53 protein-coding genes, 2 tRNA genes, 3 pseudogenes and 1 riboswitch (2 of these 59 cut by a window edge) are annotated in these 56,360 nt (G+C 55.8%); of the genes and pseudogenes, 26 read left to right on the top strand and 32 right to left on the bottom strand.

Annotated features, from left to right (window positions below; translation table 11 throughout):
• Positions 1-325: the 3' portion of a CDP-diacylglycerol--glycerol-3-phosphate 3-phosphatidyltransferase gene (gene pgsA / locus QPL95_RS04020; RefSeq protein WP_303289699.1), read on the top strand. 245 nt of this gene lie to the left of the window's left edge; only the last 325 of its 570 coding nucleotides appear in the window; its start codon lies off the left edge, out of view; it ends in the stop codon at positions 323-325.
• A gap of 87 nt (positions 326-412) precedes the next feature.
• Here the strand turns inward: pgsA and QPL95_RS04015 are convergent, their stop codons facing one another.
• From QPL95_RS04015 to thiB, 7 genes are all read right to left on the bottom strand, one after another.
• On the bottom strand, positions 413-1,021 hold the full coding sequence (locus QPL95_RS04015) for an ABC-type transport auxiliary lipoprotein family protein (RefSeq protein WP_303289698.1): 609 nt from the start codon (positions 1,019-1,021) through the stop codon (positions 413-415).
• Positions 1,018-1,956 carry an MlaD family protein gene (locus tag QPL95_RS04010; protein WP_303289697.1) on the bottom strand — a complete coding sequence of 313 codons (939 nt, stop codon included), beginning with the start codon at positions 1,954-1,956 and terminating at the stop codon, positions 1,018-1,020. Before QPL95_RS04010 ends, QPL95_RS04015 begins: the two co-directional genes overlap by 4 nt.
• The gene (locus tag QPL95_RS04005) at positions 1,956-2,771 is read right to left on the bottom strand and encodes an ABC transporter ATP-binding protein (RefSeq protein ID WP_303289696.1); all 816 of its coding nucleotides are present in this window, start codon (positions 2,769-2,771) and stop codon (positions 1,956-1,958) included. Before QPL95_RS04005 ends, QPL95_RS04010 begins: the two co-directional genes overlap by 1 nt.
• 6 nt (positions 2,772-2,777) lie before the next feature.
• Positions 2,778-3,869 carry an ABC transporter permease gene (locus QPL95_RS04000; RefSeq protein WP_303289732.1) on the bottom strand — a complete coding sequence of 364 codons (1,092 nt, stop codon included), beginning with the start codon at positions 3,867-3,869 and terminating at the stop codon, positions 2,778-2,780.
• A 96-nt stretch (positions 3,870-3,965) separates the two neighbouring features.
• The gene (locus tag QPL95_RS03995; protein ID WP_303289695.1) at positions 3,966-4,580 is read right to left on the bottom strand and encodes an ATP-binding cassette domain-containing protein; all 615 of its coding nucleotides are present in this window, start codon (positions 4,578-4,580) and stop codon (positions 3,966-3,968) included.
• A complete protein-coding gene (gene thiP / locus QPL95_RS03990; protein WP_303289694.1) occupies positions 4,573-6,243 on the bottom strand; it encodes a thiamine/thiamine pyrophosphate ABC transporter permease in 1,671 nt (556 codons plus the stop codon). The genes QPL95_RS03995 and thiP overlap by 8 nt, the downstream gene beginning before the upstream one ends.
• A 4-nt stretch (positions 6,244-6,247) precedes the next feature.
• Positions 6,248-7,252 carry a thiamine ABC transporter substrate binding subunit gene (thiB, locus tag QPL95_RS03985; protein WP_303289693.1) on the bottom strand — a complete coding sequence of 335 codons (1,005 nt, stop codon included), beginning with the start codon at positions 7,250-7,252 and terminating at the stop codon, positions 6,248-6,250.
• A gap of 50 nt (positions 7,253-7,302) precedes the next feature.
• A riboswitch (TPP riboswitch) is annotated at positions 7,303-7,397 on the bottom strand.
• A 159-nt stretch (positions 7,398-7,556) separates the two neighbouring features.
• Between thiB and QPL95_RS03980 the strand changes: the two genes are divergently transcribed.
• Positions 7,557-8,288 carry a murein L,D-transpeptidase catalytic domain family protein gene (locus QPL95_RS03980; RefSeq protein ID WP_303289692.1) on the top strand — a complete coding sequence of 244 codons (732 nt, stop codon included), beginning with the start codon at positions 7,557-7,559 and terminating at the stop codon, positions 8,286-8,288.
• 15 nt (positions 8,289-8,303) lie between these two features.
• Here the strand turns inward: QPL95_RS03980 and QPL95_RS03975 are convergent, their stop codons facing one another.
• Positions 8,304-9,077, bottom strand: coding sequence for an START domain-containing protein (locus tag QPL95_RS03975; RefSeq protein WP_303289691.1), 774 nt, complete (start codon positions 9,075-9,077; stop codon positions 8,304-8,306).
• A gap of 169 nt (positions 9,078-9,246) precedes the next feature.
• Between QPL95_RS03975 and QPL95_RS03970 the strand changes: the two genes are divergently transcribed.
• The 6 genes and pseudogenes from QPL95_RS03970 to QPL95_RS03945 all read left to right on the top strand — a co-directional run bounded on the left by QPL95_RS03970 (position 9,247) and on the right by QPL95_RS03945 (position 11,372).
• Positions 9,247-9,322, top strand: a tRNA-Gly gene (locus QPL95_RS03970).
• Between the two features lie 53 nt (positions 9,323-9,375).
• A tRNA-Cys gene (locus QPL95_RS03965) sits at positions 9,376-9,449 on the top strand.
• 455 nt (positions 9,450-9,904) lie between these two features.
• Positions 9,905-10,285, top strand: a complete 381-nt coding sequence (locus QPL95_RS03960) for a S24 family peptidase (RefSeq protein WP_368389720.1) — start codon at positions 9,905-9,907, stop codon at positions 10,283-10,285.
• Positions 10,216-10,401 (top strand): annotated as a pseudogene (locus tag QPL95_RS03955) (LPD1 domain-containing protein); the annotation flags it as partial. The gene QPL95_RS03960 and the pseudogene QPL95_RS03955, both read left to right, overlap by 70 nt.
• A gap of 166 nt (positions 10,402-10,567) precedes the next feature.
• Positions 10,568-10,870, top strand: coding sequence for a DUF1778 domain-containing protein (locus QPL95_RS03950; RefSeq protein WP_058340583.1), 303 nt, complete (start codon positions 10,568-10,570; stop codon positions 10,868-10,870).
• Entirely contained in the window at positions 10,842-11,372 is a 531-nt protein-coding gene (locus QPL95_RS03945) for a GNAT family N-acetyltransferase (RefSeq protein WP_303289690.1), read from the top strand. The genes QPL95_RS03950 and QPL95_RS03945 overlap by 29 nt, the downstream gene beginning before the upstream one ends.
• Positions 11,373-12,458: 1,086 nt before the next feature.
• Here the strand turns inward: QPL95_RS03945 and QPL95_RS03940 are convergent.
• Positions 12,459-13,007, bottom strand: a complete 549-nt coding sequence (locus QPL95_RS03940) for a superoxide dismutase family protein (protein ID WP_303289689.1) — start codon at positions 13,005-13,007, stop codon at positions 12,459-12,461.
• A gap of 305 nt (positions 13,008-13,312) precedes the next feature.
• On the opposite strand from QPL95_RS03940, the gene QPL95_RS03935 reads away from it, so the two are divergent.
• The gene (locus QPL95_RS03935) at positions 13,313-13,885 is read left to right on the top strand and encodes a glutathione S-transferase family protein (RefSeq protein WP_303289688.1); all 573 of its coding nucleotides are present in this window, start codon (positions 13,313-13,315) and stop codon (positions 13,883-13,885) included.
• Here the strand turns inward: QPL95_RS03935 and QPL95_RS03930 are convergent.
• Positions 13,882-15,576, bottom strand: coding sequence for a bifunctional diguanylate cyclase/phosphodiesterase (locus QPL95_RS03930; protein WP_303289687.1), 1,695 nt, complete (start codon positions 15,574-15,576; stop codon positions 13,882-13,884). The genes QPL95_RS03935 and QPL95_RS03930 overlap by 4 nt on opposite strands.
• Before the next feature lie 232 nt (positions 15,577-15,808).
• Here QPL95_RS03930 and QPL95_RS03925 point away from each other — a divergent pair, with 232 nt between their 5' ends.
• Positions 15,809-16,096 carry a hypothetical protein gene (locus QPL95_RS03925; RefSeq protein ID WP_303289686.1) on the top strand — a complete coding sequence of 96 codons (288 nt, stop codon included), beginning with the start codon at positions 15,809-15,811 and terminating at the stop codon, positions 16,094-16,096.
• Positions 16,097-16,154: 58 nt separating this feature from the next.
• Positions 16,155-17,009, top strand: a complete 855-nt coding sequence (locus QPL95_RS03920) for a putative RNA methyltransferase (RefSeq protein ID WP_303289685.1) — start codon at positions 16,155-16,157, stop codon at positions 17,007-17,009.
• Positions 17,010-17,020: 11 nt separating this feature from the next.
• Here the strand turns inward: QPL95_RS03920 and QPL95_RS03915 are convergent, their stop codons facing one another.
• From QPL95_RS03915 to QPL95_RS03900, 4 genes and pseudogenes are all read right to left on the bottom strand, one after another.
• Entirely contained in the window at positions 17,021-17,713 is a 693-nt protein-coding gene (locus QPL95_RS03915; RefSeq protein WP_303289684.1) for a pseudouridine synthase, read from the bottom strand.
• A gap of 33 nt (positions 17,714-17,746) precedes the next feature.
• Positions 17,747-18,223, bottom strand: coding sequence for a peroxiredoxin (locus tag QPL95_RS03910; protein ID WP_303289683.1), 477 nt, complete (start codon positions 18,221-18,223; stop codon positions 17,747-17,749).
• Between the two features lie 22 nt (positions 18,224-18,245).
• The gene (locus tag QPL95_RS03905; protein ID WP_303289682.1) at positions 18,246-18,956 is read right to left on the bottom strand and encodes a DUF3581 family protein; all 711 of its coding nucleotides are present in this window, start codon (positions 18,954-18,956) and stop codon (positions 18,246-18,248) included.
• Positions 18,957-19,089: 133 nt separating this feature from the next.
• A pseudogene (locus QPL95_RS03900) lies at positions 19,090-19,950 on the bottom strand (PA4780 family RIO1-like protein kinase).
• A gap of 148 nt (positions 19,951-20,098) precedes the next feature.
• Between QPL95_RS03900 and QPL95_RS03895 the strand changes: the two are divergent.
• On the top strand, positions 20,099-21,373 hold the full coding sequence (locus QPL95_RS03895) for a GGDEF domain-containing protein (protein WP_303289681.1): 1,275 nt from the start codon (positions 20,099-20,101) through the stop codon (positions 21,371-21,373).
• A 1-nt stretch (position 21,374) separates the two neighbouring features.
• On the opposite strand, the gene QPL95_RS03890 is transcribed toward QPL95_RS03895, so the two are convergent.
• Both QPL95_RS03890 and QPL95_RS03885 read right to left on the bottom strand, forming a co-directional pair.
• The gene (locus tag QPL95_RS03890) at positions 21,375-22,403 is read right to left on the bottom strand and encodes a nitronate monooxygenase family protein (protein WP_303289680.1); all 1,029 of its coding nucleotides are present in this window, start codon (positions 22,401-22,403) and stop codon (positions 21,375-21,377) included.
• 201 nt (positions 22,404-22,604) lie between these two features.
• On the bottom strand, positions 22,605-22,811 hold the full coding sequence (locus tag QPL95_RS03885) for a cold-shock protein (protein WP_303289679.1): 207 nt from the start codon (positions 22,809-22,811) through the stop codon (positions 22,605-22,607).
• A gap of 353 nt (positions 22,812-23,164) precedes the next feature.
• Here QPL95_RS03885 and QPL95_RS03880 point away from each other — a divergent pair, with 353 nt between their 5' ends.
• The 3 genes from QPL95_RS03880 to QPL95_RS03870 are packed head-to-tail and all read left to right on the top strand — an operon-like array spanning position 23,165 to position 27,661.
• A complete protein-coding gene (locus QPL95_RS03880) occupies positions 23,165-24,313 on the top strand; it encodes an efflux RND transporter periplasmic adaptor subunit (protein ID WP_303289678.1) in 1,149 nt (382 codons plus the stop codon).
• Positions 24,310-26,250 carry a MacB family efflux pump subunit gene (locus QPL95_RS03875; RefSeq protein WP_303289677.1) on the top strand — a complete coding sequence of 647 codons (1,941 nt, stop codon included), beginning with the start codon at positions 24,310-24,312 and terminating at the stop codon, positions 26,248-26,250. The genes QPL95_RS03880 and QPL95_RS03875 overlap by 4 nt, the downstream gene beginning before the upstream one ends.
• A 1-nt stretch (position 26,251) precedes the next feature.
• On the top strand, positions 26,252-27,661 hold the full coding sequence (locus QPL95_RS03870) for an efflux transporter outer membrane subunit (protein WP_303289676.1): 1,410 nt from the start codon (positions 26,252-26,254) through the stop codon (positions 27,659-27,661).
• On the opposite strand, the gene QPL95_RS03865 is transcribed toward QPL95_RS03870, so the two are convergent.
• The 7 genes and pseudogenes from QPL95_RS03865 to QPL95_RS03835 all read right to left on the bottom strand — a co-directional run bounded on the left by QPL95_RS03865 (position 27,639) and on the right by QPL95_RS03835 (position 35,070).
• Positions 27,639-28,433, bottom strand: coding sequence for an RES family NAD+ phosphorylase (locus QPL95_RS03865; RefSeq protein WP_303289675.1), 795 nt, complete (start codon positions 28,431-28,433; stop codon positions 27,639-27,641). The two genes, QPL95_RS03870 and QPL95_RS03865, sit on opposite strands and share 23 nt — an antisense overlap.
• Entirely contained in the window at positions 28,430-28,795 is a 366-nt protein-coding gene (locus QPL95_RS03860) for an MbcA/ParS/Xre antitoxin family protein (RefSeq protein WP_303289674.1), read from the bottom strand. Before QPL95_RS03860 ends, QPL95_RS03865 begins: the two co-directional genes overlap by 4 nt.
• A 61-nt stretch (positions 28,796-28,856) precedes the next feature.
• Positions 28,857-30,416: an FGGY-family carbohydrate kinase gene (locus QPL95_RS03855; RefSeq protein ID WP_303289673.1), complete on the bottom strand. Its 1,560-nt coding sequence runs from the start codon at positions 30,414-30,416 to the stop codon at positions 28,857-28,859.
• Position 30,417: 1 nt separating this feature from the next.
• Complete coding sequence (locus tag QPL95_RS03850) at positions 30,418-32,004, bottom strand: glycerol-3-phosphate dehydrogenase/oxidase (RefSeq protein ID WP_303289672.1); 1,587 nt, start codon at positions 32,002-32,004, stop codon at positions 30,418-30,420.
• Positions 32,005-32,017: 13 nt separating this feature from the next.
• Positions 32,018-33,621 (bottom strand): annotated as a pseudogene (locus tag QPL95_RS03845) (FAD-binding oxidoreductase).
• A gap of 124 nt (positions 33,622-33,745) precedes the next feature.
• Positions 33,746-34,405 (bottom strand): transglutaminase-like cysteine peptidase, encoded by a 660-nt coding sequence (locus tag QPL95_RS03840; RefSeq protein WP_303289671.1) that lies wholly within the window; start codon positions 34,403-34,405, stop codon positions 33,746-33,748.
• Positions 34,406-34,413: 8 nt separating this feature from the next.
• Positions 34,414-35,070 (bottom strand): type II secretion system protein N, encoded by a 657-nt coding sequence (locus QPL95_RS03835; RefSeq protein WP_303289670.1) that lies wholly within the window; start codon positions 35,068-35,070, stop codon positions 34,414-34,416.
• A 207-nt stretch (positions 35,071-35,277) separates the two neighbouring features.
• Between QPL95_RS03835 and gspE the strand changes: the two genes are divergently transcribed.
• The 10 genes from gspE to gorA all read left to right on the top strand — a co-directional run bounded on the left by gspE (position 35,278) and on the right by gorA (position 44,430).
• On the top strand, positions 35,278-36,786 hold the full coding sequence (gene gspE / locus QPL95_RS03830; protein WP_303289669.1) for a type II secretion system ATPase GspE: 1,509 nt from the start codon (positions 35,278-35,280) through the stop codon (positions 36,784-36,786).
• A gap of 3 nt (positions 36,787-36,789) precedes the next feature.
• A complete protein-coding gene (gspF, locus tag QPL95_RS03825) occupies positions 36,790-38,001 on the top strand; it encodes a type II secretion system inner membrane protein GspF (protein ID WP_303289668.1) in 1,212 nt (403 codons plus the stop codon).
• Between the two features lie 73 nt (positions 38,002-38,074).
• On the top strand, positions 38,075-38,527 hold the full coding sequence (gene gspG / locus QPL95_RS03820; protein ID WP_303289667.1) for a type II secretion system major pseudopilin GspG: 453 nt from the start codon (positions 38,075-38,077) through the stop codon (positions 38,525-38,527).
• 6 nt (positions 38,528-38,533) lie between these two features.
• On the top strand, positions 38,534-39,064 hold the full coding sequence (gene gspH / locus QPL95_RS03815) for a type II secretion system minor pseudopilin GspH (RefSeq protein ID WP_303289666.1): 531 nt from the start codon (positions 38,534-38,536) through the stop codon (positions 39,062-39,064).
• Positions 39,058-39,435, top strand: a complete 378-nt coding sequence (gene gspI, locus QPL95_RS03810; protein ID WP_303289665.1) for a type II secretion system minor pseudopilin GspI — start codon at positions 39,058-39,060, stop codon at positions 39,433-39,435. The genes gspH and gspI overlap by 7 nt, the downstream gene beginning before the upstream one ends.
• On the top strand, positions 39,435-40,184 hold the full coding sequence (gspJ, locus tag QPL95_RS03805; protein ID WP_303289664.1) for a type II secretion system minor pseudopilin GspJ: 750 nt from the start codon (positions 39,435-39,437) through the stop codon (positions 40,182-40,184). The genes gspI and gspJ overlap by 1 nt, the downstream gene beginning before the upstream one ends.
• Positions 40,181-41,188: a type II secretion system minor pseudopilin GspK gene (gene gspK, locus QPL95_RS03800; RefSeq protein ID WP_303289663.1), complete on the top strand. Its 1,008-nt coding sequence runs from the start codon at positions 40,181-40,183 to the stop codon at positions 41,186-41,188. Before gspJ ends, gspK begins: the two co-directional genes overlap by 4 nt.
• A 2-nt stretch (positions 41,189-41,190) precedes the next feature.
• Positions 41,191-42,498, top strand: coding sequence for a type II secretion system protein GspL (gene gspL / locus QPL95_RS03795; RefSeq protein ID WP_303289662.1), 1,308 nt, complete (start codon positions 41,191-41,193; stop codon positions 42,496-42,498).
• A gap of 4 nt (positions 42,499-42,502) precedes the next feature.
• Complete coding sequence (locus QPL95_RS03790; RefSeq protein ID WP_303289661.1) at positions 42,503-43,036, top strand: type II secretion system protein M; 534 nt, start codon at positions 42,503-42,505, stop codon at positions 43,034-43,036.
• A gap of 32 nt (positions 43,037-43,068) precedes the next feature.
• A complete protein-coding gene (gorA, locus tag QPL95_RS03785) occupies positions 43,069-44,430 on the top strand; it encodes a glutathione-disulfide reductase (protein ID WP_303289660.1) in 1,362 nt (453 codons plus the stop codon).
• A gap of 56 nt (positions 44,431-44,486) precedes the next feature.
• Here the strand turns inward: gorA and QPL95_RS03780 are convergent, their stop codons facing one another.
• From QPL95_RS03780 to QPL95_RS03770, 3 genes are all read right to left on the bottom strand, one after another.
• Positions 44,487-46,034, bottom strand: a complete 1,548-nt coding sequence (locus tag QPL95_RS03780) for a HAMP domain-containing sensor histidine kinase (protein ID WP_303289659.1) — start codon at positions 46,032-46,034, stop codon at positions 44,487-44,489.
• Entirely contained in the window at positions 46,031-47,002 is a 972-nt protein-coding gene (locus QPL95_RS03775) for an ABC transporter substrate-binding protein (RefSeq protein WP_303289658.1), read from the bottom strand. The genes QPL95_RS03780 and QPL95_RS03775 overlap by 4 nt, the downstream gene beginning before the upstream one ends.
• A gap of 64 nt (positions 47,003-47,066) precedes the next feature.
• Complete coding sequence (locus QPL95_RS03770; RefSeq protein ID WP_303289657.1) at positions 47,067-49,280, bottom strand: TonB-dependent siderophore receptor; 2,214 nt, start codon at positions 49,278-49,280, stop codon at positions 47,067-47,069.
• Positions 49,281-49,405: 125 nt separating this feature from the next.
• Between QPL95_RS03770 and QPL95_RS03765 the strand changes: the two genes are divergently transcribed.
• Complete coding sequence (locus tag QPL95_RS03765; protein WP_303289656.1) at positions 49,406-50,029, top strand: J domain-containing protein; 624 nt, start codon at positions 49,406-49,408, stop codon at positions 50,027-50,029.
• Here QPL95_RS03765 and QPL95_RS03760 read toward each other — a convergent pair.
• The 6 genes from QPL95_RS03760 to cysP form a co-directional block, all read right to left on the bottom strand.
• A complete protein-coding gene (locus QPL95_RS03760) occupies positions 49,988-51,004 on the bottom strand; it encodes a bile acid:sodium symporter family protein (protein WP_303289655.1) in 1,017 nt (338 codons plus the stop codon). The genes QPL95_RS03765 and QPL95_RS03760 overlap by 42 nt on opposite strands.
• Before the next feature lie 14 nt (positions 51,005-51,018).
• Positions 51,019-52,503 carry an NAD(P)/FAD-dependent oxidoreductase gene (locus tag QPL95_RS03755; RefSeq protein WP_303289654.1) on the bottom strand — a complete coding sequence of 495 codons (1,485 nt, stop codon included), beginning with the start codon at positions 52,501-52,503 and terminating at the stop codon, positions 51,019-51,021.
• A 122-nt stretch (positions 52,504-52,625) separates the two neighbouring features.
• A complete protein-coding gene (gene cysA, locus QPL95_RS03750; RefSeq protein ID WP_303289653.1) occupies positions 52,626-53,747 on the bottom strand; it encodes a sulfate/molybdate ABC transporter ATP-binding protein in 1,122 nt (373 codons plus the stop codon).
• Position 53,748: 1 nt separating this feature from the next.
• Positions 53,749-54,606, bottom strand: coding sequence for a sulfate ABC transporter permease subunit CysW (cysW, locus tag QPL95_RS03745; RefSeq protein WP_303289652.1), 858 nt, complete (start codon positions 54,604-54,606; stop codon positions 53,749-53,751).
• Positions 54,607-55,479 carry a sulfate/thiosulfate ABC transporter permease CysT gene (gene cysT / locus QPL95_RS03740; RefSeq protein ID WP_303289651.1) on the bottom strand — a complete coding sequence of 291 codons (873 nt, stop codon included), beginning with the start codon at positions 55,477-55,479 and terminating at the stop codon, positions 54,607-54,609.
• A gap of 9 nt (positions 55,480-55,488) precedes the next feature.
• On the bottom strand, positions 55,489-56,360 hold the 3' portion of the coding sequence (gene cysP, locus QPL95_RS03735) for a thiosulfate ABC transporter substrate-binding protein CysP (RefSeq protein ID WP_303289650.1). It continues 130 nt past the right edge of the window; 872 of the gene's 1,002 nt are visible here — the last part of the coding sequence; its start codon lies off the right edge, out of view; its stop codon occupies positions 55,489-55,491.

The following is a 56,360-nucleotide window of genomic DNA, read 5'->3' as shown; positions in this document are numbered from 1 at the left end:
AGGCTACGCTGCCGTACTTCTGACCATTCCGGCAACCATCATCATTGGCCGGGAAATCGTTATCTCAGCGTTGCGAGAATGGATGGCCGAGATTGGCAGCCGGGCCAGCGTGGCGGTTTCTTATATTGGCAAGATCAAAACGACCGCGCAGATTGCCGCCATTGTTGGGCTGTTGGCGTTTCCTCCCGGAAATTTCTGGGCTTATGTCGCTATTGGCCTTTTGTACATCGCGGCCGCTCTTACCCTGTGGTCCATGTTTCTTTACCTCAGTGCGGCCTGGGGCGATCTATTTCCCAAGGCTGAAAGCCGTCAGGGCGAGGTGTAGTTCTCCTTCCGTTCGCGCGAAGGCGTAGGCGTTCGGCGCGTACTGGAGATGCCGTTAGCATCATAACCGGCCTTCTGACTGGCGATTTCATCGAGCGCTTTGGCATGCCCGGGCCCAGCGGGTAAGCTCGCTGGCCACCGTATTGCCGGCACGGGAGAACGCCTGCACCACAGAATCAAGGTCGGTTCCTGCTGCGGGCTCCTGAACGTTCCAACTTCGGAGGCAAAGGCTTTGTCCGTTCCGGACGCTCACCAATTCAGCGTGCAACTCGAACTCAACCCACCCGTTGGTGCCATTGTATTGGATATGAAATGCCGACAACTCTGTGAGTAACGTGAGGTCTGAGGTGGCGGGGCTGGTTTCAATAACCACGTTACGAAATGCCCGGCTGTCACGCAGGTGCCTGGCCAGGTGGTCCCGAATAACCACCGGTGTGCTGTCACGCCAGCGCGCCTGATGGAAGGCCTGGAATTCGTAAGGCGTCGGTTTCAATAGAATAGTGGCGCTGTCCAGCGGGTCAGACGCCAAAGGTGTATCAACCCGGATATTGGCGGATAGCGGCTGGTTAAACGGCGATTCGGTAACGGGTGGCGCCAGATCCATTACCCGCGGTGGTTCAGGCCGGGGCAGCACCGTGCAGGCCGCCATTGAAACGGCGACCATCAGTGTGGTCAGCCGGATAATACCGGTGCTCATTCCTCAAACTCCTTCATGGTTGCGCCGCCCCAGAGCGTGCCGGCTGGGTCTTGCTCCAGCCTGCGGGTAAATGAATTCAGGTTGCGCAGGGTGCTCCGCAGTTCGCGCAGCGCTGGTGTTAACTGGGAAAAGCCCTGGATGCCGGCATCCAGCGCATGCTCATTGTCGCCGGTGAGCTGGTTGAGCCGCTCCAGCGACGGTTGCAGGGTCGTCAGGGCATTATCCATGGCGGTCAGCACTGGGGTCACTCTGTCATTCAACACCAGGCGAGCATTATCGGACACTCTGGACACTTTGATTGCAGCTTCTTCCGCACGCACGGCCGCGCGATCGAATTGAGCGAGCAGTTCAACCAGTGTTTCCCGGTTAGCGAGCAGAGACTCACTGGCGTCCCGGGTGTTGTTGAGAATGGCGGAGACATTGTCGACGTTTTCGTTGGCCAGCAACCGGTTCATGTTGGTCAAGAGCTGCTCGGCCTTGGTTAACATGGCTTCGCCGTTATTCAGCAGGTTGCTGAGCGTGGAAGGTTCGGCGGTGATCAGGGGAGGGTTGTCGCGCTCTCCGTTAAGTACAGGACTTTCGGGCGTGCCACCGGTGAACTGAATGCTCATGCTGCCAGTAATATTGGCCAGAACCAGCCCCGCCCGGGTGTCCTGGCGCACGGGGATCTCCTGATCAACACGCACCAATACCCGCACATGGGCCGGGTTGTCGGGGGCCAGTGTGAGGTCCAGCACATCGCCGACCGGTATGCCGCTGTAAAGGACTGGATTGCCTTTGGATAGGCCGCTGACCGGGTGGTCAAAGCCGATCTGATAATAGCTCCACTCCCGGTCTGCAGAGGACTTGCCCAGCCACAAAGCAAACAGCAGCGCTGAACCGACGGCTACCAGGGTGAAAAGTCCGATGACTACGTGGTGGGCCTTTGGCTCCATTAACGGGGCTCCTGTTGTGTCAGCCTGTGCTTGGCCACAATGGCCGCTCGCCCGCGGGGGCCGTGGAAATATTCCTGAACCCAGGCGTCGCTCGTTTGCGCAACCTGATCAAGCGTATCCGCCACCAGCACTTTTTGCTGGGATAAAACCGCCACCCTGTCACAGGTAGTGTAGAGGGTATCCAGATCATGGGTGACAAGAAAGACCGTCAGCCCCAGCGCGTCGCTGAGCGTTACAATCAACTCATCGAAGGCGGCGGCGCCGATCGGGTCCAGCCCGGCGGTGGGTTCATCAAGAAACAGAATTTCGGGGTCCAGGGCCAGGGCTCTTGCCAGGGCGGCCCGCTTTATCATGCCGCCGGATAACTCCGCTGGATATTTCAGTGCGGCATCGGGTGGCAGGCCTGTTAGCCCGAGCTTCATTCTGGACAATTCCTCGGCATCAGAACGGCTCAGCCCTGCGTGTTCAATTAACGGCAGTGATATGTTCTGGACGAGATTAAGCGAGGTGAACAGGGCGCCGCCCTGGAACAGAACGCCAAATCGTTGCTCATACAAGGAACGCTCCGGTCCGGAAAGTTCGGTGAGGTCGACATCAAACACACGGATATGCCCGGCAGAGGGCTTGTTCAATCCCACAATACTGCGAAGCAGCACGGACTTTCCGGTGCCCGAGCCGCCTACCACACCCAAAATTTCGCCGGTGTACAAATCCAGATCGAGACCGTCGTGAACAACATGGGCGCCAAAGCGGTTGCTCAGCCCGCGCACCTCGATAACGGGTGTTTTCTGCTGTCTTGGATGATGCTCGGCCATAGGGAGTTACCAGCCCATTTCCATAAAAAACAGCGCCGCGACGGAATCCAGCAATATCACCATAAAGATCGACTGAACCACGCTGGATGTGGTGTGTTCGCCTACGGATTGTGCACTACCGGCGACTTTGAAGCCTTCAAGGCAGCCAATCACGGCAATCAGGAAGGCGAAAACCGGGGCTTTGCCAATACCGACCAGAAAGTGCTTCAGCGCGATATCACGCTCAACAATGGCCATGAACTGGCTGGGTGGTATGTCGAGCACGAGCGCGCAGACCACAGCACCGCCGACCATGCCGGAAATCATGCCGATGAACGTGAGCACCGGCAGGCTAAGCATCATCGCCAGTACCCGGGGCACCACCAGTAACTCAACGGGATTAAGGCCGAGTGTGCGAATGGCATCCAGCTCTTCGTTGACCTTCATGGCCCCGATTTGTGCGGTAAATGAACTGGCTGTGCGCCCGGCCAGCAGGATGGCTGCCAGCAGGACACCAAACTCCCGCAGAAACGAAAACGCCACCAGGTTAACGGTGTAAATAGTGGCGCCAAAATCCTCGAGCACGGTCGCACCAAGAAACGCAACAACGGCACCCACGAGAAACGTCAGCAGAGCAACAATCGGCAGGGCATTCAGCCCCGTGTCGTGAACGGCAGCCACGAACGGCGTAAATCGCCACCGCCCGGGGCGTGGCAGGATGTAAAACAAGGTAGCCAGTGTTTCGCCTATAAACCCTGATAGCTGCCAGGTGAGCCGGGAGATTGACGTTACCTTCTGCCCGACATCGGCAAGGAAGCCCGCTACCGGGTTTATCTTTGGTGGCTGGAACTGCCCTTCTGGGACGGCAGCCGCGACGGCGTCCAGCAAGGCTTTTTGTTCTTCGGCGAGATCTGCACTGTCCAGCGCCTGAACCAGAGCAGTACTTCCGGCCAGCTTCGCGATCAGGGAGGCACCGGCGGTGTCGATATGGCCAAGGCAGTCTAAGTCCAGGGTCGGGTTGGACGGTGACTTTCCGTGGAGACCTCTGATCAACTGGTTAAGCGAACCATAGTGGCGTAACGTCCAGTCGCCACTGATCACCAGAGCAGCGCCTTCAATTTTAACGCTGCCGGGCAACTGGTCAGATGATGGAGAGCTGAGTCCGGAACGGATTGCCACTGAGTCAAAGAATCCCTGTAATAATTCTCTGCAAGCTTAAAGATTCCAGTGGTGGTCTGCCAGTATCTTTCGGTCTTCTTCATCATGGCTGGCGAGAACCAGCGTCACACCCCGGGCTTTCTCTTCCAGTAACAGGGCTCTCATGTTGTGTTTTACCTCCGGGTCCAGCCCGGTCATGGGTTCATCCAGAAGCAAGAGCGGTTTGCGGCGCAGTATGGCCCTGACCAGAGCCACCCGCTGGCGTTGGCCGCCGGAGAGGTCCCCGGGCATAGGGCTGCCGAACCCGGGCAGGCCGCTTCGCAGAAGGCCCTCATCAATCAGGTGTCTCTGATCCTGAGTTAGCTTTAACCCCGGGTGCAGCCCCAGCCCGATATTGGTTGCAACGTCCAGATGCTCGAACAGGTTGTGCTCCTGGAACACGCTGGTTATCGGCCGCTGCCAGGGTTCAAGTTGTTCGAGGGGGCGACCGCTCAACTGAATCGTTCCGGACTCTTGTTGCAGAAAGCCGGCGATAAGATTAAGCAGGGTTGTTTTGCCTGAACCGCTGGCGCCGCGAATGGCGATGCATTGGCCTGGAAGCACTGAGAAATGGAACTCCCAAGCTGCTTCCTGACCGGGGTAGCGAAAGCGCAGATGCTTTACCTCAAGCATGTTCGGGCTCCGGGAATGGCTGGCGAACGGTTTTATATCTATGGTGCGCCGGTGGACGGCCAATCACCGAAAGGAGGCCGAAGATCACCACCATGAGGAGCAATAGCCACAAGCCGGTTCCTGCTGCGTCTGACATTCGGTAACTGCCCAGTTGTTGGTACAGCAGAACTGGCAGGGTGGGTTGCCCGGGGCTTCCAAACAATGCAATAACACCAAAATCACCCATCGAGAGCGCAATGCCATAGGCCAGAGCCAGCGCCAGCGGGCGCCGCATCAAGGGCCAGTAGACCCGGTGCCAGCGATACCAGCCAATTACGCCTAGCTGGTCGGCCACACGGCGGGAATGAGTGTCTAGCCTGGCCAGCGGTCCACGCAACACCTGAATCACGAAGGGTAAGGCCATCAGGCCGTTAATGAGTGAGACCAAAGTCCAACCCTGGGCGTTATTTCCTAGACCTGGCCTCAGCAGCAGAAACAGCCCTGTGCCAAGCACCAAGGGGGGCACGATCAACGGCAAATAACTGGTTGATGTCGGAATGGCGGTTAAAAGACGGCCACGGGCTTTACTGACTGAAGCCAGGGTGAGTAATGCACCTGAAACCGCGCCAAGCCCGGCGGGCAGTGCAATCAGCAAGCTTCGGCCTGTCGCTGAAAGTAATTGCTCGTAGGGCGAGCTGTGACCGGTAAAGGTCAGTAGGGAGGGGAGTCCGCGGCTGGCAATGGCGAGGATGGGGAGCACTAAAAACAGTGCAAAGGCAGCCAGCAGAAGGGTTGAGAACCACAACTGACCAGGCCAGGCCTTGAGCTGAACGCCCTGAACAAAATGACGATTGGGCATAAGAGAGTATTCAAGGCGCTGGCGGAAAACCAGCCACCAGAGTCCGCCGCAGATGACCAGCTGGATCACCGCCAATACCGCTGCTTGGGGAAAGTCGAACTCAAATCTCAATGCCTGGTAAATGGCCACCTCAAGGGTGGTTGCAGCAGGCCCGCCGCCGAGTGTCATGATGATGGCAAAACTGGTAAAGCAGAGCGTGAACACCAGTGCGCATAGCCCGGGGAGCAGGGGCCGCAGAGCCGGCCACTCAACGGAACGCCAGGCCCACCAACCCCGAAGCCCCAGTTGCGAGGCAATACGAAGCCTTGGTGACGGCACCGATTCAAGCGCTTGCAGCATGATTCTTGCCGCAAGTGGCGCATTGAAGAAAACGTGAGCCAGTAGAATTCCGTTGAGCCCATACAGGCTCCAGCTGTGCCCGGGCAGCCAGTTATTCAGCAGAGCGGTGACCCAGCCTTGCCGGCCGTAAACACCAATGATGCCGGAAACCGCCACAATGGTTGGCAGTACCAGGCTCAACTCCATGAGCCTGAGCATCAGACTTCTGCCCGGAAATTGGCGATATCTCGCCAGTGTGCGGGCGACCGGAAGGGCCACCAGAAGCGTTAACAGCACGGAAAGCAGCGCCTGCCAAACGGTGAACCAGATAACCCCGCGCAAGTAACGGCTGTTAACTACGGAAGCAACATCTGCGCTGCCGGCGGTTACCAGCATGCTCCCGAGCCCAAAGGCCACCAGGATCAGGAGCCCCAGGCCAAGCAGCAGGCCAGGCACCAATTGCCACCCGGGATGGCTCAGTGGAGCGGAGTAACGGTTGGCAAGCATGGGATCAGCGTGTCAGTGCGTTCAGCCAGTCATCCACCAGCTTGCGGCGCATGCCAGCGACCTCTGACGGAGGCATATAGAACGCATGATCAGGCGTTATCAGGCGATCAAAGACCTCGGGCAACTCATCGCCAAGATCAATGGCCGGGTACATCACGTTCTTCAGAGGAATGTGGCGCTGAAAATCCGGAGTCAGCATGAAATCGAGGAAGTCCCGTGCCAGTAACTTGTTATCCGAGGGCGCCACCAGCGCAGCAACCTCTACCTGAAGATAATGACCTTCTTCAAACTCGACAGCCTGGTAGCGGTCGGTTTCATCAACCGCCATGTGATACGCCGGTGATGTGCTGTAGGAGAGGATCATCGGTGCTTCGCCGTTCATGAACAGCGAAAAGTAGCCATCGCTCCAGCTCTGGGTAGTGGCGAGTATCTTCGTACTCAGTGCCTGCCATTTTGCCGGGGCTTCATCTCCATAAACCGAGTGCATCCATAGCAACAAGCCAAGCCCGGGCGTGCTCGTTCTAGGATCCTGAATAATGATTTTCAAGTCTTCCGGAGCGTTTATCAGGGCTTCCAGACTGGTGGGTGGCTCTGCCAGTTGCTCGGTGTCGTAAACGAAAGCAAAGTAGCCCCAGTCGTACGGCACAAAGTATTTGTCGGTCCAGCCGATGGGCAATGCCAGTGCATCGAGTGCCTGGTCGTGTTTGCCGATCAGCCCGGTTTGACGGGCGGTTTCCATCGTCGCGGTATCCAGGCCAAGCACGACATCGGCATTGGTGGACTCGCCTTCCAGGCGCAACCGCTGCAGGATATCACCGCCACTGTCCAGAACGGTGTACGCAAGGGTGCAGCCACATTGGGCCTCAAACGCCTGCTTTACGGCTGGGCCGGGGCCCCAGTCGGCCGCGAAAGAAGGGTGGGTATAGACGTTGAGCACAGGCGCGTCGGCAGCTCTGGCGGTGAGCGGTGTTACCAAAGCCAATAGCAGAAGAGACAAGCGGTAATACATGATGCGGCATCCTGTACAAATGGGTAGCAACCATGCCGCGGCAAACGCTTTGCGTAGCGTTCCTCAATCCCTTCGCCGGCATTATCCGTGTCAGGTTCCGCGGGTGTGGTCTCAGCCCCAATCAAGGGCACCCCGTTGAGTTGAAGCGATTCTAGCATGCACTCAGCTTTGTAGTAATGCGCAGGAAGTGTAGTGGAAAGGTTAAAAAATGTACGGAATGACCGAAGTCTCAAAATTCGCTGTTAGAATGAGGCATATTTTCAGCCAGCTACACGACACTCTTCATATTCGAGGTAATGTGCGAATGCTCAAGCACAGCAAACAACGCACTTTTTTAATGTTATCCGGCCTGGTTCTTTCTCTGGCCTTTTCCTTTCAAACAAACGCGCAATCCTTCGACAATCAGCTTCATGACCAGTTGGCCAGTTCCGCCCCAAAACTGAATCCCGACGTGCTGGATGCGGCGTTCAAAGCAACTCAGTGCGCGGTGAACAATGGTGTGGCGATGCCGGAGCGCCTGGCAGTGATCGACTTTTCATTGCCGTCCAGCGAGCAGCGCATGTGGATTTTTGACCTAGAGCAGGGCCGCTTGCTCCTGAAAGATCTGGTCGCCCACGGCAAGAATTCCGGAAACCTGGAAGCCAGTGAGTTCTCAAATATAGAAGGTAGTCACCAGTCCAGTATTGGCCTGTTCAAAGCCAGCGAGAGTTATCGCGGAATGCACGGCTATTCGTTACGCCTGGATGGCCTTGAGCCGGGCATCAATGACCTGGCTCGCCAGAGGGCGATTGTCATTCACGGGGCAGATTACGTGAGCCCGAGCTGGGTTGCAGACTATGGCCGAATTGGTCGCAGCCACGGCTGCCCGGCTGTAGATCAAAAAGTGATCCAGTCTGTGGTTGATAACCTGAAAGGCGGCCAGCTGGTTTTCAAGTACTACCCGGACCAGAAGTGGCTGCAAACATCCAGCTTTCTGAACTGTGATACCCCCTCGCAACTGGCCGAAGCCAGTGCTTCAACACAGGGTAACTCCTGAGTTGAGACCGACCCTTTACGAATCCCGGGTTGAGAAGCGAAGGTTATGCTTCTCAACCAGTTTCGCCGGAGGCGAGCTCTGGGTGTAATCCCGGAACGGTTCCTTGTTCATCATCCGCTTTAACCCTTCCAAGGTACGAATCGGTGCATCCGTTGCCACGATATTGGCTATCCAGGCGGGTATCAATCCACCTGGATTCATGTGGGTGGTGAAGGTGATTCGTGTCCAGCCATCGGCCAGTGGCTCTACATAGAAACTGTTGTCCAGCATGGGAATGCGCACATAGTCGGATTGTTCCGGCGCAGCGCTCTGCCGCCCGGTGGACTGAACCGTCACCGGTCCATTTGGATACTCCTGCAAAAACACGGATTTCATCACCAGGTCTCGGTCTGAAGCAGGCCAGACACCGTCAAACATCATCCACAACAGGCGTTCCCCATCGGCGGTATAGTGATAACGGGCCTTCTGGCAGTTGTAGATCCACTGCTGGCACAGTGATATGTCATCGATAACCGACAGTGCTGCCACCATGGAGTGGGGTGTTTCGACTACGCCCCGGAATTGTTTGATGGGTGTATCTGAAACAGAACGAACGTAGGTGGTGATGTCACCCCTGACGTCGCCTTGTAGCTCGACCTTCCATTCCGATGCCAGGGCGGAAGTGCCGAGTATGAGGGCAAGTGCCGCGAAACCGATCCGTGAGATGCCATAAGTGCGCATAGTGAGTGCCTTGACGATGACCGAATTGTGCAGCTCGTCATTCTGCGAGAAGTGTTGGTGCCGATCCAAGGCGCAGTTCACTGATTGGGTACACTGTCCTCAAATGACAGGGTGATGGCTTGGCTAAAAAACATCCAGATTGCCTACAAAAACAGAAACTTGAAAAAAAGGTGTTGACGACTCCGGCGTAATCCGTAGAATACGCAGCCGTTGATGAGGCAACGCCTCTGAACGAAGAGCGGGAATAGCTCAGTTGGTAGAGCACAACCTTGCCAAGGTTGGGGTCGCGAGTTCGAATCTCGTTTCCCGCTCCATTTCCAAGTCTCTCAATGCCTCCTGAGAGCAAAAGCCAGATCAAGGCTTACCCGGCGCGGTGGCAGAGTGGTTATGCAGCGGACTGCAACTCCGTGTACGCCGGTTCGATTCCGACCCGCGCCTCCATTTTTACCCTTAAGATCAGTGTGTTACGTTGATTGGTTTTTGCCAATTTTGAGTGAGAAAAAACTGCGACAACGAGTTCCTGACCTCTGGTTCCTTCCAAGGTAATTTCTTCGTCGAACACGTGTCATCCGTACCAGTCAAAAATCTCCTCCACACCACGTTTTGTGACCGGGAGGTTGATTTTGGTCACTCCGAGATTCTGCAATAGTTGGAATGTGTCAAAGTGCGGCCTAACACGTAACCGGCTGCTACGCCGACCAGTGCCGACACCGGCCCGATCAAGCCTCCTACCAAGCCACCAACAAACATCAGTACCACCCTTTTCATACAGACTCCTCCCGCCTTCCTGGCAGCTGCATTAGTTCGAGTATAGAACACTGTACCCAATGATGGGTTGACCCACACGTATTGTCTCGCCAAAATACTGTATATTCAAACAGTGTCTGGTGTAAAGCATGTCCTGCATTCTGCTTGGTGACTTTGAGTCCTTCTCTCGCCTGAACATTCCGATGTTTCTGGAACGGGGCTCGGCTGGCTTCCCATCGCCGGCGGAGGACTACGTTGAAACAACCATCGATCTGAACGAGCTGTGCATCCAGCATCCTGCGGCCACGTTCTTCGTGCGTGTTCATGGAGAGTCCATGATCGAGGCTGGCATCTATCCCGGTGATGTCCTGGTGGACTGGTCGCTGAAGGGCAAGCACGGAAAAATCATCCGCTCACTCAAGCGGGGAGGGCAGGCCGGATTTGATCCAGTGTCTGGCTGGAAGAGCTGTGCGCCCGGGCCTTTGAAGTCTTCATTGAAGATAGCCAGCCGCGTAATCGATTTCTGGTGAGCGGAACCGTTCACTCTGATGAAGCCAAGGCGGGTCTGGACCCGCAGGGCGATCATCGCCAGCGTATACGGCCTGCTGGGATGACTTGCCAAAGGTTCGCTGAAAACATTGAGTAGCTGAGAACCTTATAAATTGCATGTGCCAAACTGGCATACAAAGTTGATTAAGGTATTTGCGTGTGCCAATATGGCATACGTAGATTGAGTCCGTCGAATCACTTTTTATCAAGGACGAGGGTTTTCTTGGGTTCCAGTCGAGCCTATCCCACCATCGGTGAAGAATATGATGAACACACAAGGTAAAGACACTCGCCTGGTCGCCCGTGTCGATGAAGAAACGCAGAGACTTATTGCTCATGCAGCAGAGTTAACGGGCCGCAGCTTGAGTCAGTTTCTGATCTACGCTGCAAAGAAAGAAGCACAAGAGGCCGAGCGTCAGGCGCTACAAATCCAGGTTTCCCGGCAGAGTGCTGACCGTATGCTGGAGCTGCTGGATAACCCCGAGCCGATTAACCCAAAGCTTCGGGAAGCTGCACTCAACCACAGGAAGTTGGCTGGTGACTTTAAGAACCGCAGAAATCAGTAAAAAGCACAATCGGCGAAAATTTGACTGCGGTAAGCCTGCACTCAACGAGTTCTTAAAGAAAATTGCCCGGCAAAGCAGCCAGAAGATGGCGACACGGACTTATGTACTGATTGAAGATGAGGGCGACCCGACGGAGATCCTGGGTTATTACACTCTTCTTCCAAGCACCCTTGTCTTCCCCCAGGGGCATCCCCTGCAAAAGCGGTTTCCGTCGGATCCGCCGGTTTACCGGCTGGCACGGCTTGCAGTTGATAACTCTGTGAAAGGGTATGGATTAGGAGCATATCTGCTGGTCGAGTGCCTGAGACAGGTTGTTGATGCGTCGATTTCAGTTGGAGGTATCGGCTGTGCGGTAGATGCCAAAGACGACGACTCAAAAAGATTCTACGAAAAGTTCGGGTTCGTCGCTATTGATCCCGTTGAGGGTGATGCTTTAGCTCTTTGGCTGCCTTTTGAACAATGTCTGGAAGCAGTCGAACTCTCACAGACAAGTGGACGGTAGTCGGGTTCTGCCGCGTTACTGCGGATCTTTCTAAGCAAGAGGCGGAATTTCTCCCGGGGGAAGTGTTGGACTATCGGCCTGAACGTTCGCTTTTGTCATAAAGGTTACTCGCATGGGGCTGAGCCGCCGAACTCGGTTGGCCTCATACAGAAGAACCTGTCTTTGGAATAAGATAACTCATGGTTGTTGCAATCTGGCGTGATATCGACGACAAGGACACTTATTTTTTCTCCACTTTTCGGATATTCAATATAGTAATCGCACCCTTTGCCATCCTGCTCTTGGAACGTGTGTTGTAGCACGTTGTTGTATTGATCTTTAACAATTAAAGAAGGGCAGCCTTCACCTTTGCTTTTAATGTGAATACTTTCATCCGAACGTTCGACGTTATGAAATAACGGTATGAAAAACGGTGCGATTAATTGATGCGAAGATTCTATGGCTCTATATGCGTTTATTTCTCCTATAGAGCAATTAACACTGCTCACTGATTGCTGGGCGTATCTTTCCTCACTTGGATTCCAGTAGATACCATACTTGTAGTCTGTACAACCAGTTAAAAAGAGGACGCCAGCAAGGAGTATGCCTAAACGCATTTGGATTTGCCCCAGTTCTTCTTTGATGTCAATTTGAGCGGGAAATTGCTCCTAACGTAGTTCAGGCAACTGTAACTGCTCAGAGCTTTCTTTTTTATGATAGCTAACCTTTGAACTTACGATATGCCCAGGCTTCCAATTGGTCAGCTTTCCAATACCCAACGGTGCCAATAGTCAGTAGCAACAATACAAATCCACCGTAACCGAGGAGGGCAGCTGTCATGTTCATAGTGACTCCGTATTTATTCATACCGTTGGATAATCTTACCGCTCTCTATAGGTCGGATGCGAGGATATCTCCTTCATTGGATTCAATCGGCTGAGACCGTTGATGCTATTTTTGAAACCAATGCCCAAATCATCACGATTCGACTATAAGAACTGCGAGTCTCAACAACTGGCGGCGCATCCCAGACTCCCCGGATGACGATATGTTGATCCATGCCGGCGACAGCCTGGGTCAAGGTACCTACCCCGGGGCTGTCACAGACTACTGATCAGGAACTACGCCGCAGGCGACACGAGCGCCGCCACCGCCAAGGGGGAGGGGCTCATCGGAATAGTTGTCGCTACCCTCATGGATAACCAGGGCGCGCCCCCTGAAATCAGCTAGTTGAACCCGGTGTGCGAGATACGTCTGCTCAGACTCCCCACGTTGGCCGGCATGAAGTCGGGGCAGGTCGCCCAGATGGCCGCCAGTATCGAATGGCCCTTTATGGGCGCCGGTTTTTTCAGGGTCGTAATGTCCTCCTGCGGCACCCGCCGGGGTCTTCTTTCCATCCTTTGAGGTCACGCCACAGTCGGGGTTTTCATGCAGGTGAAAGCCATGGGGCCCGGGGCCGAGGTCTGTCAGGTTGGATACAATCGTGACCCCCTGTTCATTCTCCTGCAGAGTAATCGTTCCGATCAGGTTGCCCTGACCCTCGACGGACGCCTTGTGCATGTTCACCTCAATGCTCTCATTAGCCTGAGACATCGGGGTAGCCAGTAGCATGGCGGAAGCCGCGAGGCTTAAGAGGCTCGGTTTTGCGTAACTCATTTCGTTCTCCTTTAATATGCTCTCCCGATAGCAATCCTAGTCAAAAAAACTGGACGCTGTTGGTCAGGAGCGAAACCTACTAGAAATTAATGTTTGGGAAAGGCAGCCCGCCCCGATGCTCCGAAGATTTTTGGCGCCCGAAGTCCATCCTCAAAAAGAGTGCACGGATACCGAGAGGGCTTCGCTTGAAAAGTGACAAAACCCAGGAAGGATTTTATGTCTGCAGAGTGATAGCCTGACGCCGAGGCCGCAAGAACAGCCGATTGGGATCAATTCAACCCTAGGATTAAAACTAAGGAGCAACCATGAAACTCATTGGATCCACGACGTCGCCTTATGTGCGGCGCATTCGCCTTCTGTTGGATGACGAACCCTACGAGTTCATCAATCTCAATATCTACGGTGAAGGCCGCGATGAGCTTCGACGCAATAATCCCACTCTGAAAATTCCGGTACTGATCGATGACGGGCAGGAAATCTACGATTCGCGAACCATCGCCCGCTACCTCCTTGAAAATCAGAACCGTGAACCCCTTACCTGGGATCAGGAAAACCAGCTGACGTTGATCGATGGTGCCAATGACTCAGCTGTGATCATGCTGCTCTCTGAACGTTCCGGTATCGACACAGGCCAGGATGCAATGTTCTACAACCTGCAGCGGGAACGCATCATGACTACGTTGAGAACGCTTTCAGCGATGGTGGATGAAGGACAGTTTGAACCTTGGAACTATCCTGCAATCTGCCTTTACTGCCTCGTGGACTGGCTTGATTTCCGCGATCTGGTGGACTTCACCGGCGTGGAGAGTCTGGTGGCGTTTCGTGACAGACACCGTCAGGCCCCTCAGGCTGCTGAAACGGATCCTCGCGAGGCCTAAGCATTGGTTGGGTGCTCCAGAAGTTTTGGCAGCTCATGAGCGGTTAGCGGCTTCGCGTACAGAAATCCTTGTGCTAAATCGCAGCCAAGATGCTTTACCAGCCGCTCCTGTTCAGTGGTTTCCACGCCTTCGACCACCACAATTAACCCAAGCTGGTGGCCGACGGTAATGATGGCTTGCATGATGGCCATGTCACTCTCGTTTTCCATGGCGTATTGCAGGAAGCTTCGGTCAATCTTGAGGCTGCAAACCGGCAACCGCCTCAGATAAACGAGCGACGAATAGCCCGTGCCAAAGTCGTCGATTGAGATATGTACGCCAGCTTGCTTCAGTTTTTCCAGTTGCCCCATCTGCTCGTCATCACCCCCAATCACTTCATTTTCGGTAAGTTCGACTCCCAATTGGGACGGGTGCAGGCCGAAGTTATTCAAGGTTTGCAGTATGTGATCTGCTAAGTGCTGGTTCACCAGCTGCTTTCCAGATAGGTTTATGTCTACCCGGATATGTTCAAGTGGTGTGCCTTGCCAGGCCTTCAGCTGTTTGCAGGCCGCTTCGATCACCCAGTCGCCGATGCGATTGATCAGTCCTGATTTTTCCGCTACAGGAATGAATACACCAGGAGGAACGGCGAGGGAACCTTTGTCAAAGCAGCGTAACAGTGCTTCGCATGATCGGATGTTTCCGGTTTTCAGATCTATTTGCGGCTGAAAGTACAGCTGTAAGTCCTCGTTTTCGAGGGACCTTCGGAGGAGCGCGGTTACATCCTGGTAGTGGACCAGTTGGTCGTTGATGTCTGAGGTGTAGAAGCAAATAGAGTTCTTGCCCCGTTCTTTTGCCTTGTACATGGCCGCGTCGGCATTGCCCATCAGCTCTGTTACGGTCGCACCGTCATCAGGAAACAGGCTGATGCCAAAACTTGCCGTTATCGGGTAACAAACGCCGTCCAGTAGAAATCCATGATCAAGTACCTTGATCAGGCGCTGAAGGAGCTCGTGGATGCCCTCAGGGCCCTCGAAATCAAACAACAGCAACACAAACTCATCACCACCAAATCGGCTCAGTAGATCACTACGACGAAGTTCTGATTTCAATCCCGAGGCAACAGCCCGCAGGAGGTCGTCGCCATAATGGTGCCCGAGGGTGTCGTTGATCAGCTTGAAATTGTCCAGATCAATAAACACCACGGCCACTTGACCAGCCGGATGCCGTGCAGTTTCTGCAAGGCGGACCGATAGTTCAGCCTCCATCAACCTTCTGTTGGGAAGTTCGGTCAGATCATCAAAACTGGCCATTCTGCGCAGTTTTTCTTTATCCTTTTTCTGCTCTTCCAGGCTGATATCAATGCAGAACATTTCACATTCACCAGTGTCCTGCTTGATCATGACATGGCTGGAGTAGACGGGAACAAGGTGGCCGTTCTTGTGCCTGAGCTCAATTTCCTCTGCGGGGATGCTAATGCCGTGATCCAGCCAATTCCGGTGCGCGGCTATGACGTCTTCACGCATAAAATCCGGGATGATCAAATCTTCCAGTAACTGGCCTTGCGCTTCCTCGCGGGTGTAGCCGTACAGACGCCTGCTGGCCTCATTCCAATAGATGACCCGGCGTTGCTTGTTGTAGCCCTGAACCGCCACCAATGGCAGGTTTTCGATCAGCTCGTAGAAATTCTGGACACTCTGGCTGGCATTCACTGCGCCTCCCGGTACCTTCTCAGAAACAGACGAAAAAGAGTGGCACTTTCCGTGTGTGTCCGAAAAGTATAGGAGCCGTTGTCCTGATTTCCCAATGTCAGCCAGAGTGCGCTTACAAATGGCTTACCAGCTACATGCCTATCGATCTGAAACTATTTGGGTTAGGCTTTCACCTGAATGCCGCTGAAGTCGTTCGGTAATCTTGAGAACTCAAAAGCAAGGAGCTTGGAACATGAGTATGAAAGACACCTACATCAAGAAACTTCGCGCCAAACTGGATGAATGGAACGCTGAGATCGACAAGCTGAAGGCAAAGGCTGACTCGAAGGAGGCCGACGTTCAACAGGACTATTACAGGCAGATCGATGAATTGAAATCGATGCGTGATGATGCCAGGAAAAAACTCGATGAGCTGAGCGAAGCGGGTGATGACGCCTGGGATGATTTAAAAGCGGGTGTCGAAAGTGCGTGGGACTCGTTCACCGATTCAGTCAGATCGGCGACCTCCCGTTTCAAATAGGTTTTGAGTGTACAGCCAATCATAAGGTGCTGATTCACTTAATGTCAGGAAAGGCACCATGAAAACTATACCCTTTGACGCCTTGGCTTGCCCGCTGGACGGAATGCCCCTCCAGCGGGAAGCGGCAGCGTGGCGGTGTGCTAGTGGCCACAATTTCGATGTTGCCCGTCAAGGTTATGTTCATCTACTGCCCGTGCAGAAAAAGCGGTCACTGGACCCTGGTGACAGCAAAGAGATGGTGGCGGCGCGTCAACGTTTTCTGGCCGCCGGCTTTTACCAACCGATTGCCGATGCAGTTGGAAGAGCCGTTCTGGACGGTGTTCCAGAGGGTGCTACGTTGAACTGTCTGGATGCTGGATGCGGGGAAGGGTATTACCTGCGCCAGTTGGCCGCGTCGGCAGATGACGATCTTGCCATGGCTCTGGTCGGTCTTGATATTTCAAAGTGGGCAGTATTGGCTGCGGCCCGCCAGGATAGGCGGCCGAATTGGGTGGTGGGCAGTAATGCCAACCTTCCGGTATTGCCGAATTCCCTCGACCGGATTCTGTGTCTGTTCGGGTTCCCCGTTTATCCTGAGTTTGCCCGGGTACTTCGGCCTGGCGGCCGGTTGCTGCAGGTCGATGCGGGGCAGGATCATTTAAGAGAGTTGCGGGAAGTTATCTACCCTGAAGTCAGGGCGGAATCAAAGAAAGTGGATCAGGCGCCGGAAGGCTTTCGCCGCGTTCGGACAGAAGATCTGCGCTTTTCACTGCACCTGGCGGGTGGGGAATCGATTGCTGATCTGCTCGCCATGACGCCCCACCTCTACCGGGCGAGTCCGGAGGGCAGGGCTCGGGCGGCAGCCCTGGAATCCATGTCTCTCACGGTCGATGTTTGCTTGCATACCTTTGAGCGTAATACCTCGTCCGGTTGACCGGTGCCGGCCTAGACAGAGGCGATTTCTGCGCGGGTCAGCGGGCGATACTGCCCGGGTTGCAGCACCGGGTCCAGATGAATGTTCCCCATACTCTCCCGGTGCAGTGAGGTTATGCGGTTGCCTACCGCATGGAACATTCGTTTTACCTGGTGGTACCGACCTTCATATATCGTCACCCTTGCGCGGCGCTCGCCCAGTTCTTCGATGTGGGCGGGGGATGTTCTGAGCTGCTCATATTCGAACCAGATTCCCTGTTCGAAGCGCTGATGGGCTTCCGCTGTAATGGCTGATTCGGTGGTGACCTGATAGACCTTGGGCGTCTTGATCCTGGGTTCCGTGAGTCGTCGGGACCAGTTGCCATCGTTGGTGAGAATCAAGAGCCCAGTACTGGCACGGTCGAGCCGGCCGCCAATGTGCAGGCCATCCTGCAATTCGGGATCAAACAGCTCGAGTACAGTAGGGTGTGTTTTGTCCAGAGTGGCGCTCAGATAACCTGCGGGTTTGTTGAGCATCAGGTAGCGAGCGGGATAGGGCGTCTGAACAGTTATGCCATCGACCACCACACCCGAGAACCGGTCGACTTCTTGCTGAGGTTCGCGACAAACGCGGCCGTCGACCATAACCCTGCCCGCTGCAATCAGCGCATTGGCACGCTGACGGCTGGTGCCGTTCCGGTTGCTGACAATGCGGGACAGTTTCATTGCTGAAAACGTTCTCTGTCGAGCCCGCGTTGTTCAGAGCGCGTTAAGAATGGTCTCAGCACTGCTTTTGTCGATACCCTGGGTGTCAATGTTCAGCAGCTCCACGGTGCCGTCATTGACGATCATGGCATAGCGTTGGCTGCGGATGCCGAGCTGAGCCGCCGTTCGATCCTGAGTGAGCTCCAATGCTTTGGCAAATTCGCCAAGACCATCCGCCAGCATGATGATTTCTTCAGCGTTCTGCGACTTTCCCCAGGCATCCATCACAAAGACGTCGTTGACCGAGGTGCAGATGATACTGTCGACGCCCTTGCGTTTGATCTCGTCAGCATGAACCACAAAGCCGGGCAGGTGGGTTTTGGAACAGCCCGGTGTGAAAGCGCCGGGAACAGCAAAAAGAACCACCTTTTTGCCGGCGAACAGGTCACCCGTATTCACTCTTTCAGGGCCGTTTTCGCCCATGACTTGCAGTTCGATCGCCGGTATTTTATCGCCTGTCTGAATCGCCATTCTTGTGAGTCTCCCTTGTGCTTCAGGCACCCGTGCCCTTGGCTTTGAGCCGATAGAATTCCTCGATGATGCTTGCCATTGTGTCCGGACAGTATTCGCGCAGGCTTCCCAGCACCAGCCGCTTGGCGACTTCTCCTACAATCTGGCCGGCAGACATCAGTTGATAATCGAGCGTAACGTTCCCGCGCTTGCCGGCCACTTCTAGATCGGCCTTGTTCAGTTCAAGCTCGGGCTGGGGGTTCTCCAGGTTGCTCAGCTCCAGGCTCATGCTTTCGTACATCACCATCGGGCGGTCCGGGTTGAACATAACACCGCGGGACTCCATTAATGGCTTGAGTGTGTGGGGAAAGTTCTTACCGGAGGCTGAAACGTAACAGCGGGTAAAGTCGACTATTGTCTTCTCGTCTGTGGTCCGCTCCCCGCTCCGGCTGACTTCCAGATACACTTTTCCCGATTCATCGCAGACTTCTACCGTGCCGTTTTCGGTTTCGCGAAACTCCAACGGTACTTCTGCTCCGAGCAGGTTTCGGAATCTGAACGTCATGTTGCTGGATAACCCGAAACGTGACAGGACCAAGGCAAAGAGCAGGTCGCCGGGAACACAGAATCGACGTGCGTCTGGGTCGTGGATCGGATTGAAATCCCCGGCCACTTCCTTTGCAAAAAGGCTGGCCTGGGGCGCAGTAATCAATACGCGCCCGTCTTGGGTGGAGTGAAAACGGTCTAGAAACATGTTCTGCCTTATCCGGATCGCAAAACTGAGCATGCGAAGCAGTGGTCGATGAACCCTGAAGCCTAATATAAGCCGTTCCTCAGCCGCAATGAGCGAAAGGGCTTAGGAAAGTGCTGCGAAGGGCGCCTGGGTGTTAGTCGTCGTCCTCTTCGGCATCCCGCAGGCGCTCTTGACGCTCCCGCTCTTCTTCTTTTGCGGCCTCGATGACTTCCATCAGTTCGTTAACATCGGCACTTTCGGTGTCGTGCTCGAAGCAGCCGGTGAGCTTGCTGTCGGGGTGCAGGTCGCCGGATTCGTAGAGCGCCCAGATTTCCTTGCCATAGTCAGTGGTCAGAAGGTCTGGAGCGAAACGGCCGAAATAGCGACGCATGTTGTCAACGTCCCGTTCGAGCATTTGTTCGGCGCTGTTGTTACCGGCCGCATTGACTGCCTGGGGCAGGTCGATGATCACAGGGCCGCTGGCATCGACCAGCACATTGAATTCTGAAAGGTCACCGTGGATCAGCCCCGCCGTAAGCATCAGCACCACATCCGCAATAACTTTGCCATAATAGGCCCGTGCCTGCTCCGGTGTCAGTGTGACATCGTCGAGCCTTGGTGCGGCTTTGCCTTCTTCATCGGCGATCATCTCCATTAACAGAACGCCGTCCACGAACCCGAAGGGCTCCGGTACTCGTACACCGGCCCGCGCCAGACGGTAAAGGGCATCTACCTCAGCGTTCAGTCAGGCATCTTCCTGTTCTTTTTGGCCGTAACGGGTTTTCTTGCTCATGGCACGAGCACGCCGTGTGTTGCGAACTTTGCGGCCTTCCTGATATTGCACCGCCTGCTTGAAGCTGCGATTCTTGGCTTCTTTGTAGACCTTGGCACAGCGCACGCTTTCACCACAGCGTACAACGAACACCTGAGCTTCCTTGCCGCTCATCAACTGATACAACACTTCGTCCACCATGCCGTCGTCGACAAGGGGCTGTAATCGTTTTGGAATCTTCATATAACGTTCGGTTGCCTGGTTCGTCTGGCCGGCAAATCATATTAGCCGGCATGTCTGAGCGTATACTACCCTATATTGATGCGAGAACGCTGATGCATGGGCAGAGCAGCGAAGTTTCATTGCGCCAATTCGAGGTAGCCTACTGGCCATGAATTCACTTATCCCTCCAGAGAGTTTTATAGATCTGTTGCTGGATGCCGTTTGTGTGGTCGATCGTGAGGGCCAGGTTTTATATGTCAGCGCGGCCAGTGAGCGGGTTTTTGGTTATCGGCCGCAGGACATGGTTGGTCAGCCTATTCTGGGTTTTGTCCACCCAGAGGACCAACAGAAAACACGCGCAGCGATAATGGAAATTGTACAGGGTGAACTGAAGCCTCATTTCGAAAACCGCTACCTTCACAAGAACGGCTCTGTGGTTCATATCATGTGGTCTGCCCGCTGGTCGGATGATAAACAGGTTCGTGTGGCAGTAGCACGAGACGTAACTATCCGAAAACAGGCAGAGGCCATGCAATCCGCGATGTATGCCATTTCAGAAGCCGCGAACAGCGCTACCAGTTTACAGGCTATGCTACGGCGTATTCACGGTGTGGTTGATGAGTTGTTAGTCGCGCCGGCCTTTGTCGTCGCCTTGAAAGACGCCACCAGCGGTGCAATGACGGTTCTCTATAACGCTGACCGATTGGAAAACGAAAGCTTTGCCTTTGCCTCCGATGCCACTGCGCTGTGTGAGCGGGTGGCTCGGTCCGCCCGGCTGGAGTTGGTGCAACCCGATTGCTTGGGTGTTCCGCTGCTAACACCGGAGGGTGTTTCCGGAGCGCTTCTGGTGCAAAGACATGCCGGATCCAGCCACTTCAGTGACCGCGATGGAGATTTGCTCGAATTCGTTGGTGAGCAGGTTGCAGCTGCTGTTGCCCGTAAACAAATGCACTCACAGCTGGAGTATATGGCCCGTCATGACCAGTTGACTGGCTTGCCAAACCGCCACCTGGTGATGGACCGGATTGAAACTGCGCTGGCAAGGGCGGCCCGGGAAAAGAGCTATCTCGCGATCCTTTACCTGGATGTCGACAAATTCAAAGAGGTTAACGATACCTACGGTCATGGTGCTGGCGACGACGTTCTGGAACTCATTGCCCGCCGTCTGGTTCAGTCTGTGAGGGCATCGGACACGGTAGGCAGGCTGGGTGGCGATGAGTTCATCGTGCTGTTGGATGGGCTTAATCACGAGGATGACGTGGCTGGTATTGTGGAAAAAATAGCCACCTCCTTACGTGAACCCTGTGTGTTGTCTGCTGCAACGCTGAACCTGGTCCCGAGTATTGGCGTCGCCGTGTACCCGGAGCACGGCAGTGATGTTGATACCTTGATTCGTTATGCGGATGGCGCGATGTATCGAGTGAAGAAGAGCAGGACCGGTTGAATTACTTATAAAGCGATTTCAGCAATGTTGCCGCCTCTATTTCCTGGCATCCTGAAGCGTTCTGGCCTGACCAAAGTGGGCTGAAATCGCCCAGGCCTTTTGCTTCTGCAGCTGCTCGCAGCGGAGCCAGGGCGGAAGACGCTAACGGGAACTCGGGAGCGGACGCCGACATCGGGCCAAGTTCCCGGATGATACGGTTCATAATGCCTCGCGCGGCACCGCCGGAGAACAGATTAGTGATGACAGTGTGTGCGGCGCCGACCTTCAGTGCATCCCGGTGAACGGGCCTGGTGTTGGCTTCAGGGCAAAGCATAAACGCGGTTCCGATCTGCACACCGGCGGCGCCCAGATCTAACGCAGCCATCACACCCCTGGCGTCGGCAATCCCACCTGCGGCAATCACAGGAATGTACAATGCTTTGACCATTTGGGGTACCAGCGCGAAGGTGCCCATCTGTTTCGATAGATCGGTGCTGAGGAAGTGCCCCCGGTGCCCACCAGCTTCAAGCCCCTGAGCAATCACCCCATCGGCACCGTGTTGCTGAAGCCACAATGCTTCCTCTAGCGTGGTCGCGGTGGAAAGTACTTTTGCGCCCGTGGCTTTAACTCGGTTCAGCAAGGGGGCTTCCGGCAGACCGAAATGAAAGCTAACCACCGCTGGCCTGAACTCTTCAACCAAGGCAGCGGTTTCAGCATTAAACGGTGTTCTGCCGGCACCGGTAGCGATGCTGGCAGGGTCAATGTCAAACTCCCGATAGTATGGCGCAAGCGATTGCTGCCACGCTTGCTCGCGCTGCGGGTTCGGGGTTGGTGGGGTGTGGGCAAAGAAATTGAGATTGACGGGTTTGTGGGTGCCCGACTTGATTGCAGAAAGTTCGGAGCGAAGCTCGTCCGGGCTCAGCATGGCGCAGGGCAGCGAGCCTAACCCGCCAGCGTTCGAGACGGCAATTGCCATTGCGCTGCCTTGTATGCCGGCCATCGGCGCCTGAATGATAGGTGCTTCAATACCTAATACGTCGTGAATAAGCATGAGTCGTCAGAATCCTCTGCTGCTGGCGGTTAGTTCATGCAGAGCTTACTAAACTCCGGGCTGGCTTGCAGTAGCGGGGCAGGGCTTTGGGTGAGTATCTTCAGTTGGCTGGCGTTGTGCGGGGAAGTACTAGAAAAGTTATGGTCAGAAACGCAAAAAGGCAGCCGAAGCTGCCTTTTTATAACGCGTTTGGGCTGTTATTTACAGACCAACTACGTTTTCCGCCTGAGGACCTTTCTGGCCCTGAGTAACGGTGAACTCAACCTGCTGGCCTTCTGCCAGAGTCTTGAAGCCGCCGCCCTGGATGGCGCTGTAGTGAACAAAAACGTCCGGGCCGCTTTCGCGAGTAATAAAGCCAAAACCTTTGGATTCGTTGAAAAACTTAACAGTACCGGTAACAGTTGACATAGATATAATCCTGAACTCAATCATTTTAATGTGCCGTCTGAGCATCTTGGTGATGACAGATCAGCGGGTGTGCGGAAACAAAAAACTTGCGTGATCAAAAACAGGACGATGCACTACTGAAAACAACAGGTATCGGTCTTATTGATGAATGCATTGCTAAATCTTTCCAACGACCGCCACTTTACTCCTCCCGTTCGGGAATGCAAAGCGATTTTTTGTAAGCACTAACCGAGGGCCGGCAATAGCGATAGCCAGCCTTTGTAAAGGTTTCGCAAAACGCCCTGGTTGTACTTCTTTTTAGTTTGCTTCTTATTTATCGTTTCGGCTCGACTGGGCACCCGGAGAGCTACTCAATGGCATCAACAAACCACCCCCTGCGGCGATGGCCAAAATGGCCAGCCGGTATTCTGTTCGTGGTGCTGGTCGCCACGAGTGGCTGGTGGTACTTCGAAAACGCAAACAAAGCGGCGGCCCCACTCAATACCGTGGAGGTGACCCGTGGCGACATTCAGCAACTGGTCAGCGCTACCGGAGTGTTGGAGCCCAGTAACTATGTGGATGTGGGTGCTCAGGTTTCCGGCCAGGTCGATATCATCCATGTGCGCGTTGGACAGGCCGTAGCGGAGGGGCAGCTTCTGGTGGAAATTGACCCTACCGTTTATATGGCAAAGGTCGATGCAACCCGTGCTCAGCTTAAAAACCAGCAAGCTCAAATCGACGACCGTAAAGCCCAGCTGAAACTCGCAGGCATTCAGTTTCAGCGCCAGCAGAATCTGTTTGGCGAAGACGCCACCACGCGGGAGGCTCTGCAAATGGCCGAAGCCTCACTCGCCTCCGCCAAAGCTCAGCTGGCCATGCTTGAGGCTCAGATTGAGCAAACCTCATCAACCTTGCGGGCAGAGGAAGCAAACCTCAGCTATGCCCGTATTTATGCACCGATGAACGGAACCGTTGTGTCGATCGAGGCTCGCGAAGGCCAGACTTTGAACGCCAGCCAGACCGCGCCCCTCCTTATGCGCATCGCGGATCTCGCCACGATGAGGGTTCGTGCACAGGTCTCAGAGGCTGACATCAGCAAGCTTGAGCCGGGAATGAAGGTGTATTTCACAACCCTGGGTGACCCGGACAAGAAGCTCTTTGGCGAGCTGGATTACATTGAGCCTACGCCAGAGGTGACCAACAATGTGGTGCTTTATAACGCACTGTTTGAGGTCAACAACGAACGTGGCAGTTTGTTGCCCAATATGACAGCTCAGGTGTTTTTCGTTCAGCACGAGGCGCTCGGTGTCCTCAGGGTACCGGTATCAACCGTTCAGGGCGGTAAGGTTCAGGTTCTGAATGCGTCGGGCCAGCCTGAGGCACGAGACGTACAGACCGGGGTAAGCGACCGCGTTCATTCTGAAGTGCTTGCCGGGCTTGAAGAGGGTGACGAGGTGGTTCTCGTTCCGCGGAACCCACGTGCTGGCAGCAGCAGTCCCAATTTCAGGGGCATGTTGAGATGACGCAACCCACTCCGTTGATTGACCTGCGGGGCATTACCCGTTCATTCGGGGAAGGGGAGCTGGCGGTGCCGGTTCTGAAAGGCATCGACCTGGAGATCTATCCGGGAGAATTCGTCGCCATCATGGGTCCGTCCGGGTCTGGTAAATCAACACTGATGAACATCCTTGGCTGCCTGGATCAGGCGACGGCGGGTCAGTACTGGTTTGATGGCAGAGACGTCTCTGCCCTGAGTCGTGACGAGTTGGCGCTTTTACGCCGGGAGGCTTTCGGGTTTGTCTTCCAGAGTTACAACCTGTTGCCAGGTATGACGGCGCAGGAAAACGTTGAAATCCCAGCCATCTATGCCGGAATGGCCCAGGCCCGTCGGCGGACACGCGCCAACCAGCTACTGACAGAGCTCGGCCTGGGCGATCGGCTGACACACCGGCCGACTCAGCTATCCGGTGGGCAGCAGCAGCGGGTATCGATTGCCCGGGCGCTCATGAATGGTGGTCAGGTCATTTTCGCGGACGAGCCGACGGGAGCTCTCGACAGCAAAAGCAGCCGGGAAGTCATCCGTTTACTGACCGAACTCTCGGACAAAGGCCACACGGTGGTGCTGATCACTCACGACCAGGATGTTGCAGATGTGGCTCGGCGGCAGATTCATATTGCCGACGGCGAAATTGTCAAAGACACAGGCGTTGATCGTGCTGCAACGCAGGTCTTTCCGCGGGTACAAAATAACCACAATGCAGCCTTGTGGAGTGACTGGCAGGAGGCTTTGAAAAGCGCCTTGCGTTCGTTGCGCAGCAATTTATTTCGCACGGCTCTGACGCTGCTCGGCATTGTCATAGGTGTTGCGTCGGTGATCACAATGTTGGCCATCGGCGAGGGGGCCAGGAAAGATGTGGTTGACCGCATCAGCACCATGGGCAGCGATCTGCTATTGGTTCGTCCCGGCGGGCCGGATCAGCGGGGCGGGCGCTGGTCGGTCACTACCTTGGTGCCTGAGGATTATCGTTCAATCAATGAGATAGAGGGTGTTCTTGCGGCAATACCTGAACTAACCGGGGGCCAGACTCTGCGCTATTCGAACCGGGATCACCAAGCCGAAATAAACGCCACCTCTTTCCAGTTTCCGGTGGCTCGGCAGTGGCCGATGGCCGAAGGAACCTTCTTCAGTCAACAGGATGAGGCGAATTACGCCGCCGTTGCCGTATTGGGGAAGACCAGTGCGGACGCTCTGTTCCCGGGAGAAAGCCCCTTGGGCAAGCACCTGATGGTCAATGCGGTGCTGTTCCAGGTCATCGGCGTTATGGCTGAAAAAGGGGCCTCTCCCATGGGTCAGGACCAGGACGACGTTGTTTTTGTCCCTTACACTACCGGCAGCCTGCGCATATTCGGCCAGACCCACCTACGAAATATTACCGTCGCAGTCGCTGATATTGACCGCATGAGTGAAGTTGAAGCCATTATTCATGAAACATTGATGGCTCGCCATGGCGGGGTTGAAGACTTCACCATCCGCAACATGGCCTCGTTGATCGACACCATTTCTGAAACCCAGAATACGTTGACCTGGCTGCTGGGATCTATTGCTGCTATTTCGCTTCTTGTAGGGGGGATCGGCGTGATGAATATCATGCTGGTCAGCGTAACCGAGCGTACCCGAGAAATCGGCATCCGCATGGCAACCGGTGCCCGTGCTTGGAACATCCTTCAGCAGTTTCTTACGGAGGCCTGGCTGGTGTCTGCCATCGGCGGTCTGATTGGCGTCGTATTGGGCATTGGCGCCACTCAATTGATTGCTTCGTTCGGTACCCCCGTATACATGACCATTACGCCGATGGTGCTGGCATTCAGCTGTGCCTTCGCCACTGGACTGATATTCGGTTTTTTGCCAGCCCGCAAAGCGGCCCATCTGGACCCTGTCCATGCCTTGGCTTCGGAGTAACATGATGACCTTTCGTTTGTTTGCATTGGTTCCCGTGCTGCTTTTGACCGGCTGCGCCACGTTCACACCGGAACCGATTGACCTGCCGATTGAGCCACCCCCTCAATGGCAAATCGTTGTCGATCAGGGTCGTGCGGTAGACCGGCTCTGGTGGCAATCATTCGAGGACCCCCAGCTGAACCGGTTGATTGACCAGGGGCTTGAGGCGAACCCAAGCCTTGCGGCTGCGGCGCAATCCGTCATTCAGGCGGATTTGCAGCTACGAAATGCCGGGGCAGCCTTGCTACCTTCGCTGGGTGCGTCTGCCAGCACCGGCAAGCAGACCTCCTGGGTTCCGGGTCAGGACAGGGTGACCAGCGGGTCTACAAGCGCAGGTTTGTCTGTGGACTATGAGTTGGATCTTTGGGGTCGCCTATCTGCAGCAGAGGGTGCCGCACTGGCCGGTTTTCAGGCGACAGAGTTCGATTACCAGGCTGCTCGTATTACCCTGGTAGCGTCCATTGCCAGTACCTGGTTTGAGTGGTTGGAGCTTCAGCAGCGCGTTGAGGTTGCCCGAAGCAACCTTGAGCTTGGCGAACGAACCCTGACACTGGTCGATGCCCGTTATCGGAATGGGGCAGCCAGCCGGGCCGAGCTTGTGCGCCAGCAAACCTCGGTGTTGAGCCTGCGCAGTGCTGTGCCGCCGCTGGAATACCAGGCCCGTCAACGATTAGCGGCACTGCGAGTGCTTACCGGCCTTTATCCGTTTGAAGGCAAGCAACCTGAGGCGAATATCGCTCAGGTTTCAATACCGACGATCAACCCGGACACCCCAGCGGATATGATTGTGCGCCGCCCCGATTTGGCCGCTCATGAAGCCAGGCTTGTGGCGGCCAGTGCGGATGTTGACCAGGCCAGATCGGCGCTGCTCCCCTCTGTTTCGCTGAGTGCTGCAGCGCGGCTATCCGCGGATGGCGCTTTAAGCCTGGCCGACCCGGTTCGCAGTGTGAGTGGTTTGCTTGGGCTCAGCCAGGTGTTGTTTGACGGCGACCAGCGTAAAAACGCCATTGCTGTTTCCGAGTCTCGTCGGATTGCGTTGCTGGAAAGTTATCGCGGCAGCCTGCTGACGGCGTTTCAGGAAGTGGGCGATGCGCTGGACCGCGCCGCGCTCTATGAGCAACAAGAGCAGCGGCTGCAGGGGATTCTCCGCCAGGCAGAGGAAACGCTGAGGCTCACCGACGTACGTTATCGGGAAGGCGCAGACGAACTGTCGACCCTGCTCGAAAGCCAGCTCAGCGTATTCAATGTACGCCAGCAGCTCAGCCAGGTACGCCTCAACCGCCTGATTGCCGCCGTTGATCTTTACCGGGCGCTTGGCGGCGGCTGGCAGCGCGCCGATGGGCCGACCGTTACAGCGCAGGCTGCGGAATAGCACCTCCGACCAGAAAGTCGGTTTGGCTGAAATGATGAACCTGCTTCTGGCCATCCTGAAGCGTCAGGCTCATGGAAACATCGGCGGCGGACGTAGCGACAATCAGTTTCAGGTATGAGCGTGGTGCGGCGTCCCGGAAAGCGCGGGGTGTATACAGCGCAATATTCAAGCCCTCCAAGCCGTTCGGCGCATGCCAGGGCTGTTGGTAAAGCCCGGCCTGCAGAGCTCTGGCTGACAGAAACTGAAATACCTCGACACCGCTGTGGCGCATGTCTGTGCCAAGCGCCTGGGTTTCCCGGTAACTGACGGGGTCTGTGAGTGCTGGGTGCAGGTCTTGCCATTGATCGGCCTGAAGCCGGACGCCATGCTCCGAACGAAACCGGGCGCTGAACAAGGTGTGTAAGGTGGTAAGCGGGCGCTTGAAGGGCTCCGATACATGGCTGGTAAACACAAAGCGGTAGTAGGCGAGTTCAGCGAGAGCGGTTGGAATGGTCATGGCACCGTAAAACAGGCTGGGCTCAAAAGGTCGACCGAACCGCGAGCCATGCTTTAGCGGCGGATACCGAAAAGGCGTGGCCAGCAGATAGTGGAGTGTGCCGGCTGCCTGGGGCAGGGGCGGTTTGTTACTTTCAAGTAACTGCTCCAACCGTGCCTGCTCCTGCATATTGTCGACGATTCTTGTGGTTGCAATGTCTTCCTGGCTTTCAACCACTCGCAGAAGAATACCCTGCAAGCCACTGACAGAGCGTTCGATTCGTTCCTTGTAATTCAAATTCTTCCCCGCATCGCGTCGAGATAGTGCAACACCCGAACCAGCCCTTCCGTTGACTGAATAAGGTCTCTGGGTGTCGCCTGAAAATAATGATTTGGCGTATTCAACCAATGCGCCATGGCCTCACCGTCTCCTCCGGTCAGAGCATACACACTGCGATACAGGCGGATAACCAGAAGCGCGAGTTCGCCGGACTTGCTGGCGGGATCGATGCCGTCACGAGTAAGACCGCTGCGATTGCGGCCAACCACGGTGGCAATCTCAGTTTGTGGAAGGCCGAATGCTTTGGCGGCATTCAGCAAGGCTTTGGCGAGCAGCGCTTTATCACTGGTTGTCGGTGCAAGGTTGGCAGGCTGCGTCATGGCTGAGCTCCAAGTGTTATTTTTCATCATTATAGCTATATTTGACGAAAATTCACCATGGTTACCTGGGGTAGCCGGTGATGCTTCTTATACGCCGGTACAGTGGCTGCAGCCGGCTGTACATTTTGAGGTACACCTCGGAATACAGCTTTTCGTAGAGCTCCCTGGCGTCGGGCGATGGCTCAAACACCTGGCCTACGCGGGTCATGGCTTGCACTGCGGTTTCAAAATCCGGGTGCAACCCTAGTCCAACGGCAGCGTCAATGGCCGCGCCAAGGCCTGAGGTTTCGTAGGTGTGGGGTCGCTCTGTGGGCAGCCCGAATATATCGGCGGTTAACTGCATGGCGGCGTCACTTTGGGAGCCACCTCCTGCGACTCGCAACCGGTGAATACGTTGACCATTACGTTTTTCGATACGTTCTTTACCTTCTCTCAGCGCATAAGCCAAGCCTTCCAGTATGGCGCGGTAGATGTGGGCGCGGGTGTGTACATCACCAAAACCGATGATCGAACCTTTGGCTTCCGGCCCTGGCTGCCTGACGCCCGGGCTCCAATAGGGTTGCAGCATGAGCCCCATCGATCCCGGCGGTACAGAATTCACCAGTTCATCAAACAAGGCCTCGGCTTCGATGCCTTGTTGTTCAGCAATTCGCTGTTCCCTGAGTCCGAACTCCTGTTTGAACCAGCTGACCATCCAGAAGCCACGGTAAATCATCACTTCAGTGGAATAGTGGCCGGGCAGTGCCGAAGGAAAGGGTGGCATGAAGCGGGCCGGTTCCACGTACCGTTTGTTCGTGGTGTTGATGGTGGCGGTCGTGCCATAGCTCATACAGGCTGTGTCGGGCGTGAGGCCACCAGAGCCCAGAATCTCGCAGGCTTTATCGGACGCGGCGGCCAGTACCGGCAGGCCCGGTGGTAACCCCAGGTGCGCAGCGGCCTCGGGCAGTAGCTCACCCAGCCTGCCACCCGGCATGACCAGTTCAGGCAGCATGCTGCGTGTTACCGGCATCACCTGCCATTTAAAATCACGGGGGCTGGCCCATTGCTGCTTTTTATAATCAAACGGTAAGTAGCCAACCTGGCTGCCAGTTGAGTCACGGTATTCGCCGGTCAGCCGGTAATTCAGGTAGCCGGATAACAGCAAGTACTTGTGGGTATTCGCCCAGATCGTTGGCTGGTTCTGGGCGATCCAGTTGGCCTGGGTTTTCTCCCGGAAGCGCTGAACGGTATCTTCGACTCGTAACAGCTTGAACAGCAGGCCCCAGTGGCCCTTAAGGGGGCCGTCAAGCTTCGCGTGGCGCTGATCCAGCCAGATGATTGCCGGCCTCAAAGGTAGACCGTCTTTGTCCAGATTCACGACGGTACCGCGTTGAGTGGTTACCGTTACCCCGGCAACCTGATCGGGGCGAGCAGTTGTGTTCTGCCATAGGGCCTGACAGGCCGTCCCGAGGTTTTGCCAGAAATAGTCCGGGTGTTGCTCGGCCCAGCCTGGTTGTTGTGAAAAATACGGTTCTATTTCCTGCTTGCCTTTGCCTACCAGGTTACCCTGTTTGTCGAACAGCAAGGCCCGGATACTTTGGGTGCCGTTGTCAATGGCCAGAATAAGCGGCTCGCCATTCATCTCAGGCTTCTCCGGTTTCGGGCAGGCTGTACGCTTGCTGGTAGAGCTGAAGGTAACGGTGAACTTCCTGTTGCCATTGGTGGTCGCCCCAGCCAAGCACTGGCTGGCAGTGTTCCCGAATGGCGGGAAGCAGATCTTGTGCGCCATTGGGGTAGATGAGACCCAATCGGGTCCGGCGAAGCAACAGGTCATCCAGGTGCACGACTTGTTCACTGCGACAAGCCCACGTCAGCTCCGCCCAAAGTGTTGAGGTATTGCCCACCTGGTCAAAGTGCTCATTCTGGAGCACGGCGGGGAGTTCCGGCCCGTAAAATCCTTTCAATCTACGCCAGTTCAGGTGACTGACAAGCTCGGGCCTGGGAGTGGCAGCGGGTTCGGTGAATACTCGCGATCTTTCGCTTCGCAAAGGCGCAGAATCACCGTTCAACACGGCCAGTAACGCCTCTCGGGCGATCTGGCGAAAGGTCGTCAGTTTGCCGCCGGCTATGCTGATCATCCCTTTGTCATTACGCAGCGCGTGTTCCCGGTTCTCCTTGGAGGGCGCTTTGCCATGGCCATCGGTTACCACGGGGCGCACACCTGCCCAGGTCGAAACAATGTCGCTCGCCTGTATCCTTGCCTCAGGGAACAGATGCCCCGACACGTCCAGCAGGTAAGCGACTTCCGGTTGGGTGATGCAGGGTTCACGGTTCAGGTCAGCTTGATGATCCAGGTCGGTCGTGCCCAGAACCGTGGTTCCGGCCCAGGGGAATGCGAACACCGGGCGCTTGTCCCTCGGATGCATTAGCGAGACCGCACAAGTCACCGGCAGGCGCCGCCAGGGAAGTACCAGATGACTGCCCCTGAGGGGACGAATCGTCAGCGGGTCTGTTGTCGGGCCCTGCTTTTGGAGCTGGTCTGCCCAGGCGCCCGTGGCATTGATAACCCGGGTGGTTTTGATGTGGATGGCGTTTTCTCGGTTGTCACCTTCAGCGACTAGATCAACACCGGAGACCCGGCCATCGCTGTCACGTGTTATTCCGCAGGCGGTCACGTAGTTTATGCACACAGCGCCATCCAGCCGGGCCTCGGCAAGAAGCCGCTGCACCAGCCGTGCGTCGTCGGTCAGGGCATCGGTAAAACTGCTGGCGGCGATCAGGTTATGCTGGGCCAGGCCCGGCGCCCATTGCAGGGTCTGAGCCGGCGTCAGCCGCTGGCGACTGTGGGTTCCGGCCAGGCGGTCATAGAACGACAGCAACAACTGAAACAGCCGGGGGCCGGGAAACTGGCCCTTGTAGTGGGGCATCAGGAACGGCAACGGCTCCACCAGGCCCGGGGCCTCCTCCATGATGCGCTGGCGTTCGCGTACGGCGTCTCGGGTCAGGCCGACCTGGCCGCTGCCCAGATAGCGAAGGCCGCCGTGGACCATTTTCGACGATCGGCTGGACGTACCCCAGGCAAAATCCTTTTGTTCAACCAGCAACGTGCTCAAACCGCTGCCCGCCGCTTCTCTGGCGACCCCCGCACCGGTGATGCCGCCGCCAATCACAACCAGGTCAAACTGCTGGGTACAGCTTTTCAGAGCGCCAAGTATGTCTTGCCGTGTCATAACCACCTCGCAGTCAATCGAGCAGTGTCTTGGGGTTCAGCCGGGCGTCCGGGTCAAAGCTGGTGGTCAGCGCACGTATCGCCTGCATGCCAAGCTCACCTTTTTCAATCGGCATAAACGGTGCGTGATCTTTGCCGACTCCGTGTTGATGGCTGATGGTGCCTCGGTTGCGGACGATGATGTTGGACGTTGTTTTCTTGAGGTGCTGCCAGCGGGCGAAGGTTTCCGGGTAGCTGTCGGCCACCCGGAACACGTAGGTGGTGTAGATTGAACAGCCCTGGCCGTAAAAGTGGGACAAATGAGTGAATACGTGAGTTTTTTCCTGCTTGTCGTCTAACCCCGCTCGCAGATTGCTCTCGATCTTATCCAGCAGGCTATCGACGTTGTCCCAGTCGGTCGCTGTTTCCAGGGTGTCGACGGCGTAACCCATTTGCCAGAGCGCTTCGCGGAAGTAGGGCATGGTGAAGCGCTTTTCCGCCCATTTGGCGCCAAGCCTGGTGCCCGTATAAACCCCGCCGTATTCCTTGCAGACGCCGCGCGCCTGCTTCAGACCCGAACGGCATTGGGTTTTGCTGCCAGTGACCCCAAACGTCATCATGCACTTGCCTTGATCCACGCCCCGTAACGACAGAAGTCGTTCAAGCATACTGATCAGGCCCGGATGACCAGCCAGAGCCAACTGCGTTTCCGTTTCAATGGCATTGCTGAGCCGGAGCATAGATAACGGAACCCGGTGCTGTACCAGCTTGCGGGCGGCCGTTCGGGCCTTGTCCCAGGATGGAAAAAACACCACGTGAAAGCTTTCGCAATCCGGAAGGCGGCTGATTCGGGCTTTGACCTCAGTAATCAGCCCCAGGCGGCCCTCGGAACCGAGGACCATTTCCCGAATGTCCGGGCCCGCGCTGGAGGCAGGAATGGTAGGGATGTCGAGAGTGCCCTGCAGCGTTTCGATCCGCCCCCCGCAAAAAGTTGTTCAATACGGCCATAGCGCAGGGATTGTTGGCCGCTTGAACGGGATGCAACCCAGCCGCCAATGGTGGATAGCTCGAACGATTGTGGGAAGTGACCAAGCGTGTAGCCATGAGCGCGAAGCTGCGATTCCACCAGAGGTCCCGGAGTGCCGGCGCCGAAGGTGGCCAACTGGCTTTGCCGGTCCAGGTCGATCAGGCGATTCATTTCGGCCAAGCTAACGGTAAGTATAGGTTTGCCCTGGTCAATCGGGTTGATGTGTCCTGCAACGCTGGTGCCTCCACCGTAGGGGATCAGGTGAAGGTCATGATCCTGTGCGTAGTGGAGCAGTGCGCGGACATCGGTATTCGTTTTAGGGAAGGCAACACCGTCTGGAAAGGTACCAATGTCACCGCTTCGAAGGGCCAGCCAGTCTGCCAGGCTTTGGCCCCGGGCGTGTCGGGCACGGGTTTCGGCGCTGGTATCAATCAGCGAGTCCCGTCGTGGATCGTCTGGCAGTCGGGTTGCTGGCACACTGGCGCACACGTCGGTTAATGAGGTGTCGTTGAGCGCCTTTGCACTGCCAATCCGGCTTGCCAGAAATGCCTGCCCCCCTTCCGGTATATCCAGATTGAACTGATCATCGCCCCAACCATTCCAGCGTCGCATCGTTTATTGCTCCATGATGACAAGATGTGGCTGCATTCTATCGACAGGCTGGGAAATCTGTGTGGCCGCGTGCGACATCCAAGGTGTCATTTCCCGCCACGCCCGTGTTCGGGCCACTGAGGGGTCAAGGCGTAAGCGACTCTGTCAGCCTCTGGTTAAGGTTCTGCCAGTGCTCCAGCTTTTCCGCGTCGCCGATTCTGGCCCGGTCGCCGGAAGAACGGTTCAGCCATAAACCGTCACCGTTAAAACTATAAACCGGCTCAAGATCCTTACGTTCCGAGGCGGGCTTGATCTCGTTGATCAGGTTATCGAGAATCAGTGGATCTCCCTCAGGCGTTTGGTACCAGGCGAGAACCATGTGGGCCTGATTCAGCTCCAGGGCTTTGACGTAGACAATACGAAGCTCATCATCGGGCACCCCCATGGCTCGTAAGGTCAGATATTTGGCGATGGAGAAGTCTTCACAATCGCCACCATTGGTGGTCAGAAGTTCGATCGGGGTTGCCCAATAATCTTCCTCGCCCCAATGGCGAACGTCACTGACAAATCGCACCCGGTTGAAGAAGGAATTGACTAGATGGAGCTGGCGGTCTACCGGGGCATTACCGGCCAGGGCGTGCAGTCGTTGCCAGTTTTGCAGTCGTTGGTGGGCTTCGGGCCCGAAGTCTTTCAGCACGTAATCCATCAGCTTGGTGCTCAGTTCCAGCGCGCTGACGAGCGAAACGGCGAACATCAGGGGTAACAGAATGGAACGGCGGGGCAGGGTGCGGTCAGCCGTTACCATGGCCAGTCTCAATTGTTGTTCTGAAGACGCTGGCGTAACTGTTCCAGCCGCTGCCGGATTTCCTCCCTTCTTTGCTGCTCTCCGGCTGACTGAGGTCTGGTGGTGGTTTGTGCGGCTTCGGGCTGTGGTGCCGATGCGCTCACGGGCTCTGGCTCCCCGCCGTTACTGTCAGCCATCAACACACCGGGGTGGTCCTCATCCTCTGGAAAATAGAGGTTTTCCAGTTTGCCGGAACGCTCGATAATGACCCGGTTCGCGAACACGGTCCGAAGCGTGGCGTTACCGGGCAGCTCGTTGCCGACCAGGTAGGCCTCCGTTTTGCCCTTGTCATCCTCGATCAATGCACTGCCCGGGAACTCTCCCTGTGCCGCCAGAACACCGCGAAGTGATAGCCTGAGGTTGGTTTCCGGCAGGTTTTCCATGTTTGAATCAACCGCCTCACCGGTTGTGGCGGCGCTGCCGAAGATCGACAGGCTGGCCAGGTCAACCCGGGGTGTTTGTGTTGTGGGTGTGGCCTGAAGGGCACTTTCCGGGCCTGCTTCAGGCATCGGAGTGTGCGCCTCTGACTGCCAGAACTGATAGCCTTGCCAGGCGGTGAGGCCTACCATCGCTGCCCCGACAGCGAGTGCCAGCATCAACGGTGTCTTTTCATGGATTGCAAACATGGTTAGTCCTGAACACAGTCGCGGAATCGTAAAAAGCCCACAGGTTATCAGACTGAAACTATTTAGTGGCAGTATAGTGCACAGAGTTGTTTAGTGGTTCCCATTCCTGTGGTAGCCTTTTTTCTACGCTGACAGGAACATGGGTTAGGTGAGTGCACTGGCCCTATAATAAAAAACAGTGACCAGACGGATTTAACGAGGAATAGCTTGATCACCGAAACCGATATTCAGCCGCAGGATGCGCCGCTGGGCAGACTCCCCTTTACATTTGCCAAACGTAACGGCGTTATCCTGACCCGGAACGAAGAAGGCGAACCGGTGATTCTTGTCCGCCCCGGGGCTCCCCACACTGCACTCGCCGAAGCCAATCGCGTGAGTGGTGGTCGCGCGCGCTTCTCCACTATTGAGCCCGATCGCTTTGATCAAGCTCTGAATGCTGCCTACCAGAACGATTCCGCCGAAGCGATGCAAATGGTGGAAGGCATTGGCGATGACATGGATCTGGCATCACTGGCGGACTCAGTTCCAGAAACCGAAGATCTGCTGGAGCAGGAGGATGACGCCCCCATTATCCGGCTGATCAACGCCATTTTGACTGAGGCGGTCAAAACCAACGCGTCAGACGTTCATATCGAAACCTATGAAAAACAACTGGTGGTGCGCTTCCGTATTGATGGCGTACTGCGTGAGGTGGTGCAGCCCAAACGAGCGCTGGCACCCTTGCTGGTTTCCCGTATTAAGGTTATGGCGAAGCTGGATATCGCCGAAAAGCGGGTTCCTCAGGACGGTCGAATTGCCCTGCGTGTGGCCGGGCGGGAAGTGGATATCCGGGTTTCAACCATGCCGTCCTCGAGTGGCGAACGGGTGGTGCTGCGTTTGCTCGACAAGCAGGCTGGCGCGATTCGTCTGGAATCGCTGGGCATGGCGGGCCAGGATCTCAAAACACTGCGCAAGCTGATTCAGCGACCATACGGTATCTTGCTGGTGACCGGGCCGACCGGTTCGGGTAAATCAACCTCGCTTTATGCCGGCCTGCAGGAAATCAATGATCGCAGCCGGAACATCCTGACGGTTGAAGACCCCATCGAATACAACCTGCCCGGCATTGGCCAGACTCAGGTCAACCAGAAAGTGGACATGACCTTTGCCCGGGGCCTGCGGGCCATACTCCGTCAAGATCCGGATGTTGTGATGATCGGTGAGATCCGTGATCTCGAAACCGCGGAAATAGCCGTTCAGGCCAGTCTTACCGGCCACCTGGTGTTGTCAACCTTGCACACCAACACCGCAGTCGGTGCCATAACCCGGTTGATGGACATGGGCATTGAGCCCTTCCTGATCTCTTCCAGCCTGGTGGGTATTGTGGCCCAAAGGCTAGTGAGGGTGCTTTGCAACCATTGCCGTGAACCCTATATCCCAACCGACGAGCACTGCGAATTCCTGCAGCAGGACCCAGCCAATCCTCCGACCATCTTCAGGGCAAAAGGTTGCGAGCATTGCAATCAGCTGGGCTATCGAGGGCGCGTGGGGATTTATGAGGTGGTGGAGATCACCGAAGCCATCAGTGCCCAGATTCACAAGCGGGCAGGGGAGTTGGAACTGGAGCGTGAAGCGCGCCTGCATAGCCCCAGCATTCATGCAGACGGTGTTCAGAAAATTCTGGATGGGGTAACCACTGTCGAAGAAGTTCTGCGCGTAACCCATCGGAGCCAGTAACCCATGCCAGCATACGAATACAAAGCGCTGGACCCCAGGGGCAAGCAGAAGCATGGCGTGGTGGAAGCGGATGCGCCAAGAGCGGTCAGGCAGCAACTTCGCGAAAAAGGCCTGACACCGCTGACCGTAGAGCCTGCTGTTGAGAAGCAGGCTCGCAACAACCCTCTGAGCAGCCGGGGTACGCTGACCGCCGCTGATCTGGCTTTGGTCACGCGACAGTTGGCAACGCTAATTCAATCTGGTATCCCCATCGAGCAAGCCTTGAGTGCAACCGCGCAACAATCGACAAAGCCCCGTATTCGCAGCATGTTGATTGCCATTCGTGCCAAAGTCATGGAAGGCTACACGCTGGCAGACAGCTTTGGAGAATTCCCCAAGGCGTTTCCGAGGCTTTATCGGTCAACCGTGGCGGCTGGTGAGCATGCGGGGCACCTTGATCTGGTGCTGAATCGTCTTGCGGATTACACCGAAAGCCGGCAGGAAGCCCGCCAAAAGATCCAGCTCGCCGCGATCTACCCGATTATTCTCAGCATAGTTGCCATTTCCATTGTGGTTTTCCTGCTCACCTACGTTGTGCCAGATATCATCGAAGTTTTCCTTAAGCAGGGGCAGGAGCTGCCGGGGCTGACGGTTGCCATGTTGTCGGTATCGGAATTTCTTGGCGCTTTCGGTGTCTATATCCTGATCTTGCTGGTGTTAGCACTGATTGGTTTTCGGGTGGCGCTTACCAAACCGGCGTTTCGGATGAAGTTCCACAGGCAGCTTTTGCATTTGCCGCTGTTTGCCGGAATGGTTCGGGGAGTGAACACTGCGCGCTATGCCAGCACGCTCAGTATTCTGACGACCAGTGGTGTTCCCTTGGTTGAAGCCATGAGAATCGCCGGTGAGGTGTTGTCGAACGATTTCCTGCGCCGGGAACTTCGTGAAGCGGCCCGCAAGGTGAGCGAGGGGGGTTCCTTGCACCGGGCGCTTGACCAGACCGGCTATTTTCCGCCAATGATGCTGCACATGATTGCCAGTGGCGAGGCGAGCGGCGAGCTCGACAGTATGCTGGAGCGCACGGCACGGATGCAGGAGAACACACTGCAGTCCAAGATTGCGGCCATTGTCGGGCTGTTCGAGCCCATGATGCTGCTGATCATGGGCGTCGTTGTGCTGATTATTGTATTGGCCATTATGTTGCCAATTCTGAATATGAGTAACCTGGTGGGCTGATGGCGGTCCCCTGGGTACCAGGCATTACGCGCCTTTAAAATTCAAGAACCACGGATAAACGACGAGTGACACTATGAGCAACAAGCTGAACTTAAGAATGTCTCGCAACAAGGGTTTTACGCTGATCGAAATCATGGTCGTTATGGTTATTCTCGGCCTGCTGGTGGCGATCGTAGCGCCCAACATCATGGGCCGGAGTGATCAGGCCAAGGTTACCGTCGCAGAAACCCAGCTGAGCAACATTTCAAATGCCCTGGATCTTTACCGTCTGGATAACAGTCACTACCCGTCCACTCAGCAAGGCCTGGAAGCGTTGGTGAACCGGCCGAGCGGTAGCCCGGAGCCGAAAAACTGGAACCCGGATGGTTACCTCAAGAGCGTGCCGGAAGACCCCTGGAATAATCAGTACCAGTATGTGAGCCCTGGTGTTGAAGGACCCTACGATTTGTACTCCTACGGTTCAGATGGTCAGGAAGGCGGTGATGGCGATGCGGCCGATATCAGTGCCTGGAACACCGGGAAGTAATTGATTGTGTACCGCAGGGCAGACCACTCCGGCTTTACGCTGATCGAAATACTGGTTGTCCTGATTATTGTCGGGCTGCTGGCGTCGCTTGCCGTCTTCAATATGGCGGGCAGTTCCCAGCAGCGCGAGCTTGAAAGTAACGTGCGAGAACTTTACCTGCTGATGCAGACCGCATCCGAACAGGCGGTGCTCAACAACCTCGAACTGGGCCTGTTATTGGAGGACGATGGTTACCGTTTTGTTGCTTTTCAGGATGAGTCCGGAGAATGGAAGCCCTCCGGAGAGCGAATGTTCAGTAAGCGTACTCTGCCGGAGTGGCTAACCCTGACCGAGTATGTAGAAAGCGATGCACCCCGCCTGGCGACTGCTGAAGACAAACTGCGTCCGAATGTCGTTTTTTTCTCCAGTGGTGAGACCACCCCCTTTGAAATTGAATTCACCCTGGGTAAGGACACCGACTCCATGCTCGTGCTTGCCTCTGACGGTGTTTCCGAACTCGAATGGCGACAGCCAGGTTCGGGAGACGAAGAATGGTAACTCGGGCCAGGGGATTTACGTTGCTGGAGGTGCTGATTGCGCTGCTGGTTTTTGGCCTGATTGCGACCGCAGCGGCGGAAGTGGGCAGCCAGTATATTTCCAGCTTCGAGCGGGTTCGGGATAAAACCCTGGCCGGCTGGATTGCGGAAAATCGAATCAATGAATTACGTCTGCAGGAGTCGCTGCCCGGTACGTCGGAAAACTCCGAAGATACCGAGTTCGGCACCTACCGCTGGCAGGTCACAACGGTGGTGCAGGGGACAGCCGAGCCCTCCATGAGACGCATTGAGGTGACCGTCGCCAAATACCCTGACGATCAGGAGAATCCCTTCCCCGTGCATACACTTTCCGCCTTTCTGGGAGAGAAGTGATGGTGTCTTGCGCCGGCAGGCCTCTCTTCCGCGCTCAACGTGGCTTCACACTGATGGAAGTGTTGATTGCCGTTACCATCACTGCGGTCATTGGTTTGGGCGTATGGCAAGTGGTCAGTGGCGTGGTCACGTCCAGAGACAGAGTCAACGAGCTGGCCGATCAGTTTGACGGTTTGCAGAAGGCGATGCTCCTGCTTGAGCGGGATATTACCCAAGTGGTGAACCGCCCCGCCCGGGACGTTTATGGAGACTACAAGCCTTCGCTGACCTCTCGGGAAGATGCCTTTGCATTGATGATCACCCGCCAGGGCTGGCGCAATCCCTTGGGGCTGCGCCGGAGTGGACTGCAAAGGGCGGGCTGGGAGTACACCGGTACCGAACTGAGGCGCCGGTACTGGCCCGTTGTCGACCAGGGGCAGGATGACAGCAGCCGGGACGTACTGCTGCTGGAAAATGTACTTGAATTCGACATCCGGTTTCTTGACGAGGAAGGGAAATGGCAGGACCAGTGGCCGTCTGATCAGGTTCTTGCCAATCTTGCACCGGGTGCCAGGCCTGTCATTCCTTTACCTGCGGGCATTGAAATAGCCCTGGAACATGAGCGTTTTGGCGAGATTGTTCGGGTATTCAGTCTGCCGGGTTTTGTTCAGGGGCAGGCGCAGGCTGTGGTAAATCAACAACTGGAGGCCGCCAGCGAATCCGGTACGGATGAAACGGCCGAAGAAGGCACAGCAGGGGCCGGCACATGAAACCCGTCTCCTTCAGGATCGGCACCCGGCAAACCGGCGTGGCCCTGATTATGGTGCTGCTGGCAATGGCGCTGGTCGTTTTGCTGGCCGCTGGCATGACCAAGCAGCAAAGTCTCAGGGTTTACAAGGCCGGCCACTACCTGGCTCAGCAACAGGGGCAGAGCATTGCTCTGGGGGCTGAGGAATTCGCCAGGCGGATTCTGGTACGCGACTACGAAGAAGACAAAGAAAAAGGTGTGATGGTCGACAGCCCGGATGAGTTCTGGGCCATGCACGCTGCCGTATTGCCATTGGATGAGAGTGGTGTTGCCGAAGTACAGATTGATGACCTTGGTGGCCGCATCAACCTGAATGATCTGGTCACCCCGAATGGGCAGGTTGACCCGCTCACCAAGGACCGTTTGGCTCGTCTTCTGGTTGCCCTGGGTATCACCGGCCTGAATGTGGATACTCTGATTGACTGGGTAGACCCCGACGACCAAACCGCAAGCGCCTATGGCGCAGAGGATGGGCAGTATCTGATGGCAGAGCCAGGATACCGGGCGGCCAATCAGCCGTTTGTATCGATCACCGAACTGAGGCTGATCGAAGGCATGACCGAAGAAATTTACGTAGCATTGCGCCCCCACGTTAGTGCGGTGCCGGTGAGTGGCATAGGCATTAATGTGAATGCCGCAACCGGGCCGGTGTTGATGTCCCTGCATCCGGACTTGAACGAAGCCCAGGCAGAGTCAATCATTGCCAAACGGGAAGAGGGACGGTTCGAGAATATTCAGGATTTTCTGGCGATGCCCGAATTCTCGGGAATGGGCCTCAAAGCCAGCGGCTTAACCCTTCAAACCCGTTTTTTTGAAGTTGTATCACGGATTACCTACGATAATCGTGTCGTAAATATGGTCAGCACGGTGTTTCGAAATCCGGAAGGTGAGGTCCGGACTGTTCACAGGGATACCGGACAAAAGAACAGAATTTCCAAGGAACCTTACACTTTCTCAGAAGGATAGCCATGTCTTATCGTCTATATGTCAGGCCATTGGCGCCGTTTGCAGACCCGGACCAGAACCCGGAGGTCCAGCTATACAGCTGGGTGCTGCATGATGCCAGCGGCGATGCCCAGGCCCATGGCAGTGCCGACACGCGAGATGCTATTGAGCAGACACTGGCGCAGAATTCGCTGGATAAGGTTCTTCTGATCGGACTCGTGCCCGGCGATGAAGCGGCCTTCTGCCTTGCAGATATACCCGCCAAACAAAGCCGCTTTATTCAGCAGGCATTGCCCTATGCGGTTGAAGAGCAGATCGCCCAGGATATTGAAACGGTTCACCTTGCACTCGGGCGCCATGCCGCGGATGGGTATCTGGTTGCGGCTATTGATTTGAACCAGATGCAACGCTGGCAAACTCTGTTTTCCGGTTGGCTTCACGCACGGTTGGATGCCATCTACCCCGATGCGTCCTTGCTGCCAGCCCCGGAATCCGGCTGGATGATGTGCCTGGATGGCGAGTTTGTGATGATGCAGAGTCAGCGTGGGGAATGGTTGCGGATGCAGGCAGACAACCTTCCGCTGTTTGCGATGACCATGGCAGCGCCGTCCTCGGAAGAGGTGATTGCGGAAATCCCGGTGCAACTTTACGGCCTGGAATCGGATATCGAGAACCAGCAGCCGTTGATCAGCGAGCTATCTGGTGCCTCGGGCCGTGTCAGTGTTCAGCAAAAACCGCTCGAGTTTTCGGTGCTGGAGTTCCTGGCGTGGTCCCACCATCAGCACCTGTGCCATCCCGTTAACCTGTGCCAGGGCGCGTTCTCGATCAAGGTTTCCGGTGCCAGCCCCCTCAAGCCCTGGCGCCCCCTGATTGCGGTGGCATCGCTGTGGTTCGTGATTCAGCTCGGCCTGGAAGTTGGCCTGGGCGTGTATCATCAGCAACAGGCTGACGACCTGCAGGCGCAAGCGATGGCGATCTATCGGCAGGCCTTCCCATCGGATCAGCGTACCCACGCAGGCAACGTTCGCCGTGTTATCGAAGGGCAACTGCGTGTGGCGGGGTCTCAAGGGCTGGATGTAGACTTCATCACCCTGATGAAGTTCACCGGCGATCAATACGGCCGCCTGCCGGGCTCTGGTGCAGTAACCTTCAACTCCATAAATTACAGCCGGAACCGGGGTGAGCTGGTGGTTGATATCAGAGCTGACAGCTATGACCGCCTGAGCCGTTTGCGCAACGGGTTGGCAAACCAGGGCTTGCAGGCACAGATTGGCTCAGTAGTAAACGAGTCGAACGGTGCTCGTGGCCGTTTAACGGTTTCTGGAGGATAAACGGATGTTGCAACGTATAAAGGACCAGCCAGCGATCGGCAAAATGATTGCCCGATACGACCAGTTGCCTACCCGGGATCGCCAGGCACTGATTGTTCTGGGCGTGGCACTGGCACTCGCGATCCTGTATTTTGCCGTTTGGCGACCGATCACCGAGTTTCACGACAACGCACAGGCAAGTCGCGAAAACGCCGCCGAACTGCTTGGATGGATGCAGGCCAATCAGGCATCGATTCAGGGGCTTGGGCGTTCAGGCAACCAGAGCAATGCCGCCGCAGGCGTCGAAAAGCCGGAAGACGGTCGGGCTCTGATGGCACTGGTCACCCGTTCGGCTGGCGAAGCCGGGCTGTCACTGCAACGTTTCGAGCCAACCGGAGATAATGCGATACGGGTATGGATGGAGGGCGCGCCATTTGCCGATGTGGCCGCGTGGCTTGAGCGCCTCGATACCCGGCATGGAATCATCATTGATCAAGCTGCAATGGACAGAAGTAACGAACCCGGCAAGATTTCGGTCCGGCTTACACTGGCCATTTGATCTGGCTATTTCATCGAAAGACGGGAGACGAAGTGTCTGAAAACCAGGATTTTGATCTGATTATTATTGGGGCTGGCTCTGGCGGAGTGCGGTTAGCCAGGATGTCTGCCCAAATGGGCGCCAGGGTAGCGGTGGTGGAATCACGTTACCTTGGCGGAACCTGCGTAAACGTAGGGTGCGTTCCTAAAAAGCTGTTCGTTTACGGGGCCCATGTCAGGGACGATCTGGAAGATGCTGAAGGCTATGGCTGGCGCATACCCAATGAAGATGTAACGTTTGACTGGCCGACACTTGTGGCCAACAAAAACGCCGAAATTGAGCGCCTGAACGGTATCTATGGACGAATGCTCGAAAATGCAGGCGTCACCATTATTGAAGGTACCGCCAGCATCCGTGACCCACACACGGTTGCGGTGGGCGACCAGACCTATCGGACAAAGCACATTACGGTTGCGACTGGCAGTTGGCCGGTGATACCTGAAATTCCTGGCAAAGAATGCTTACTGAGCTCCAATGAAATGTTCTACCTTCCGCAGCTTCCGCGCCATGCCGTTGTTTGGGGGGGAGGGTACATCGCGGTCGAATTTGCCGGCATTCTGGCGGGGCTGGGGGTCGAAACCACACTTTTGTATCGTGGCGACCTGTTCCTGCGTGGCTTCGATGAAGACATCCGCCGATTTACAGAACAGGAAATACGCAAAAAAGGCATAGACCTTCGGTTTAACGTAACCATTGATTCTGTTGAACCGGATAATGCCCACTATCGTGTAAACCTCAGTGACGGCAGCTGTCTTGAAACCGGCCTGGTGATGGCGGCCACAGGCCGGCGCGCACTGGTGGATGGCCTTGGCTTAGAAGAGCTGGGTGTGGAGCTGACCGGCTCAGGGCATGTCGTGGTAGATGATCACTTCCAAACGGCGGTGCCATCCATTTCAGCTTTGGGCGATGTGATTGGTACGCCACAGCTGACCCCGGTAGCACTGGCCCAGGCCATGGTCCTGTCACGGCGGCTGTTCGGTGATGGCCAGGGCGACATGGATTACAGCGCGATTCCCACCGCTGTATTTTGCCAGCCGAACATCGGTACGGTGGGATTGACCGAGCAGGAAGCCCGGGAGGCGGGGCACAGCCTGCGCATTTACCGGTCCGAATTCCGGCCCATGAAGTACACCCTTAGCGGCCGGGATGAGCGCTGCCTGATGAAGCTCGTTGTTGACGATCAGACGGACAAAGTTCTGGGTGCCCATATGGTGGGCCCGGATGCCGGAGAGATCACTCAGGGACTGGCGGTTGCGATCAAGGCTGGCGCAACCAAGGCTCAGTTTGACAGTACTATTGGCATTCACCCGACGTCAGCCGAGGAGTTTGTCACCATGAGGCAACCGGTGGCGTAGCTGAAATAAACGAGGCCTGCCTTCGCTCTTTGGCGGAGGCAGGCGAGGCAACCACCTTACTTGACCGATCTATCCGGGCTTTCGGCCGTGACAGGTACCTCAAAGGGGATTTCAAAGCGGAATGATGAGCCCTGTCCCAGGTCAGATTCAACCTGTACATGCCCTCCCATCAGTTCAACCAGCCGCTGCACCAGTGATAGCCCCAGTCCTGATCCGCTTTGCACAGAGGCATTACCCTGGTGCTTGCTGTCAAAGCTGTTGAAAGCATCATTTAACCGCTCTGAAGCTATACCAGACCCGGAGTCACTGACTGTGCAACTGATCAGGGCCTGACTGGGCTCAATGGCGAGCCAGTGAGTTCGTATCGTAACGAAGCCGTCACTGGTGAACTCCAGGGAGTTATCGAGCAGACCGGCCAGCACCTGACGTACTCGTGGCGCATCACCCACGACCACAGGGTGTTCTGGCCAGTCTCCCAAAAACTGAATCTCCAGAGCCAGCCCCTGTTGCTCCGCAGCATGCCGGTAGGAGGCAACGCAGTTGGTAAACAAAGCCTGCAGGTCAAATTCCTGAACGTCCATCTCCAGGCTGCCGCTGTCCATTCTGGCGTAATCCAGGATGTCTGAAATCACGGTCAGAAGATCCTGGGCAGACTGCTTTGCGGTAGTCAGGTAATCCGCCTGGCGCTTGGTAAGAGGCTCTTGCGCAATGTGATCAATCATTCCGATCACACCGTTCAGGGGCGTGCGGAGTTCATGGCTCATGGTGGCAAGAAACTCCGATTTCGCCATGCTTGCATGCTCGGCTTTATCCCTGGCGGTTTCGGAAATGGCCAGGGTTTGATCCCTCGCTGTTTTCAGGTTATCCAGATGCTCGGCCAGTTGATTAAGCTGTTCCTGGATATCGGCGATTTCCCTGGCGACGCCTTTTCGGACAACCGGCTCAAGGCTGTAGTCACCAAAAATCAACTGACCAACCCGACTGGAAAGTCTCTGCATGGGCCGCAGTATGTTGCCCAGAAACACGTTGATCAGTAGCACAGTAAACAACAGCATGCCTGCACCGACGGTGAGGGAAGACCACCAGATATCACGTTGCCGGGCTTCAAGCACTTCCGGGTTCACGCCAACTTCCACAGCCCCAACGCGAAGTGCGCCAGAACTGAAGTTCCATCCAGACTCAAACCACTGGGCAGAATTTCCCGGGCCAATTTCGAGAGGTTCCTGCAGAATTTCAGCCTCGTACACGTTAAAGCTATTGCCAGTGCGCTCGGCTGAGCCGATGCCCTTGCTGACAAAGCCGAGCTCTTCTCCCACAACGTCCGTCACTCTGACCCAGTCTGCATCACTTCTACGCAACGACTGACTAAGCAGTTGCTCCAGCGCCAGTCGGTTTCCGGACACGACGGCGTATTCAAGTGCCGGTGCCAGGCTGTCTGCCAGCATCTGACTACTACGAGCCATATCACGATGGGCATCATCCAGCCGTGCAGAAGTGAAAAAGGCCATAAGTACGACAAACATCACGACGGCTGGCAGTGCTCCCAGCAACAGCAAGCGCCGCGAGAGCGTCATTGACGAAGACGTTTTGCTGGCTTTCGTCATTTTACCGACTCCTGCACGGGCTGCTTAAGAAGCTCTTCAACAGCATTAGCGACCCACTCCCGATCAGGTAAGGGGATGTTGAGAGACCTTGCAACCTGCTGATTGACTTCAACACTGTACGTGTCCGGGTATGCGGGGGCCGGAAATTTTCCGGTCTCCAGATACTGCTCCAGGTAATTCGCGGCTTTTTCCGCCATGGCAGGGAAGGGGGCGTAGCTGGATGCCAGAGCCCCGGCTTTGACGTACGCCTGATTGGGGCCAATCAAAATCTTGTTTCTCCGGTACGCGGTCAGAAGAATGTGCTTGATGTTGCGCGGGTTGAAAATGTCGTCGTCCGGACCTCCGAGCAGAAAGTCCCCGTAATTCAGTGCGCGCACAAGCGTAGGAATGAGTTGATCTTTGCTGCTGGCAACGAACACTCGTCCTTCAAGATTGTAGTCTGCCAGTTGACCCAGCAGTGGTTCATACAGTTCATCGTCTTCTGAGCTGGCTAGCATGGCCACTTTGGTGGCCTGGGGGAGGATCGCTTTACCGGTCAGAGCCTGGCGTAGCAATGGAACATCATACAAGACGGCACTTATTCTGCCGTCAGATTTGCCGGCATAACCACTGATGAACTGGGTATCGACGAGGATCGCCACAACGGAAGCATTCCGGTTACCCTGCCTGACACGATTGAACGCCCCGGGACCGACGGCAATCACAGGTTCGTTTTCGAGCAAAGGGAGCTGATTCTCAGTGAGGGTGCTCAGCTTGATGTCGCGGTTGAGATTACGGGTAATCAGGTCAGTAATTCGTTGATCGAGCACAGCATTGCCCGACGTCGCCAGATACGCGATCCGCGAAGTTTCATGCCCGGGCTGCGAATAAGCCTGCATTGGCCAAAGTAACAAAAAGGCGAAGGCCAGCAGCCATGACGGGGCTACCACGGGCACTTCGTTCTTTCTGACTGGAGTTTCAGAATGCACTTTTGCTCTCATACCGTCCTGATTGGCAGGGTACTCCGATATTGGTCCATTCTAAAGGTAATAATCAAAACCTGACTCCAGCTTCGAGGAAAAACTGGTTGTGATCCTCGATAAGGTTGTCGCCACTCAATTCCGGTTCTCGGTTCAGGTAATGCTGCAGGGTAAAGGCCAGTTCTGCCGTGTAATCGGCCCGAAAAAACCGTTTGGCGATACGGGCGTCAATGCGTTCAAACTGGGTATTAAATTCATCCGCCCAGTAGAAAGCAGAAGATGCTTTCAGGCCAAAGGGCAAATCCTGAATGGCCGCCACACTTCCGGAATGCCGAACCGACAGTCGGGTGAGAAGACCTGTCTGGTAGTCCTGTTCACGGGTATCTACGGAGCCTGATGCATCAATAATCGGTGCACCACTGTACCAGGTATCCTGATCCAGGTATCCGTAACTGGCACGCAGGGCCGTCCCCGGAAACTCCAGGGTGGCTTCCACTTCAAAACCCTTTTGATCTACGGCGACGTTATTGTCCAGGGTCCACTCTTTGTGCTGAATGATACCGCTGATCATATCGCGCATTTCATCCTTAAAACCGCGTACCTCCAGCGACAACAAGGCGGTGTTCATGGGAAACTGCCCAAAGTAGCTGATTTCCCGGGAGCTGATTTTTTCTTCCTGAAGGTCTTTTCCAAGGGTCAGTATGGCGGGTTCTTGCGCAGCATCGGCCACGGTGATGCGCCTGCCTTCAAGGTCAGAGTAGATGGCCGGGCTGACGTTGGTCAGGGTGTACCCCCAATCCTGATCCTGTTCAAAGCCATCGGGTGTACGCACGGCTTTTGAAAAAACAATCCGGAGGGCATGCCGGCTATTCACAATAAAATTCGCGGCAACCCTTGGGGAAAAATAACTTTCGTCGGTGGTGCTGGTTCGCTCCCAGTTACCGCCGGCGTTCAGCGTTAGCCAGGAGAGGGGAGAATACTCGAGATTACCGAAATAGCGGGACTGGTAGTTATTGCCACGGCCATTGAAGTATGTCTCTGAGCGCAGTGTGTCTTTCCGGAAGCCGGCGCCGGTCACGAGTTTCAGGTCGTTGTTGACTATCAGGGTGTCCTGAAGCTCCAGTTCGAGCCGGGTGTCTTCGTAGTCGGCGTTGACCTGAGCCTCAATCGGTGGCCCGCCCGTGCCTTCGAAACAAGGGCGCTTTCGATTTTCGTCCCGGAAATAGATCGGGTTGGCGTTGGGGTCCCGTAAGCATGTCGCAATGGTGTCAGGCAGCTCGATACGATACCGCTGCTGGCGATTGAAGTTCTCAACGGCGACCATGATATGAAAGAAATGATTGTCGGAGGTGCTGTAGTTCAGCTGTGACTGGAGATAGTAGTCCCGGACTTCAATATTCGGATGTTCCGAGGGTTCCATATCACCGCTCTTATCCTTGTCCTGATATTTGGTGCCATCCACAATGCCGGCCCTGAACTCCACATCCATTTGCTGAGTAAATTTCAGGCGTGAGTCATAGGTGAAGGAATTGATGCCGTGGCCATCGTTAAAGGGCACTTTCTCGTCGTCGTCCCCGAGTTGGTAATCGAAGCCGCCAAACTTTCGTTTTTCGTACGTCAGCCGCCAATCGACATCCGACCCTGCGCCACCAACCGAGCCAAAAGATCGAATATGGTTTCGGGAGCCACGGGTTACGCGGGCCTCAACGCCGGCCGTGTCTGCTGGGTCACGGGTGATGATGTTGATTGTGCCCAGAAAGGCATTGATACCGTAGGCTGCTGAGTTAGGCCCCCGGGCAACTTCAATGCGCTCGATCATTTCCAGCGGAACTGGCATGGTTTCCCAGTCCATGTCGGACAGGGTGGCGCGGTGAGCAGTACGGCCATCCACCAATACCTGCATGCGCCGCTGCTCATAATGAACCGTGCCGTGGTAGGTGGTTACCGGTTGGTGGCTACCGACAAAATTAACCACCATTCCCGGCACTAACCGGAACACCTCGTACAAATTGACGATGCCAAGATCGCGGATCTGATCACCGGAGATCACCGTAGTACTTCCGGGTACACGGGTTTTGGGTTGACGAAGCCGGGTTGTGGTCAGTACCTCTGGCATGTCATCACCGAACATTAAGAGTTCGTCGTTGAAATCAGGCTCTGATGTATCAGCGCTCGCCTGGCCGGATGCCGAAGCGACGAGTGTCATGCTGAATATGGCGTAGCTGAGCTTCCTTCCCAACTTGCGTGCCTGTAACTGGGGATCTGACAGGTAATTCGTATCGGGCATGGGTGTCGTTCTATAATTGGCAGAGCGTTGGAAATTTAGTTGTGATTCTCCATTAATCCTAGGAGAACCCAAGCCATTTGTCTCTAAAAAGTTTACAGAGGCTACACTTCTGGAGTGACCGTTTTATGAACTGCTGGGAGATTCTGGGCATTGAGCCGACCGGAGACCAGGAACAAATCCGCGAGGCTTACGAGCGTCAGATGAAATTTGCGTCTGGTGAAGAGGCCCGAACACTGACTGAAGCCTATCGGGAAGCCGCCGGGGTTGAGCCGCAGACGATGAGCGACTCACAGTCTGAAGTACAGGTTGAGCGTGAACTTGACGCCAATGAGGCGCAGGTTGTCCGGGAAGTTGTGATTCAGGTGAAAGCTTTGATGAACGATCCGGTTCGGCAGCAGGACGCTGGCATCTGGAAAGCGATCTTGTGTGAGCCCCCTGCGGATCAGCTCCCGCTGCGCAGAGAGCTCGCCAGCCAGCTTGAGCATCAGATCCGTCCCTTGGCGGAGAATGGTTCGTTCCCCGTTCCGGTTGCCCGCTTCCTCGGGGAGTGGTTTGACTGGTTCAGCGTACAGGACGCCGTTCAGGAGCCTGACCCCCGGAATTACCCCGAGTATGAGATGGCCGAGAGCCAAAACGCGGAAGCTGAAACGGATCAGCCTCCCCAGATGGTGAACTTCTGGCCCGCAGTTATCGGCTGGGTAATCGGTTTAGCAATTCTCACGGCCATCTTCGGCGGCATGGGCGGCTGACGCCTGTTCTATTTTGATTCGATACTTCTGGGCCAGAATGGCGCCGACAATCACCTGAATCTGGTTGTAACACATAATAGGCAACACAATCATGCCAAAGCCGGGGTGCCCGGAAAACAGCACCTTGGCCATGGGCAGCCCCGAAGCCAGGCTCTTTTTGGAGCCGCAGAAGACCACTGCGGCTTCGTCTTCCAGGCTGAACCCCAGCTTTCTGACCATCAATGTCGCGATCAGCATAAATAACCCCAGCAAACCAAAGCACAGCGCAATGGCAAGCCCGATGGCTTGAACGGGAAGGTTTTGCCACAAGCCACTCACAACGGAATGAGAAAACGCGGAATAGACGATAATCCAGATAACGCACTGATCATAGCGAGCCATCAGCGACTCGTTGCGGTTCAGAAAGCCGCCCAGCCAGGGGCGCAGGGCATGGCCCACCGCAAACGGCAGCAAAAGCTGCAACACAATATCCTTCAGGGCTTCGGCCACCGAGAAGCCACCTGTACCGGACGTTGACACCAGCAGTAACAGCAAAAAGGGTGTGAGCATCATGCCGAAGACGTTGGACGCCGCCGCGCTGCAGATGGCGGCGGGCACGTTGCCTCTGGCCATTGCCGTGTAGGCAATGGATGAAGAAACCGCAGACGGCAGAACGCCGAGATAGAGGAAGCCCAGGCCCAGATCTTTTGGCATCCAGTCCGGTGCGATGGTACTGAGCCCGTTGATTGGCAGAACCGCCAGTGGGAAGAACACGAAGGTCAGTGTGGTAATCAGTATGTGAAGCCGCCAATGGGTAGCCCCCTCGATAATCTGCTGGCGTGACAGTGCCGCCCCGTGGAGAAAGAACAGAAGCGCAACCGCAAGGGTTCCGGCGGTAGCCAGCATCTCGGCAGCCGAGCCGGTGACCGGAAGAAAGGACGCCAAAACAATAGCGCCCAGCAACAACAGGGTGAAGGTATCAATACGGAACTTCATGATGGTGTCTTAACTCAGTGACTGACGTCCGGGTCTGAAAAGGTGTAGTCGGCGGTATCTACCGACCGTGTAGCGAACCGGTAACTGAAGGTGAAACCGGGCCAGTTAACGGTATTGCGCCCTTGGGCGTCCAGATACCAGGAGGTGCATCCGGTATCCCAGACGGTGCCGTCCAGGCCGTGTTGCACGACCTGACAATACCGGCTTTGGCGATCTTCGCGGACATCCATTGCCGCATCGGGGTAACGGGCCAGGGCCTTGAGGGCGCTGATCACGTAGCGGAACTGGGATTCCAGCATATACAAAATAGAATTATGTGCCAGGTTGGTGTTAGGGCCATACACCATAAACAGATTGGGAAACCCGCTTACAGTAATCCCTTTGAACGCTTTCGCACCATTGGCCCAGGCGTCATTCAGTGAGTTACCGTCGCGACCGGTGATCTGCAGCGGTGACAAGAACTCACTGGCCCGGAAGCCGGTGGCGAAGATAATGACGTCTGCCTCCCGGTGTTGGCCGTCAACTGTTTCCACACCGGAGGCGTTTACCCGGCCAATTCCATCAGTGATGAGGCTGACATGGGGTTGGTTGATTGCGGGGTACCAGTCGTTTGAAATCAGTATTCGCTTACAGCCAATCTGGTATTCCGGAATGATGTGCTCGAGCTTTTCCGGATCAGTGACGCGGGCTTTGGCTTCTTTGATGGCCTGCTGAGCGAAGATATCCAGGAGCTTGTTGAACCGGGTAAAGGCAAGCGCACGGGTTTCATTTTTCAGGTAGATCAGCGACCGGTAAGCCCGGTCCCACAGGGGAAGCTTTTTGAAAAGTGCCTGTTCGGTATCCGAAAACTCCCGGTCCGGTTTGGGCAATACCCAGGCTGCTGAGCGCTGATACAAATCGAGTTTAGCAACGTTCGGGACTATGGCAGGAACAAACTGGATAGCGCTGGCCCCGGTTCCAATGACCGCAACCCGCTTGCCGCTAAGGTCGTATTCGTGGTTCCAGCGTGCGGAGTGGAACATGACACCCTTGAAGGATTCGAGGCCAGGGATATCCGGGATGGCTGGTCGGTTCAATTGTCCGGTTGCGGTTATGAGAACATTGGCTGTGTAGGTGTCACCGGATTCAGTGTTCACCGTCCACTGGTTGTGTGAACGATCAAAGCTCGCCGTCGTCACCGACTGATTGAAGCGTATATGAGGCCCAATCCCGTATTTTTCGACGCAGTGCTCCATGTAGGCCTGAATTTCCCGTTGGGCACCGAACTTTCGGCTCCAGTCGTGTTTTGGCTCAAAAGAATAGGAGTACAGATGAGACTGGACATCACAGGCGGCACCGGGATAAGTGTTGTCGCGCCAGGTTCCGCCAACACGGGATGCTTTTTCCAGTAAGGTCACCTGATCAAAGCCCGCTTGTTTGAGCTGGATGGCCATGCCAATGCCGCCAAAGCCGGTGCCGATGATAATAACAGAGGGATTCCATTGCTGGTGCCGCGTCATGGTTACTGCCCGATTATTGTTGTAGGGTCTGACTATAACGCCCAATTCAGACAACAAAAAGCCCCGTTCAACCGGTTTGGTTGCGGGGCCATCAAAAAGCCTGAATTGTATGCTGTGCCGGTTCACATATTACTGGCGTTTGCTGCGTTCTGGTAATGCCAGTCTACGGTTTTGGGCTGGTGGCTGTCTTCGAAAAACAGGTGGCCAACATTGGGCACGGCATACCAGAGTTCCCCCCTTGCCGGGTTCTGGCTTGCAAACTCTGCGTGGCTCATGCCTGTTTCCCAGAGCTCGGTGCTTTGCCAACCCTGGGGTTGCAGTTCAATTCGTACTTCCGAGCCAATCAAGCTGATCGATTCAATCCGGAGTGGCAGCCGCGCATGGGCGTTGGCAGTGCGGCTGAGCTGAACCTCGTGAGGGCGCAGATACAACTGCGCCTCCTGATCGCTCTTTGCGCCCGGGAGCGAAACCCAGGCATCGCCCTGGGTTAACTTCTGGCCTTTAACAACCCCGGAAAGCACATTGACATGGCCAAGAAAATCGAAAACGAACCGGCTGTCGGGCCGGGCGTAAAGCTCAGTCGGGCTGTCAACCTGCTCGACCTTGCCCTGGCTCATGACCACCACCTGGTCTGAGAGCTCCAGCGCCTCTTCCTGATCGTGGGTGACGAAGATGCTGGTGAAGTGATACTCGTCGTGCAAGGCCCGCAGCCAGCGGCGAAGATCTTTGCGAACTTTGGCATCCAGGGCGCCAAACGGCTCATCCAGCAGCAGGATGCGGGGCTGGGTGGCCAATGCCCGGGCCAGTGCAACACGCTGCTTCTGGCCACCGGAAAGTTGTGCCGGATAACGATTGGCCAACTGCGGCAGTTGGATCATCTCAAGCAGCTTGTCAACACGCTGGCGAATGTCCTGCTTTGAGGGGCGCTGTTTCCGGGGCAATGATTCCAGTCCGAACGCAATGTTTTCCGCAACCGTCAAATGGCGAAAGAGTGCGTAGTGCTGGAAAACAAAGCCGATGTTCCGGTCGCGGACATGGAGTTTACTGACATCGTCTCCGCCAAACAGCACTCGGCCAGTATCCGAAGACTCCAGCCCGGCGATGATCCTCAGCAAGGTGGTTTTACCCGAGCCGGAAGGGCCGAGCAGGGCAGTAAGCTGACCCTCAGGAATATCCAGGGACACATCGTTTAACGCCTGGAATTGCCCGAACGCCTTGTTTATCTTTTCAATGGTGATGCTCATTTCAGACACCTCCTTTTTCCGGCGCTGGACTCTCTGAACTGGATTGTTTCCATTCCACAAAAGCCTTTGCCACGAGGGTGAGTATGGCGATGCCAGCCAGCAGTGACGCACTGGCGAAAGCGCCGACAATGTTGTAATCCTGATAAAGCAACTCGACGTGCAGGGGCAAGGTGTTGGTCTGGCCGCGCACATTACCGGAAACGACCGACACGGCGCCAAACTCTCCAACGGCCCGGGCATTGGTCAGAACCACGCCGTAGATCAGCGCCCACTTAATGTTGGGCAGTGTGATCTTGCGGAAAATACGCCAACCAGAAGCGCCCAGCACCACGCCGGCTTCCTCTTCCTCGCTGCCTTGCTGCTGCATCAGAGGGATCAGCTCTCTGGCAACAAACGGGCAGGTAACAAACACCGTCACCATGACAATCCCGGGCCAGGCAAACATCAGTTGTACGTCGTGAGTACTGAGCCAACCGCCAAGCCAGCCGTTGCGACCGTATAACAACAGGTAAAGCAAACCGGCTACAACGGGCGACACGGCAAAGGGAATATCAATCAGCGTGATCAACAGCTTTCGACCGGGGAACCGAAAGCGCGTAACCGACCAGGCCAACGCCGTTCCGAACACCAGGTTGAGCGGCACCGTAAGCAGCGCGACGAAAAGCGTTAAACCGATAGCGTGTAGCGTGTATTCGTCAAGAATATTGCCGGCAAATGTGGTCCAGCCTGCGCTCAGGGCCTGGGTAAAAATAACCACCACCGGGATGACCAGCAGGATCACGGTGAGGGTCAGGGCAAGCCCGATAAGCGACCGGCGCACCCAGGGTTGATCTCCTACTCTGCGGTTGTGCCCAGCCATCTAACGACCCTCCAGCCGGCGCAGGTAGCGGGCCTGCCAGATGTTGATCGCAAACAGTAATATCAGGGAAGCCAGAAGAACCATGGAGGCGATGGCACTGGCAGCCGCGTAATCGTATTCCTGCAGGCGGATAAAAATCATCAGGCTGGTCACTTCGCTGACGTAGGGCATGTTGCCGGCAATGAAGATGATGGCACCGAACTCACCCAGGCTACGGGTAAAGGACAGGGCAATGCCGGTGACCAGCGCCGGCCACAAGGACGGAAAGATAACTTTCCGGAATACCCGGCCATCCGATGCGCCCAGGCTGACCGCAGCTTCTTCGTCGGCAGCTGACAGCTCCTCAAGCACCGGCTGAACGGTGCGAACGACAAAAGGAATACTGGTGAAGGCCATGGCGACAACAATGCCGATTGGCGTGAAGGCGACTTCAATGCCGAGTTTGTCCAGAAACTGACCGTACCAGCCATTTTGCGCAAACAGCGTGGCCAGCGTAATGCCGGCTACGGCGGTGGGCAATGCAAAAGGAAGATCCACAACGGCGTCGATCAGACGTTTCCCGGGGAACTCGTAGCGAACCAGAACCCAGGCCAGAAGCAGGCCGAACACACCATTGAACAAAGAGGCTGCCAGGGCTGTCCAGATCGTTACCTTGTAGGACTCAACGACTCTTGGGTCGGTCACCGTGAACCAGAATTGGTCCCAGGTCATACCTGCGGTTTCAACCACCAGACCGGTCAGCGGCAGTAACAGAACCAGGCTAACGAAAAACAGGGAAATGCCGAGGCTGAGACCAAACCCCGGCAAAACCCGTTTGCTTCGACCGGCAAAGCGCCGCACGGGGGCGGCGCTTGCTTGAGCGGATGAAGACATCAGTGCCTCTTACCGCTGACGCTGCAGCTGATCCAGCTTTCCACCACTGGAGAAATGCGTTTTCATGGCGTTTTCCCAGCCTCCGGCAATCTCGTCGATAGACTTCAGCTTCAACTCTTTGAAGCGGTCTGCGTTTTCTGCCACGACGGCCTCGTTGTGAACCCGGTAGTTAAAGCTGGCAAGCAGGCGCTGGGAATCTTCAGAATACAGATGGCTCAGGTATTCTTTTGCCAGCGCTTCGGTACCGTTCTGCTTTGTGTAGTCATCAATCCAGGTAACCGGAAATTCAGCCAGAAAGCTGACTTTCGGGGTGACCACTTCGTATTCGCCGTCCAGGCGGTCGGCAATGTTCAGCACTTCAGACTCGAACGTCAGCAGGGCATCGCCGATGCCGCGCTCAACAAAGGTTGTTGTGGCACCGCGTCCGCCGCTGTCGAAAACACGAACCTGGCCAAGAAAGGTCGAAAGAAACTCATCGATCTTGGCTTGATCGTCACCAAACTGGTCCTGAGCGTAGCCAAGCGCTGCGAGATAGGTATACCGGCCGTTTCCGGAGGTCTTCGGATTAGGCATGACCAGGGCCACGTCTTCACGGGCAAGATCATCCCAGTTCTGAATATTCTTGGGGTTCCCCTTACGCACCAGGAACGCCATGGTCGAGTAATAGGGTGAACTGTTGTTGGCAAAACGCTCGGCCCAGTTTTCAGGAATCAGGCCACCGCGTTCGTGCAGAATGTCGATGTCGGTCACCTGATTGAAGGTGGCAACGTCGGCCTTCAGGCCTTGAATAATGGCTTGGGCCTGCTTGGACGAACCCGCGTGGGACTGGTTGATTTCAACGGTTTCACCGGTCTTTTCTTGCCAGTGCTTTTGGAACTCCA

Source organism: Marinobacter sp. SS5-14b (genome assembly GCF_030541005.1).
In the GTDB taxonomy this organism is placed as follows: domain Bacteria; phylum Pseudomonadota; class Gammaproteobacteria; order Pseudomonadales; family Oleiphilaceae; genus Marinobacter.
The sequence above is the reverse complement of the archived record's forward strand: the minus strand, read 5'-3'. Positions and strand labels throughout refer to the sequence as shown.

Bases quoted from the DNA above. Each gene is read 5' to 3' on its own strand.
- QPL95_RS04015 (WP_303289698.1), bottom strand. From the start codon at position 1,021: ATGAGCACCGGTATTATCCGGCTGACCACACTGATGGTCGCCGTTTCA.
- QPL95_RS04010 (WP_303289697.1), bottom strand. From the start codon at position 1,956: ATGGAGCCAAAGGCCCACCACGTAGTCATCGGACTTTTCACCCTGGTA.
- QPL95_RS04005 (WP_303289696.1), bottom strand. From the start codon at position 2,771: ATGGCCGAGCATCATCCAAGACAGCAGAAAACACCCGTTATCGAGGTG.
- QPL95_RS03995 (WP_303289695.1), bottom strand. From the start codon at position 4,580: ATGCTTGAGGTAAAGCATCTGCGCTTTCGCTACCCCGGTCAGGAAGCA.
- thiP (WP_303289694.1), bottom strand. From the start codon at position 6,243: ATGCTTGCCAACCGTTACTCCGCTCCACTGAGCCATCCCGGGTGGCAA.
- thiB (WP_303289693.1), bottom strand. From the start codon at position 7,252: ATGTATTACCGCTTGTCTCTTCTGCTATTGGCTTTGGTAACACCGCTC.
- QPL95_RS03980 (WP_303289692.1), top strand. From the start codon at position 7,557: ATGCTCAAGCACAGCAAACAACGCACTTTTTTAATGTTATCCGGCCTG.
- QPL95_RS03960 (WP_368389720.1), top strand. From the start codon at position 9,905: ATGTCCTGCATTCTGCTTGGTGACTTTGAGTCCTTCTCTCGCCTGAAC.
- QPL95_RS03950 (WP_058340583.1), top strand. From the start codon at position 10,568: ATGATGAACACACAAGGTAAAGACACTCGCCTGGTCGCCCGTGTCGAT.
- QPL95_RS03940 (WP_303289689.1), bottom strand. From the start codon at position 13,007: ATGAGTTACGCAAAACCGAGCCTCTTAAGCCTCGCGGCTTCCGCCATG.
- QPL95_RS03935 (WP_303289688.1), top strand. From the start codon at position 13,313: ATGAAACTCATTGGATCCACGACGTCGCCTTATGTGCGGCGCATTCGC.
- QPL95_RS03925 (WP_303289686.1), top strand. From the start codon at position 15,809: ATGAGTATGAAAGACACCTACATCAAGAAACTTCGCGCCAAACTGGAT.
- QPL95_RS03920 (WP_303289685.1), top strand. From the start codon at position 16,155: ATGAAAACTATACCCTTTGACGCCTTGGCTTGCCCGCTGGACGGAATG.
- QPL95_RS03915 (WP_303289684.1), bottom strand. From the start codon at position 17,713: ATGAAACTGTCCCGCATTGTCAGCAACCGGAACGGCACCAGCCGTCAG.
- QPL95_RS03910 (WP_303289683.1), bottom strand. From the start codon at position 18,223: ATGGCGATTCAGACAGGCGATAAAATACCGGCGATCGAACTGCAAGTC.
- QPL95_RS03905 (WP_303289682.1), bottom strand. From the start codon at position 18,956: ATGTTTCTAGACCGTTTTCACTCCACCCAAGACGGGCGCGTATTGATT.
- QPL95_RS03895 (WP_303289681.1), top strand. From the start codon at position 20,099: ATGAATTCACTTATCCCTCCAGAGAGTTTTATAGATCTGTTGCTGGAT.
- QPL95_RS03890 (WP_303289680.1), bottom strand. From the start codon at position 22,403: ATGCTTATTCACGACGTATTAGGTATTGAAGCACCTATCATTCAGGCG.
- QPL95_RS03885 (WP_303289679.1), bottom strand. From the start codon at position 22,811: ATGTCAACTGTTACCGGTACTGTTAAGTTTTTCAACGAATCCAAAGGT.
- QPL95_RS03880 (WP_303289678.1), top strand. From the start codon at position 23,165: ATGGCATCAACAAACCACCCCCTGCGGCGATGGCCAAAATGGCCAGCC.
- QPL95_RS03875 (WP_303289677.1), top strand. From the start codon at position 24,310: ATGACGCAACCCACTCCGTTGATTGACCTGCGGGGCATTACCCGTTCA.
- QPL95_RS03870 (WP_303289676.1), top strand. From the start codon at position 26,252: ATGATGACCTTTCGTTTGTTTGCATTGGTTCCCGTGCTGCTTTTGACC.
- QPL95_RS03860 (WP_303289674.1), bottom strand. From the start codon at position 28,795: ATGACGCAGCCTGCCAACCTTGCACCGACAACCAGTGATAAAGCGCTG.
- QPL95_RS03855 (WP_303289673.1), bottom strand. From the start codon at position 30,416: ATGAATGGCGAGCCGCTTATTCTGGCCATTGACAACGGCACCCAAAGT.
- QPL95_RS03850 (WP_303289672.1), bottom strand. From the start codon at position 32,004: ATGACACGGCAAGACATACTTGGCGCTCTGAAAAGCTGTACCCAGCAG.
- QPL95_RS03840 (WP_303289671.1), bottom strand. From the start codon at position 34,405: ATGGTAACGGCTGACCGCACCCTGCCCCGCCGTTCCATTCTGTTACCC.
- QPL95_RS03835 (WP_303289670.1), bottom strand. From the start codon at position 35,070: ATGTTTGCAATCCATGAAAAGACACCGTTGATGCTGGCACTCGCTGTC.
- gspF (WP_303289668.1), top strand. From the start codon at position 36,790: ATGCCAGCATACGAATACAAAGCGCTGGACCCCAGGGGCAAGCAGAAG.
- gspG (WP_303289667.1), top strand. From the start codon at position 38,075: ATGAGCAACAAGCTGAACTTAAGAATGTCTCGCAACAAGGGTTTTACG.
- gspI (WP_303289665.1), top strand. From the start codon at position 39,058: ATGGTAACTCGGGCCAGGGGATTTACGTTGCTGGAGGTGCTGATTGCG.
- gspJ (WP_303289664.1), top strand. From the start codon at position 39,435: ATGGTGTCTTGCGCCGGCAGGCCTCTCTTCCGCGCTCAACGTGGCTTC.
- gspK (WP_303289663.1), top strand. From the start codon at position 40,181: ATGAAACCCGTCTCCTTCAGGATCGGCACCCGGCAAACCGGCGTGGCC.
- gspL (WP_303289662.1), top strand. From the start codon at position 41,191: ATGTCTTATCGTCTATATGTCAGGCCATTGGCGCCGTTTGCAGACCCG.
- QPL95_RS03790 (WP_303289661.1), top strand. From the start codon at position 42,503: ATGTTGCAACGTATAAAGGACCAGCCAGCGATCGGCAAAATGATTGCC.
- QPL95_RS03780 (WP_303289659.1), bottom strand. From the start codon at position 46,034: ATGACGAAAGCCAGCAAAACGTCTTCGTCAATGACGCTCTCGCGGCGC.
- QPL95_RS03770 (WP_303289657.1), bottom strand. From the start codon at position 49,280: ATGCCCGATACGAATTACCTGTCAGATCCCCAGTTACAGGCACGCAAG.
- QPL95_RS03765 (WP_303289656.1), top strand. From the start codon at position 49,406: ATGAACTGCTGGGAGATTCTGGGCATTGAGCCGACCGGAGACCAGGAA.
- QPL95_RS03760 (WP_303289655.1), bottom strand. From the start codon at position 51,004: ATGAAGTTCCGTATTGATACCTTCACCCTGTTGTTGCTGGGCGCTATT.
- QPL95_RS03755 (WP_303289654.1), bottom strand. From the start codon at position 52,503: ATGACGCGGCACCAGCAATGGAATCCCTCTGTTATTATCATCGGCACC.
- cysA (WP_303289653.1), bottom strand. From the start codon at position 53,747: ATGAGCATCACCATTGAAAAGATAAACAAGGCGTTCGGGCAATTCCAG.
- cysW (WP_303289652.1), bottom strand. From the start codon at position 54,606: ATGGCTGGGCACAACCGCAGAGTAGGAGATCAACCCTGGGTGCGCCGG.
- cysT (WP_303289651.1), bottom strand. From the start codon at position 55,479: ATGTCTTCATCCGCTCAAGCAAGCGCCGCCCCCGTGCGGCGCTTTGCC.